This is a genomic window from Actinomyces culturomici, assembly GCF_900499005.1.
In the GTDB taxonomy this organism is placed as follows: Bacteria; Actinomycetota; Actinomycetes; order Actinomycetales; family Actinomycetaceae; genus Pauljensenia; species Pauljensenia culturomici.
This window is the reverse complement of sequence record NZ_LS991318.1, coordinates 1-57,671: the sequence shown is the minus strand read 5'-3', so window position 1 is coordinate 57,671 and position 57,671 is coordinate 1. Positions and strand designations below refer to the sequence as shown.

Below are 57,671 nucleotides of genomic sequence, written 5' to 3'. Positions count from 1 at the left end.
CCGAGGAGCACCTCCCTCTCGTCCAGTCCCTCTCTCTCCTCTTCCGGAACAAGTACTGGGTGATGATGCTCGCGGTCCAGACGCTCTCCGCCGTCGTCTTCGCCCTCACGAGCGCCGCCGGCATCTACTACGTCAAGTGGATCATCGGGGACGAGAACCTCATGGCCCTCCTCGGCGGCATCGGTCTCCTTCCGGTCCTCGTCGGATTCGCCGCCGTCGGCCCACTCTCCAAGCGCTTCGGCATGGCGAAGACCGCCCGCATCGCCCTCGTCATCGGCATCGTCGCGACCCTCATCCGCTGCCTCTTCCCCATGGACCTGTGGGCGCTCCTCGTCGTCGGTCCCTTCGTCACCCTCGCGACGATCCCGCTCATGGCCGTCTCCGGACCGCTCGTCCAGAACACCGTCACCTACGGCGAGTGGAAGTTCGGACGCCGCCAGGTGGGCATGGCGAACGCCGCGACGAGCTTCGGCGGCAAGATCGGCAACGGCCTCGGCGCGGCCCTCATCGGCTGGGTCCTCGCCCTCGGCGGCTACGACGGCGCCGCCGCCTCCCAGACCCCGGCCGCAGTCAACGCGATCCTCGCGACCTCGATCTGGATCCCCGGCGTCTTCCTCGTGCTCTGCTGGCTCGGCCTCCACTGGTACGACCTCGAGTCGAAGTTCTCCGACATCACGAAGGACCTCGAGGAGCGCGCTCAGGCCGTCACCGCCTGAGAACCGCCATGACGACTCCCCCGCTCGCCAACCCCGTCCTCCCCGAGGGCGTCTACATCCCCGATGTGGAACCGCGCGTCTTCGGCGACCGCCTCTACCTCTACGGAAGCCACGACCGCTACGGCGGCCCCGACTTCTGCATGGAGAACTACGAGGTCTGGTCCGCGCCGCTCGACGATCTCTCCGTGTGGACGAACCACGGCGTCTCCTACCGCCGCGACCAGGATCCCGTGAATAACGACGTCCAGCCCGGCCAGGCGCTCCGGCGCCTCTACGCCCCCGACGTCGTCCGCGTCCCCGACGGGCGCTACGCGCTCTTCTACTGCATGGACGACTACCCCCTCATGGGGGTGGCGACCGCGGAACGACCCGAGGGGCCCTTCGACTTCCTCGGTTACATCCGCCATTCCGACGGGACTCCGCTCGGGGAGGGCGAGGGGGACGTCCTCCCCTTCGATCCCGGGGTCCTCGTTGACGATGGGCGCGTCTACGTGTACTCCGGGAACGGACCGGTCAACGCCGCGCACCGACGCTTTGACACTGTCCGGCACCACTCGCACGTCTTCGAACTCGGCGCGGATCTCACGACGATCATCGACGGCCCGCACCCGCTCCTCCCCGACGTTTCCGAGAGCGGCGGCACGGGCTTCGAAGGGCACGAGTTCTTCGAGGCGTCCTCGCCCCGCCGGATCGGCGACCTCTACTACCTCGTCTACTCGGACATCCACTGGCACGCCCTCGCCCACGCGACGGCAACGTCACCGCTCGGGCCGTTCCACTACCGCGGCGTCCTCGTCTCGAACGGCGACATCGGCGTCGACAGGCGAAAGGGACCGCTCCAGGCGGCGATGCCGATCGGCAACGATCACGGCGGCCTCGTCGAGCTCGGCGGCCGTTGGTTCCTCTTCTACCACCGTCACACCGGCGGGATCATGGCCTCGCGCCAAACGTGCGCGGAGCCGCTCGAGCTCCTGCCCGACGGCTCCTTCGCGCGGGCCCGCCTCTCGAGCACGGGCCTGCGCGGCCGTCCCTTCGACGGCCGGGGAACCTTCCGCGCCCACTGGGCGTGCCGGCTCACCCACCGTTGGAACGGATCCTTCTACTCGGTGAAGGGCACGGGTTTCCTCCCCTCGATCCGCCAGGCGGGCGCGGGCGAGCGCCTCCACCAGTACGTCGCAAACCTGCGCGACGGCTGCACCGCCGGCTATCGCTCCTTCCGCGGCCTCGCGCCCACGATCTCCGTCGTCGCGCGGGCGAGCGGACGAGGGCGCCTCGAGGTGTCGACCGAAGACGGCCGCCGACTCGCCTCAGTCCCGATCGCGCCCTCGCGCCGCTGGAGGCGCACCGCCTCCGTCGTCCTCGACTTGTCGGGAATCGATGAGGCCGACGAGGTCGCACTGCTCCTCACCTATCGCGGACGCGGCCGCCTCGACCTCGACTCCTTCACCCTGGAGTGACTCCACGACGGCGCGCTCGAGGTCGGACCCGGCGAGCACAGGTTCTCCCGCCCCGCGGTGTGAGCGGGGCGGTGTCCGACCCCGCCGACCCCGCCGACCTCGCGACTTCCGCGAGGTAGCCGAGCATGTCCCGCACCGTCTCGGCGAGTCCTCGGACCCGGTATCCGAGCTCGCGCGCCGCCTTCTCGTGGGAGAAGCGCGCCGGCGCGCCGAGCGTCTCAATGGCGTAGCGGGTGAAGACGGGTCGCGTTCCGCGCACACGGCCCCAGGCCTCGACGAAAGGCGCCGCGAGGGCCGCGAGGGCCCGCGGGAGGGCGACCGGCACCTTGCCGCCGAGAGTCGCGAGGAGTTCGGTGATCGTCGCTAAGTGCCCGGAGAGGATGTAGGTCTCGCCCGATCTTCCGAGGTCGCGGCGCGAATGCATCCATCGGCGACATCGCGGACGTCCGCGAAGTCGAAGCCGCCGCGCACCGTGGCGGGCAGCCGCCCGGACCCGTGCAGACCGATGAGTTGGACGAGGTGATTCGCCCCTCGATCGAAGGGCCCGAGGAACCCGGAGGGATGGACGACGACGATCTCGAGGCCGCGCCCGGCGAGCCCGAGGACGTGCCGAGTCGCGATCGCCTTCGACTTCGCGTAGTCGCCGGACACGAGGGCGGGGTCGAAGTCCTTCGTCTCGACGATCGGGTCGTCGGCTCCGTGCCCGGCGGACGCGGGGATCGCGTGGACGGAGCTCACGTAGACGAGTCGGCGGACCCCGTGCGCGAGGCACGCGCGCGCGACGTTCGCCGCGCCTCCGACGTTGACGCGGAGGAGTTCGGCGCGCGTCGCCGATCCGATCGACACGCTGCCCGCGGTGTGGAGGACGACGACGTCGCGCTTCTCGAGGCCCGCGAAAAAGGGGCTCGAGGGAGGCCCGGTGGTGATGTCCCCCTCGACGACTTCGGCGGCCGAAGCGACGGGGGCGGGCACGGCCTCGCCCGGCCGCACGAGGGCTCGCACCGCGCTCCCGCGCGCCGCGAGCGCGCGCACGATCGTCGATCCGAGGTGCCCGGCGGCCCCGGTGACGACATAGACCGTTGCCATGGAACGATTCTCCCATCGGACCCCGCGTCTCGTTCCGCTTCGGGGACCGTCCCCGATTGACGCCATCGACGCTCCACGCGACAGACCAGGGTCGGCCTCGTGAATGAGGAGCGGGACCCGAGAAGCCGAGCCGGGCGGCACGGTCCCCGCCCTCGCCCGTCGGGCACGAGGGCGCAAGGCGCTCCTTCGTTAGAGGGAGTCCGGAGCGGCGACTCCACTGAGGGGATCAGACCGAGGCGGGTGTCGATCGAGCGACCATCAGTCACGGCTCTTCTTCCCGCACTCCAGCGGCCCCATCGCCACCACACTCCGCCGGCACCGCAACGGCTCCATCGGCACCGCAAAGAAAAAGGTGGTGCCGTTGCTACACGGAACACCCACTCCCCCGGCACCGCAACGGCTCCATCGGCACCGCAAGAATAGCGGTGGTGCCGGCGTCGTCGATGATGCGTTGACAGAGGCGCTCATGAGTCTCACGAGGTGCTCGTCGAGCACCTCAAGTCCAGAACTTCCTCCCGGACCAGGAAATCGACGGAGAGTCGAAAGCATCACCTTCGCCCACCGAGGGGACGGGCGCGCATGACCGCGCCGCTCAGGACGCATAACGTCAGAGCCCCAGACGCACGGCACGCCGCATGTGGCTCATGCCGCGGCGCCCCAGAGGCATGTCGCCACTATCCACGACGCATGACGTCGCAGCGAAGAGGAGCGTCTAGAGGTCGGGCTCCCGGTCGGGGCGCTCGCGTCGGTACGGGTCCCCGTTGAGGACGGTGTCGACAACCTCCCAGTAGAGGCCGAGAAGGAGCGGCCACACGACGTACGCCGAGTTGCGCGTCCACAATGCGAAGGCCGCGAGTGTCGCGAAGTAGACGAGCAGGGTTTTCGACATCCGCGCCCGCACGCGCGCTTTGAGGGCCTCCCACGAGTACGGCACGACACTCCTCCCCTTCGACGACATCGGCGTCTCTTCGCGCATCCTCGCACGCGGCGGGCGTGATCCGAACCTCACGCGCAGGGTCGCGCGGTGCGCGGGCAACCCTGTATGGTAATGCGAGCCACTCTCATTATCACTAGAAGGTTCGTCATGCGCGCCGCCCGCCGCGGGATTCATCCGCTCCTCGCCCTGTTCACCGCGCTCCTCGCCCTCGCCCTCGCGTTCGGGCTCTCCGCGGCGCCGACGATCGCCGCGCCCGGCCCCCAGAGCGGGGAGTCGACGGCGAAGGCGCTCCTCACACGCGGGCACGCCGATGTCTTCGCCCTCGTCCCCAACGGGCCGACGATCTCCCTCGTCGCCAAGGAGGACGTGACAACTCCGGGTGCACCGACCTACCACAACCCCGCGAAGCTCGTCCTCGGCGTCGCCGACGCCGCGAAGACGAGCGCGACCGAGAAGATCGAGGGAGTCGGAACCGCCGGCTACGCGCTCCCCCAGTCCGAGGACCCCGCGCTCCTGTGGCCCGGCTGGGACTCGAACGCCCTCGCGCCACTGCGCCCGACCGCGATCCGCCTCGTCGTCGACGAGGTCTCCGGACCCGGCCGCGTGCTCCTCTGGCGCTCGGCCGCATTCGGCGCCACGTCCCCGATCTTCGAGCAGGGCTCCCTCGAGGCCGCCCCCGGGCGCTCGATCCTCCAGAGCGCGCCCGCCCACGAGCACGCGAACTGGCTCTTCACAGCCGCGGGCACCTACTCCCTCGCCCTCCACGGCGAGGTCGAGACTCCCAAGGGCCGCCTCGTCTCCGACCCGGCCGTCTACACCTTCGCCGTCGGCGCCGCCGCGATCGAGCAGGCGACACCCGGAGCATCGACCCCCGCCGAGCCGTCGACGCCCGGCACCGGATCGACCCCGACCCCCGATTCCCCGGCGGNTCCTCTCTCTAGTCGTCGGCAGCGTCAGAGGGCTATACGAGTAATTCTCTTTTTTTTTGTTTGATACAGCCCTCCACCCCCGAGTCGTACCCCTCTTTATTCGCCGGCAGCGTCAGATGTGTATAAGGGACGCCCACCGCCCCTCAGCCGTCCGCGCAGCCCGCCGCCGAGCAGTGCCTCCCCACCCCCGTCACCTCGAATGGGAGCGGCACGGCGGTCGGCGGATCCCACACGATCCGCGCGAACACGCACGTCCACCCGAACTGGGTCTTCACCGCCCCCGGCGCCTACAAGGTGTCGATCACCCAGACCACGACTCTGAAGTCCGGCGCCCGCGTCTCGGCCTCGGACGTCCTCTCCTTCAACGTCGGCGGAGCCGGCAACGCCGACGCTGGCCACTTCGACATCGGGACGAGCGCCGGCCCCTCGTCGATCTCCATGCTCGTCAAGGACGATCGGTCCCAGCCCGCGCGCTGGGTCGCCCCCTCCTCCCTCTCCTTCGGGCTCGGCGCCGCGGCCGAGACGACCGCCCCCGCCGGCATCGAATTCATTGCGAAGCAGGGCCAGAAGATCTGGATGATCTCCTCGAGCCAGGTCCCCTCCGTCCCGTGGGTCGGCGCGAACACGATGCACCCCGACCTCCTCGCCCACACGAGCGGCGACGTCACCTGGACGCTCAACGGCGTCTCCGGACCCGGCTCGCTCGCCGTCTTCGAGTCCGGCAACTTCGGCTCGCTCGTCGGCGCCCGCTGGTTCGGCGGCATCGGCTCGGGCTCGACGACCGTCTACGTCGGCCGCACCGCGGACGGACGCGCCTGCGAGCTCGACCAGGCGACGATCGACCGCCTGCGCGCCGAGGGCAAGACCGTCGACGGCTCGGCCCTTCCCGGCGGCCTCGCATCGACCGGCGCTCAGGCGGCGGCCCCGATCGCCCTCGCCTCGCTCCTCGCCCTCGCCGGGTTCGCCGCGCGACGCCGGGCGACCCGGTGAGGCGCGCCCGAGCGCGTCGCGCCGGGAGCGCCCTCGCACTCTCCCTCCTCATCGGCGCCCCCTCGCTCCTCCTCGGCGCGTGCGCCCCCGCCCTCGCGAACGGCGGAGCGCCCGCCGAGGAGGCCCCCGGCGCGCGGTCGCAGTCCGCCGCGCCGCGGAGCACCGACGCGACGGACGACGGGACGCAACCGCGGATCGTCGCGACGACGCCGATCATCGCCGACCTCGTGCGCGCGGTCGCCCCGCGAGCGCGCATCGCCACGCTCGTCCCCGCGGGCGTCGATCCGCACTCCTTCGAGCCCTCGATGGCGGCCCTGCGCGACATCGCGCACGCCGACATCGCCTTCTCCAACGGGCTGCTCCTCGAGCAGAGCGCGCTCACCGCCTCCATCGACGCGAACCTTCCGAAGGGCGCCCAGCACGTCGCCCTCGGCGAGGACTCCGTCCCCTTCGGCGCGCGCCCGATCCCCCTCGTCGAGGACCTCTCCCTCGCGACGATCTGGCTCGGACTGCGCGTCGACGGGCGCGCCTCGACCGACTCGACCGTCTCCTTCGAGGCGGTCGCGGCGACGGGCCCCGGCGACCTCGCCGCCTTCACGACCGGGACCTTCGGCGAACCGCGCCCGTGGATCGCCTCGAAGGACGGGATCGACTCGAACGACCGTGTCGAGCTCCCGACCAACGCCCACACCCACATGTCGTGGGGCTTCACGGATCCCGGCGTCTACTCGCTCTCCCTGCGCGCGACGCTCCACTCGCCGACGGGCGACGCTCCGCTCGGCGAGAAGACCCTCGTCTTCGCCGTCGGCGTCGACCCGCACTCCACCGGGCGGACCGTCCTCGACTCCGGGCACGCCGATCTCACCGCGAAGCTCGAGGGCTCGATGACGCTGCGGGCGGACGCCCCCGCGGGCGACCTCGACCCCGACCGGGTCGTTATCGCCGTCCCCGACACGACGACGACCACGATCCCCGACAACCGGTGGCGATTCCTCGCCGAACCCGGCGCCTCCGCCAGGATCCTCGCCCAGGCCGTCATCGGGACCCACGTTCACGGCGAGATCGACCCGCACATGTGGCACGACGCGAAGAACGCCATCGCCTACACCGACCTCGTCGCCGAGCGCCTCGCCGCCCTCGATCCCTCGCGCGCGGCCGAGTACCGGGCGAACGCCGCCGCGCGCGACGCCGAACTCGAGGCGCTCGACCGGTGGATCCGCGAAGTCGTCGCCACCATCCCCGCGAAGAGCCGCGCCCTCGTCACCGCGCACGACTCCTTCGGCTACTACGCGAAGGCCTACGGGCTGCGCATCGGCGGCTTCGTCGCGCCGAACCCGTCCCTCGAGCCGTCCGCCCTCCAGCTCGCCAACCTCACGCGCGTCCTCGAGCAGACGCCGGCCGCCGGCGTCTTCCTCGAACCGACCTCCCGCTCCCACCTCGGCGAGCTCGTCGCTCTCGCGCGAGCGACCGGCAAGTCCGTCTGCTCGCTCCACTCCGACACGCTCACCGACGAGGTCCCCACCTACCTCGACCTCATGGTGTTCAACACGCGCTCGATCAAGTCCTGCCTCGACCCCGCCTCGCTGCCCGCCTGGCCCTTCGAGTCGGAGGCGCCCATCCCGAATCCCACCCGAGGAGACCAGTGAAACTCACGCACGCGCTCGCGCTCGCCGCCGCGGCCCTCATCGCCCTCGCCCCCGCCTCGCTCGCAGCGGACACGACGACTCAGGACCCCTCGCTCACCCAGGTCGTCGACTCGAACGAGACCGTCGCCCCCGCAGGCACGCCGGTCGAGATCTCCGCCGGGCACGTCGACCTCGGACCGAAGTTCCTCGACGGCGCGTGGACCTTCCTCGCCCGCGACGACTCCGGCCAGGCGCCGACGTGGCGCCACCTCGACGACGTCGTCCTGCGCGTGTCCGACGCCGCGAAGCTCGAGCTCCCCGCCGACGACCAGTACTCCTTCATCTCGGCGAACGGCCCCGTGTGGGCCGTCCCCCAGTCCGAGATCGCGAACGTCGTGTGGCTCGGCTGGAACACCCAGGACCCCGAGGTCGTCGGCCGACTCGCCCAGGGCGCGACCCTCGTCTTCGAGGGGCACGAGGGCGAGGGCGACTTCCACGCCTTCGTCCAGGCGGGCAACTTCTCCGGCCCCCAGGAGCTGTGGAACTCGACGAAGCCGAACGCGCAGCCGATCCACGTCGACGCGAACACGCACACCCACGCGAACTGGGTCTTCACGCAGCCGGGGATCCACCTCATCCGCCTCAGCCTCCAGGCCCAGCTCACCGACGGCTCCACAGTCGAGGACACCCGCATCCTCCGCTTCGCAGTCGGGGACGCCGCCGACGCGCAGAAGGCACTCGAGGCCCAGTGGACCATCTCGAACGCCCCCGAGTCGCCCGCTCCCGTCGACGCGCCGTCGGCCGTCGACCGATCGACCGCGCTCCCGCTCTGGATCGCCGCGGGGCTCGGCGCCGCGGCCCTCGTCCTCATCGCCCTCGTCCTCGTCGCCCATCGCCGCGGCCGGGAGCGCGAGCGGGCCGCCGAGAGGATCGTCGAGGGCGGGGCGCGAGGCCCCGTCGAGCCGAAGCCGGAAGCGTCCGATGAGGCCGACGACCGGGAGTCGGACCGATGAGCCGCGCGCTGGAGGTGTCCGGCCTGCGCGTCGACCTCGGCGGGCGGGCGATCCTCGAGAACGTCTCCCTTCGGGTCGACGAGGGCGAGCTCGTCGGCCTCATCGGACCGAACGGGGCCGGCAAGACGACGCTCATGCGCGCGATCATGGGACTCGTCCCCCACCGCGGGAGCATCGAGGCGAGCGGCTCGGTCATCGGCTACGTCCCGCAGCGCCAGGACCTCGACTGGAACTATCCGATGAGCGCCGCCCAACTCGTCGCGACCGCCTTCACCGGCCGACGCCGCGCACCGCGGGCCGCGGCGCGCCTCGAAGCCGTCTACCGGGCGCTCGACGCGGTCGGCATGTACGCGTACCGCAACCGGACGATCAACGAGACCTCGGGCGGCCAGAAGCAGAGGATCCTCGTCGCCCGGGCGCTCGTCGCCTCGCCGCGGCTGCTCCTCCTCGACGAGCCCTTCACCGGGCTCGACCACCCGAACCAGGACGCGCTGTCTCGCCTCTTCGTCGACCTCGCCCACTCCGGCGTCGGGATCCTCATGTCGACGCACGACCTCGGACAGGCCGTCGACATCTGCCACCGGCTCGTCATGCTCAACGGGACCGTAAGGGCCGAGGGCGAGCCCGCCGACCTCTGCTCGCCGGAGCCGTGGATGGAGACCTTCCGCGTCTCCGAGGACTCCGCGCTCCTCCGCTCCCTCGGGATGGTGCGCCGATGAGCCTCCTCGATTTCCTCTCCGACCTCGCGAACCCCTCGCTCGCCTTCCTCCCGAGGGCGCTCCTCATCGCCGTCCTCTCCTCGCTCGTCTGCGGCCTCGTCGGCGCGCACGTCGTCCTGCGCGGACTCTCCTTCGTCGGCGACGCGCTCTCGCACGCCGTCTTCCCCGGAATCGCGATCGCCTTCGCGCTCCAGGGGTCGATCCTCCTGGGAGGAGCGGCGGCCGGGATCCTCGTCGCGATCCTCATCTCCGTCTTCTCCCAGAACCGCCGGGTCGGCGAGGACTCCGTCATCGGCGTCTTCTTCGCCGCCGCCTTCGCCCTCGGCCTCGTCGTCGTCGCGCGAACGCCCGGCTACACGGGATCCCTCGAATCGCTCCTCTTCGGGTCTCTCACCGGCGTGACGAACACCGACGTCCTCATCTCCCTCGCGGCGTGCGCCGCGATCGGCATCGCCCTCACGGTCTTCCACGACCGGATCGTCCTCGTGAGCGTCGACCGCGACTTCGCGATCTCGACGGGCCTGCGCGCCGGGCGCATCGACCTGCTCCTCCACCTCGCCATCGCGACCGCCGTCGTCGTCTCCATCCAGACGATCGGGAACGTCCTCGTCCTCGCGCTCCTCGTCGCCCCCGCGGCGACCGCGCGACTCCTCACCGACCGCGTCGTCCCCATGATGCTCATCGGCCCGGCCATCGGCGCCGTCTCCGCCTTCCTCGGCATCTGGGCCTCCTGGTCGCTCGACATCCCCTCGGGCGCGGCGATCGTCCTCGTCGCGACCCTCCTCTTCGTCCTCGCCCAGCTCCTCTCGCCCGGGCGCGGACTCCTCCTTCGCGCCCGACCGGCGGCGCAGACCACAGAAAGGACACTCGCATGAGGACCCTGCCGTTCACCGGCCTCCTCGCCGCGGCCGCCCTGCTCGCCGCGCCGATACTCGTCGTGCCCGCGGCGCACGCCGCCCCGTCGGAGACGCCCCCTCCCGCGGACTCCGCCTCCGCCGACTCGGGGGCCTCGCCCTCGTCCCCCGGAGCCCCCGACGACCCCGAGCACCTGCCCGGCGAGGCCGGCTACGGGGACGTCGTGCCCGCGGACCTCACGGTCCCCGCGGGCTCGCCCGGCGCCGACCCTGAGGCGACCCCCGGGCCCGACGGCCGCGTCCCCCACGTGTGCGCCGGACGCAAGCTCCTCCACCACGCCCACGTCGACGCCGCCTACGTGACCCGCGTCGACGAGACCTTCACCGTCACCGTCGTCGACGGCCGCAAGGTCGTCAAAGACCCGAACTCCGTCTGCGTCCGCCTCGCCCCCGATGCGCGCGCCTCCGACTCCCAGGAGGTCTCGCGCATGGTCGTCCCCTCGGGCGGCCTCTTCGACTTCATCGGCAAGCCCGGCGACATCGTCTGGCGCGCCCCCCAGGAGCAGATCGACAACTGGCGTCCCGTCTGGGCCGGCATCGGCGCCTTCGACACGGCGCACGAGGTCGCCCAGCCCGAGGGGATCCTCCTCGACGAGGTGAAGCTCTCGATCGCCAACTCCTCCGGACCCGGAGCCGTCGAGGTATGGCGCACCGTCGGCGCGAACTCCCTGAGCCGGGGCCTCTCCTCCGACTCCTCGCTCGCCCCGCTCTCCCTCCAGGCAGGCTCCCACGGCCACTGGAACTGGACCTTCTCGAAGGCCGGCGTCTACAGGCTCGACATGGTCGCCTCCTACACGTCCACGTGGTCCCAGAGGACCGTCAACTCCTGGCCCTCGACCATCACGTGGCTCGTCGGCTCCGACGACGAGGTCGGCCTGCCCGCAGGCACCACCACCTCCCTCACGCCTATCGGGACGACCGCCGAGCAGGTGAAGGAGAAGATGATCGCCTCCGGCGAGCTCTCCACCGAGGAGAAGCCCGCCGAGCCCGAGGCCCCCTTCACGCAGGCCGAGGCCCGCAAGCAGATCGAGGCGCTCTTCGGCTCCGCCGCGAAGGCGCCGGCCTCGCCCTCGTCACCCTCCCACTACGTCTACAAGGGGACCTTCAACGACGACGTGCGCGACGGCAAGCCGATCAAGCGGGTGACCCTTGAGGTGAGCGCGGACGGCACGGCGATCCCCGGGTCGCCGATCCTCGAGATCCCCGACTCGCTCAAGCAGACGACCGCCGAGGGCGACCGCTGGGTCCTGCCCGCCTCCGGCGAGCACGGATCGCTCGGATTCGACTTCACCGGAATGCCCTCCGAGCTGCGCTCCGAGCCGGCCGTCTACTCCGTCGACACCTTCGACGGCCCCAAGGGCGGCCGCTACATCGCCGGGACCGTCGCCGACGGGGCGATGACCGTCGCCCTCGACACGACGCGCGACCCCAACCGCGGCTTCACCGCCGAGGCCGCCGCCGTGCCCCTCGCCCACGTCTTCACGAAGCCCGGCGTCTACACCGTCGGTTTCAACATCGAAACGCGCGACAAGGACGGGAACTTCTCCTACAAGTTCCGCTCCGCCCACTTCGTCGTCGGCGACGCCGCGATCGCGGCCCTGCGCGCGATCACCGCGGAGAACAACGGCGAGGCGCCCGCGCCCGGGCCCTCCCCGGACCCCGCGGACCCGGGCGACCCCTCGACGCCGGCCGAGCCCTCCGATCCGTCGACCCCCGACCCCGCCACCCCGTCCGATCCCTCCCATCCCGGCGACTCGGCGATCCACATCATCACCGAGGGCCACATGGACCAGGCGATGTCCCTGAAAGACGGGAAGGCGGAGGTCTTCGTCGACGACACCGCCGACCCGCGCCACCCGGTCCATCGCGCCTCCGGCACCTTCGCCTACGCCGTCCCCGACTCGACGCACGCGAAGATCCCCGCCGGCGCGAAGGGCTACGACGAACTCGCCGCCGCAGCGCCCGAGGGCGTGTGGACCCTGCCCGAGACCCAGCTCGAACGCATCCCCTGGGTCGGGTTCTCGACCCAGCGGGTCGACTACTCGCAGCTCTCGGACAAGGGCGTCGAGGTCGCGATGAAGAACTTCACCGGCCCCGGTCGTCTCGTCACCGGCAATTCCTCCCTCTTCGAGGGATTCACGCCCCGACTCGACTCGGCGAAGCCCGACATGGTCCTCCGCTACCTCTTCGGATCGCACGACCATCAGGCCTTCTACTTCACGAAGCCCGGGCGCTACGCGACCGACTTCGTCTACACCGCGCACCTCGCCGACGGCTCCACCATCGAGAAGACGCTCCACGCGATCTTCCTCGTCGGCGACGACGCCATCGAGAAGGGCGCCGAGCCGGAGCCGTCACCGGACCCGTCGCCGGAGCCCGCGCCGAACCCGAACCCCGGCGAAGCGCTCCCCATCGACGAACTCGTCGCGAAGCTCAACGCCGAGTCCCACAAGAACTGGACGAAGCCGAACCCCGGTACTCGGAAGCCCGGCGAGTCCGCGCCCGCTCCGGGCGCCTCCCCCTCGACCGGGTCGCCCTCCACGGGCTCCCCCAGCGCCGGTTCGACCCCCTCCCCCTCTGCGGGTGCGGGCGCCCCGTCCTCGTCGATCGGGAATCCCACGGCGGCCGCCGCGCGCCTCGCCGAGGGCGCCGGGCAGACCGGGACCCCGGTGACCGGAGGGTCGACCGTGTCCGGCTCGCTGCTGTCGTCGAACTCGGCGGCTGGCGCGGGGTCGACGACCTCCGCTTCCGGCACCACGACCGGTTCCGGCGCGTCGGGCGCCTCCAGCGCCGACGGCTCCCAGTCGAGCGGCGTCGCGGGTCTGAACTTCGCGGACTCCTCGCAGTCCGGGGCGTCCACGACTCGGGCGCTCGCCAAGCCCGCCGCGCCCGTGAGCGCCCTGCTCAACCCTGAGCGCGGCTCCGCATCGTACGGGAGCGGCGCGGACTGGTGGCAGTGGGTCCTCGTGGGGATCGGCGGCAGCGGACTCGTCGGAGCGGGCGCCTGGGCGCTCCTCATGCGCAGGCGCGCGTCGGGAGCCGAGTAGAGGTCGCTGACGCGCCTCCCGAATCACACGGAGAGCCCGTCACTTCGAGAAACGCGAACGCCGAGCGGCGGCCCGGACCGGGAAGGTCCGGGCCGCCGCTTCGTCATGCACTACTTCGTCCGCGCGCCCGTCTGCCTTCTCATCCGATCCTGCCCTCGCTCATACGTCCGCCTTCTTCTTCCGCGGGAGCCGCTGGCGAAGCGGCTCCTCCCGGGCACAGCCGGCCCTCCACCAGGCTCCGTCCCTCCCGCCATGGGCTCGTCTCCCGAACCCGCGAATTCGCACACAGTTTCCGCGCCGTCGACGATCGAACCGGAGGAGCCGTCGGAGAACTTGCAGGTCAGCGACGTCCTCGGCCCATGTCATCCGGGAAACTGTGTGCGTTCTTGCGGGCGGATCTTTCGGGGATACCGGCAAGAGAGTGTGGCATCGACCCGGACTTTTCGTTGATCTGACCACGTAAAGTCGCGTTCCCCATAGGGGTGGGGCCTATATGAGCGGGTGAGTGTTGACAAGCGCCCCAAGTGCCCGATCTGCCGAGCGACGACGGAAAAACGAAGCGGCCCGGCACCTGTTCGCGCAGGTGCCGGGCCGCTTCCCGTCTGAGCCACCTGTGGGAATCGAACCCACGACCTATTCATTACGAGTGAATCGCTCTGCCGACTGAGCTAAGGTGGCGCGTCCGCCGTTTCCCGCGAGGGGCGTTCGGACAACGGTGCGAGTCTAATGGGCCCGATGGTCCGGGGGCAAACCGGTCGGAGCGCGCCCCACCATGGAAAGCCTCACACCCGAATCGCCTCGGGACGGTCCGGCGAGCCGAGCCGCCACGTGCGCAGGACCGCGAGGCCCCGCGCCGTCATGGGCGAACTCAGGCAGCGGGCAAGCTTTCGATCCGCGAGCGATCTCGGCCCATGAGGGCCCTCGGCCCGAGAGGCCCCTCGCCCCGCAGAACGGCCGCCCGCCCCCGCCTTCACGTCTCGCAGGCTTGACTTCCCGCAGGCTTCACTTCCCGCAGGTGAGGCCCGCCTCGGGCACGGTTCCGGAGACGAGGTAGCCCTCGACCGCGCCGACGAGGCACGAGTTCGCGTCCTTCGAGTAGGCGGTGTGGTCCCAGCCCTCGTTTGAGACGAGAACGCCGGAGGACAGCTCCTTCGCGAGATTCTCCGCCATGACGTACGGAGTCGCCGGATCGTGAGTCGTGCCGACGAGGAGGATCGGCGCGGCGCCGGGAGCCGTGATCGCTTCGCGCGCGGCGTGAGAGGTCGGCCAGGCGTCGAGGCCGGCGGAGGCGTAACCGCTGATCGATCCGAAGACGGGGAGTTCGGACTTGAGGAGCCCCGCCTCCTTCGCCCAGTCCTCGATCGTGCCGACCGGGCCGTAGTCGAGGTTGTTGACGGCGATGAGCGCCTCGGTCCCGTTGGAGGAGTAGGTGCCGTCGGCGTTGCGGTCGGACACGTAGTCGGCGAGGAAGAGGAGTTGCGACCCGTCCTGGTCCTCCATCGCCGGGGTGAGCGCCTGGACGAGCATCGAGTAGGTCTTCTCCGAGTAGAGCATCCCGATGATCGCGCTGACGGCGAGGTTCTTCGTCAGGGGGCGCTTCGAGTCCGAGGTCGGGATCGGGTTCTTCTCGAGCCCGTCGAGGAATTCCGTGAGCTGGGCGATCGCCTGCGCCTTCGTCCCCTTGAGCGGGCAGGTCTTCGTCGTGAGGCAGGTGTCGATCCAGTGCTCGATGGACGCCTCGAATCCGCGCATCTGGAGGGCGGAGACCTCGTCGACGTTCATCGCCGGGTCGATCGCTCCGTCGAGGACCATCCGCCCGACCTTGTCGGGGAAGAGCCCGGCGTAGGTGGCGCCGAGGAAGGTCCCGTAGGAGTACCCGAGGTAGTCGAGTGTCTTCTGCCCGAGAACGGCGCGGATCATGTCGAAGTCCTTCGCCGCGGATACCGTGTCGATGTGTCGGAAGAGGTCGCCGCTCATCTTCTCGCAGCCCTTCGAGATCGCCTCCACCTCGGCGGTCGCGTCGGCGACGATCTGCTCCGGGGTCGCGGCGGCGCGGTCCTGCTCGGAGGCGCCTGTGACGGAGCCGGTTGAGCTGTAGGCGTCGAGTTGGGCGTCGGTCAGGCACTTCACGGGGGTGGAGGTGCCGACTCCCCGGGGATCGACGGCGACGACGTCGTACTTCTTCACGAGGGCGGAGCCGAGGTTGTCCTCGATCAGGTAGCTGAGGGACTTGATGGCCGCTCCCCCGGGGCCGCCGAGGTTGTAGAAGAGGACCGGGGCGCCGTCCTCGCCGGACCGGTGGACGGCAAGGGAGAGGGTGATCTTCTCTCCCGAGGGGTCGTCCCAGTCGAGGGGCGCGTAGAGCTTCGCGCACTGATAGGCGCTCATGTCGGAGGGCCGGTAGTCGCGGTTGAGCGCGACCTGATCCTTCGAGCACTCGCCCCAGCGGATCGTCTGGCCGTAGTAGGCGTCGACGGTCCCGCTCTCGGCCGCGTCGAGGGTCGACGGGGTCACGTTCTCGTCACCGGCTCCGGCGGCGTCGAGCGCGGTGAGGAATCCGGCGCGGACGAGCGACCCGACGACGACGAGCGCGAGGACGACGGCGATGGCGGAGACGACGACGGCGGATCTGGGGGCTCTCATGGCCCCATGATATGGGACCCGAAGTGAAAACGGCGTAAAGGACCCAGCGGAACGCCCGCGAATACGGGACCTCGGTCCTATTCTGAGTGCACCTCGATCGACGTCCGCCGATCGTCGTGCTCACGAAGGAGTAATCGCATGACAGGCACAATGCTCGCGGAGCGCTTCTACGCCGACGGCCGGAGGGTCGCCGTCGAAGAGATCCCGATCCCCGAACCCGGTCCCGGGCAGGTGAGGATCAAGGTCGCGTACTGCGGAATCTGCCACTCGGACCTCTCGCTCATCCACGGCGCCTTCCCCGACCGGCTCCCGGTCATCACGCAGGGGCACGAAGCCGCCGGGACGATCGACAAGCTCGGCCCGGGCGTGACCGAATGGGAGGTCGGCGACCGGGTGATCCCCTCGGCCGGCCGTCCGTGCCTCAAGTGCCGGAGGTGCCGGCGCGGCGACTTCACCGCGTGCCTCGACCTCCAGCTCATGGCCTTCGCCTACGACGGCGGGTGGGCGCAGTACATGATCGCGAACGCGATGGGCATGACCCGCGTGCCGAGCGAGGTCGACCTCAAGGAGGCCGCGATCCTCGCCGACGCCGTATCGACGCCGTTCGGCGCGGTCGTCCGCACCGGCAAGGTCCACCCGGGCAACGCCGTGGCCGTGTGGGGCCTCGGCGGCGTCGGCACGCACATCGCCCAGCTCGCGAAGCTCGCGGGCGGCGTCCCGATCATCGGCATCGATGTCAACGACGAGTGCCTCGCGCGCGCCGAGCGCCTCGGCGCCGACCACGTCTTCCGCGCGGACGACCCCGACCTGCTGAAGCACATCTTCGAGGCGACGGGCGGACGCATGATCGACGTCGCCTTCGACGCGGTCGGCATCCCCTCGACGCTGCGCCAGGCGGTCGCGAGCCTCGACACGGGCGGGAAGGTCGTGTCGGTCGGCATGAGCCCGCAGGAGATGAATCTCGGGACCTTCCTCGAATTCAACCTCCGCTCGAAGCAGGTTCTCGGGCACATCGGCTACAAGACCCAGGACATCGCGATGCTCGCCGAGATGCTCCGCTACGGGCGCCTCGACCTCTCCGAGTCGGTCTCGGAGGTCGTCCCGCTGCGGGACATCGCCGTCGGCATCGAGCACCTGGAGAAGAAGATCGGCAATCCGATCCGCATCCTCGTCGATCCCTGGGCGGACTGACGAGGACGAGGGCCCCGATTCGATGAGTCGGAGGTTGTGAGGCGCGCGGCCGGGCGGGGGCTCCCCGCCCGGCCGCGCGGCGTCGGGACGACGCTCCGACTCGGTCTCAGACCTGCGGGCGCAGGGAGACGGTCATCGCCTCGAGGACGAGGAGGGCCTGACCGTTGGCGACGAGGCGCCTGCGGGCGTCCTCGATCGCACCGACGCGCGTCATCGTCTGGCGCGGCGTCGAGTTCGCGGCGATCTCCTCGACGAGGTCGACGAGGTCCGCGTTGATCGGCTCCTGACCGGTGCCGAGCTGGAGCATGAGGACGTCGCGGTAGATCGCGAGGAGGTCGATGAGCGCCCGGTCGAGTTCGTCGGTGAGCGCGCGCTTCGCACGGCGCTTCTGCTCCTCCTCGAGCTGATGGATCAACGTCCGGGCCTGGCGGTTCGCCGACTCCGACTCGTCGAGTCCGAGCCGCGCGAGGAGCTCCCTCTTCTCCCTCTCGTTGCGCTCCAGGGTCCGGGCGTCGGCCTGCTCCTTCGCGGTCTTGAGGAGCGCCTCGGCGGCGAACACGGCCTCGCCGACGGAGCGGACGCGGACGGGCGCGGTGATGATCTCGCGGCGGCGCCTGCGCTGCTCAGGGTCGCGGGCGAGCGCGCGGGCGAGCCCGATGTGCGATTGGGCGGCACGGGCCGCCTCGAAAGCCGTCGCCTCATCGGCGACGCCCTCGGAGACGAGGAGGTCGGCGACCGCCTGCGCGGGCGGGATCCGCAGTCCGAGGTGACGGCAGCGCGAGCGGATCGTCTGGATCATGTCCTCCGGGCTCGGCGCGCACAGGAGCCACACGGTCCGCTCCGGGGGCTCCTCGATCGCCTTGAGGAGAACGTTCGCGGTGCGCTCCTGGATCCGATCGGCGTCTTCGACGATGAGGACGCGCCAGCGGCCCTGCGAGGGCGCGGTCTGCGCCTCGAGGACGAGGCTCCGCGCGACGTCGATCGAGATGATGCTCGTCTCGGTCGCGACGAATCGGACGTCGCCGTTCGATCGGCTCATCGTCGTCCGACAGCCGGGGCACTCCCCGCATCCGGGAACGGGCCCGGTGCACTGAAGGGCGGCCGCGAAGGCGCGAGCGGCGACCGAACGTCCCGAGCCGGGCGGCCCGGTGAGGAGCCACGCATGGGTCATCGCGCGCTGCTCCTCGACGACGCTCGGATCGTCCGCATCGCCGGAGAGGATCGCCCGGGCGCCCTTGGCGGCGTCGGCGAGGACCGCGACGGCGGCGTCCTGCCCGACGAGCTCGTCCCAGACCGGGCGGGCGTCGCTCACAGGAGGGCGTCCTCGTCCCCGGAGGGCCACAGCGTCGCCTGCTTGCCGAGCAGGCTCGCGAGGACGGGCGTCTTCTTCGGACCGGAGTCCTCGGCGGGAGCGCCGGCGTTCTGCGCAACGCCGTCACCCGAGGGCGAAACGGCGGACGACGCCTCAGAGTCCGAATCGGCGCCTTCATCAGCGGAGATTCCAGCCGCGGCCGCGTCCTCGTCGATCCCCTCGGAAACCGCGGCCCCCTCGAAGCGCTCCTCGAGGACCCCGCGGATCTCGGAGAAGACCTCATCCGGGGTGCCGACGGCGTCGATGACGATCATCCGCTCCGGCTCCGCGTCGGCGAGGCGCAGGTACTCGTGGCGGACGCGCTCGTGGAAGTCCATCGACTCGCGCTCGAGCCGATCGGGGGCGTCCGTGCGGCGGCGCGCGCCGACCTCGGGCGGGAGGTCGAGGAGGAAGGTGAGGGACGGGTCGAGGGACTCGGTCGCCCACGCGGAAAGGGAACGGATCTCGTCGACGCCGAGCGAGCGGGCGGCGCCCTGGTAGGCGAGGGACGAGTCGATGTAGCGGTCGCCGAGGACGACCTCCCCGCGCTCGAGCGCCGGGCGGATGACGGTCGCGACGTGGTAGGCGCGGTCGGCGGCGTAGAGGAGGGCCTCCGTGCGCGGGTCGACGTCCTCCGGGCCGTTCTGGACCATGCGGCGGATGTCGGAGCCGAGCGGAGTCCCGCCGGGCTCGCGGGTGACGAGGACGGTCCGGCCGCGTGCGACGAACCACTCGCGCACACACTCGATCTGGGTCGACTTGCCCGACCCGTCGCCGCCCTCGAAGGTGATGAAGAGGCCCTCGGGGCTCACCGCCTGATCCACGCTCCCGCCTTCCATGCGCCCATCCTCCCACGGCTCGTGGGCGTCTCGGTCCGCTCGGGCCCCGGGCCGCGGTCCCCCGCGGCCCGGCCCCTCACTTCGTCGTCTTCTTCGCCGCGGTCTTCCGCGTCGTCGTCTTCTTCGCGGCGGGCTTCTTCGCCGCCCTCCCGCGCTTGGGGGCCGGTCCCTTCGCGCGCTTGTCGGCGAGGAGCTCGAAGGCGCGCTCCTCGGTGAGGTCTTCAACCGTTTCGGCGCGCGGCACCGTCACGTTCGTCTCGCCGTCGGTGATGTAGGGGCCGAAGCGCCCGTCCTTCACCGTCACCTTCTTGCCGGAGACGGGGTCAGCGCCGAACTCACGCAGCGGCGGCTTCGCGGCCCCCCGGCCGCGCGTCTTCGGCTGCGCGTAGATCGCGAGCGCCTCGTCGAGGGTGATCGTCAGCAGCTGATCCTCGCTCGCGAGGGTCCGCGAGTCGGTCCCCTTCTTGAGGTAGGGCCCGTAGCGGCCGTTCTGCGCGGTGATCGCCTCGCCCGTCGCCGGGTCGACGCCGACCTCCCGCGGGAGCGAGAGGAGCTGGAGCGCCTGCTCGAGCGTCACGCTCGACAGGTCCATCGACTTGAAGAGGGAGGCGGTGCGCGGCTTCGCCGCCGCCTTCTTCCCCTTGCCGGCGCCGGCACCGTCCTCGTCGGGGAGGATCTCTGTGATGTAGGGGCCGAAGCGGCCGTTCTTCGCGACGAGCACGTGCCCGGTCACCGGGTCGACGCCGAGCTCGCGCCCGTCGTCGGCGGCGAGGGCGAAGAGTTCGGCGATCTTCGCCGCGTCGACCTCGTCGGGGGCGACGTCCTCGGGGAGGTTCGCGCGCGACCCGTCCGCCTTCTCGAGGTAGGGGCCGTAGCGGCCGACGCGCACGACGACGCCGTCGCCGACGTCCTGCGAGTTGACGGCACGCGCGTCGATGTCGTCGCCGAGCGACTCCACCTGGAACTTCAGGCCGTCCGCGTCGCCCGCGCCGTCGGCGCCGAGGTAGAAGAGGGAGAGGAAGTCCTGGCCCGACTCCTCGCCCGCGGCGATCCGGTCGAGGTCGGACTCCATCGTGGCGGTGAAGTCGTAGTCGACGAGGTTCCCGAGGTTCTCCTCGAGGAGCCGCGTCACGGAGAACGCGAGCCACGTCGGAACGAGGTACTGGCCGCGATGGGTGACGTACCCACGGTCCCCGATCGTCTGGATCGTCGCCGCGTAGGTCGAGGGGCGGCCGATGCCGCGCTCCTCCATCGTCTTGACGAGCGTCGCCTCCGTGTAGCGGCCGGGCGGCTGGGTCTCGTGGCCCTCGGGGCTCGCCGACGCGACGTCGGCGGCGTCGCCCTCGGAGACGTTGGGGAGGACCTTCTCCGCGTCCGAGTCCTTCTCCGCGTCGTAGCGGCCCTTGTCGCGGCCCTCCTCGTAGGCGCGGCGGAAGCCGGGCTCGGTGATGACGGTGCCGGACGCGGCCGACACGACGTCGCGGCGGCTCCCGTCGACCTCGACGCCCGTGAGGACGCGGATCGTCGCGGTGAAGCCGGTCGCGTCGATCATCTGCGAGGCGACGGTCCGCTTCCAGATGAGGTCGTAGAGGGCGAGCTGCTGACGGTTGAGGTTCGACGCGACCTGCGCGGGCGTGCGGAAGTGATCGCCGGCGGGGCGGATCGCCTCGTGGGCCTCCTGCGCGCCCTTGGCGACGTTCCCGTAGAAGCGCGGCTTGTCGGGGATCGATCCCGACCCGTAGAGCTCGACCGCCTGGGCGCGGGCCGCGGAGATCGCCTGCCCGGACAGCGCCGTCGAGTCGGTGCGCATGTACGTGATGTAGCCGGACTCGTAGAGCGACTGGGCGGTCCGCATCGTCGAGGCGGCGTTCCAGTGGAGCTTGCGCGACGCCTCCTGCTGGAGCGTCGAGGTCGTGAAGGGGGCCGCGGGGCGGCGCCGGTAGGGCTTCGTCGCGACCTCGTCGATGATCGACGAGGACGAGGCGGCGAGCGCGTCGGCGAGGGAGCGGGCGAGTGCCTCGTCGAGGTGGATCACCCCGGCCTTTTCCGCCTTCGCGGTGAGGACGCCCTTCTCGGAGAAGTCCGAGCCCGTGGCGACGGAGTGCCCGTCGACCTGGACGACCTTCGCGTCGAAGGCTTCCGAGCCCGCCTCGATGCGCGTCTGGATCGACCAGTAGGAGGCGGCGACGTGCGCCATGCGGTCGCGCTCGCGATCGACGACGAGGCGCGTCGCGACCGACTGGACGCGGCCGGCCGACAGGGACGGGCGGATCTTGCGCCACAGGAGCGGCGAGACCTCGTACCCGTAGAGGCGGTCGAGGATGCGGCGGGTCTCCTGCGCGTCGACGAGGGAGGTGTCGAGCTCGCGCGTCGTCTCGAGCGCGCGGGTGATCGCCTCCTTCGTGATCTCGTGGAAGACCATCCGCTTGACGGGAACCTTCGGCTTGAGGACCTCGAGGAGGTGCCAGGCGATCGCCTCGCCCTCCCGGTCCTCATCGGTGGCGAGGAAGAGTTCGTCGGCCTCCTTGAGGGCCCGCTTGAGCTCCGTCACCTTCTTCTTCTTGTCCGGGTTCACCGTGTAGTAGGGGGTGAATCCGTGGTCGACGTCGACGGCGAAGCGCCCGTAGGGGCCCTTCTTCATGTCGGCGGGCAGTTCCTTGGGCTGGGGGAGGTCGCGGATGTGCCCGATGGAGGCGGTGACGTGGTAGTCGGGACCGAGGTAGCCCTCGATGGTCGCGGCCTTCGCGGGAGACTCCACGATGACCAGCTTCGACGCTCCCATGTTCCACCCTTTCGGCGCTCGCGAGTCGGTCGGCGGTGTCCTCCCGCCGTTGCCCGACTGTACATCCCCCCGCCCGCGTTTCCCGTTCCGTCCACCGTCAAGGGCGTTTCGCGATCGACGAGGGCGCGAGGGAATTCCCTGTGAGACGGCGGCCGTCGAGCCGCACAGCCCGCTCACCACTACTGCAACAGAATTGGCAGTACCTTTTACAGTAGGTGTTGCAGTAGGCCGACCCGATGGCGATGCTAGCGAGGCTAATGCCCACTGAAACCGTTGCAATCATGCGGTAAACGACACAGGCTCGCCAGATTCCGACCCTACTGAAATCTACTGTAAAAGTGTTACAGCAGACGGCCGATCCGCAGCGCCGAACGGCGTAGACGGTCACGCGTCACTGGTCGCGGTGCTCAGCATCCCCGCGCTCAGGAGGTCGCGCAGCGGCCCGTCGATCTCGGCCAGCACCTCGTCCGCCTCCCGCTCGGTGAGCATCGCGACGGCCGCCGCGATCTGCCCGACCGAGAGCTCCCCGTCGGATGCGCCGACGACCGCCGAGGTCGCGGTCCCCACCCGGATCGACCGGCCGAGCCCGGACCCCTGATGGAGGATCATCACCGTCGGATCCGGGGAGCCCGGAACGTAGTGGCGCTCCTCGGTGACGTCCTCGGCGCGCTCGAGGCGTAGGCCCGACAGATCCGCGGGGAGGCGCAGCGCATCGAGGGCCCGGCGCGCGTCCGCGCCCCGCGGCCGCGCGCCGGCGAGCCCCAGGTCGAATCGGACGACCCCCTCGCCCTCGTCGCCCCTCAGGCGCCGCATCGCGATGAAGCCCATGCCGACCCCGCCGACGCCCGCGGCGTCGAAGTCGGCGAGCCAGGCCCGGTAGGACCGTTCGCGGGACGCGCGCGCCCCGCCCTCGTCGGTCGGATCGGCGTCCTCGAGCCACATCTCGACGTAGCGCGCCGGATCGAGGACGTCGCGCTGGACGACCCACGCGTCGACGGGCAGGCCCTCGAACCACTCCTCGAGGCGCGCCGACCATTCGGCGTCGGGGTTGAGATCGGCGGGGATCTCCCAATTGCCGATCATCTGGAGGACGCCGCCGGGCACGAGGCGATCCGGGCCGGAGCGGGCGACCGCGCGGACGAGCTCGTCGCGCCTGAGACCGCCGTCGCGGTACTCGAGGAGCCCGTCGGCGCGCAGGGCGTCGGGCGTGATGACGAAGGGCGGGTTCGTGACGATGAGGTCGAAGAGGTCGCCCGCGACCGGCTCGAAGAGGGACCCCTCGCGCACGTCGATCTCGAGCCCGTTGAGCGCGGCGTTGAAGCGGGTGAAGGCGCAGGCCCGCGCGGACAGATCGGTCGCGACGACCCGGTCGGCGTGGGCGGCGAGGTGCATCGCCTGGATCCCGCATCCGCACCCCATGTCGAGGGCCGCGCCGACGCGGTCGCGGATCGTCAGCTCGAGGAGGCTCGTCGACGCTCCCCCGACCCCGAGCACGTGATCGGCGCGCAGCGCCCGGCCGGTCTGCATCGAGGTCCGGTCGGAGGCGATCCACCAGTCGAGTTCACGGGTCGCGCCATGCTCGGCGGGCACGACCGCCGCGTAGGGGCGCAGATCGACGAGGGCGACCACGTCCCCGCCATCAGCGTCCGTTCGTTCGGCGACCAGGCCGAGCGCCCGAGCGCCCTCGAGCCCGAGGGTCGGGAGGGCGTCGGCGACGAGCGCGGCGTCCTCCTCGGCGCCGAGGACGAAGAGGCGCGTGAGGGCCGACGCGGCATCGGTTCGCCCCTCGAGTTCGAGGAGCGCCGGCACCCGCTGGTCGCGGGCGAGTGCCGCGAGCGCCCGATCGGACAGCAGCTCGGAGAGTGCGTCGACGGTCCACTTCGCCGCCTCGAGGTCGGCGGCGAGGCGCCCGATGAGCCCCTCGTCGAGGACCGGGACGTCTGAGCGGGCGTCGGACTGGGCGGTGTGGTCGGACTGGACGTCGTCGGTGCCCGGCTGGTCGGACTGGGCGGGCTGGTCGAACTGGACGGGGGCGGAGTCGGCCGGAGTCATGGCGTCAGAGTAGCCGCCGCCCGGCCGTCCTCACCGAGAGCATTACCTTTCCTCGTCGAAAGCATTACCTTCATGCGTCGAGAGCATCACCTTCGCGCGTCGAGGGGATCTCCGTCCCCTCCATCAGCGCCCTGCTGCACCGGCAGACGGGATCATCGGACCGGGCGTCATCGGTTCCCTCCCACCGGCGCCCGGCTGCGCCCTCGTCGATCGGAGGCCGACCCACGCGGCGCCGCGGAGGCGAGGAACCGCTCACGCCGAACCCCCTTCGCGCGCGGGGCGAGCGCGCCCGCTGGCATGATGGACGAGGCGCATTCGCGCCCGCCCCTCGACGATTAGGACTCCCATGGCCGGCGGACTCATCGCCCTCCTCGACGACATCGCCACGCTCGCGAAGGCGACCGCCACCTCGCTCGACGACATCGCCGCGGGCGCCGCGAAGGCCTCGTCGAAGGCGGTCGGCGTCGTCATCGACGACACCGCGGTGACCCCGCAGTACGTCGCGGGCCTCGACCCCTCGCGCGAGCTGCCGATCATCAAGAAGATCGCGCGCGGCTCCCTCATCAACAAGCTCGCGATCATCCTCCCGGTCGCCCTGCTCCTCACGTGGCTCGCCCCCTGGCTCCTCCCGGTCCTCCTCATCCTCGGCGGGTCCTTCCTCTCCTTCGAGGGCGCGGAGAAGGTTCTCGCGAAGTTCCACCTCCTCCCCGAGCACGCCGAGCACGAGGACGCCCCGCGCGCGACGAGCGCCGAAGAGCTCGAGAAGGGCATCGTCTCCTCCGCGATCCGCACCGACCTCATCCTCTCCGCCGAGATCATGCTGATCTCGCTCGCGAACGTCACGGCCGACTCGAATCTCGTGCGCGTCGGCATCATGGTCGGCGTCGCGTTCTTCATGACCTTCTTCGTCTACGGGCTCGTCGCGGTGCTCGTGAAGATGGACGACCTCGGGCTCCACTTCTCGAGGCGGCGCGGCCCGATCGCCGCGTTCGGCCGCGGGCTCGTCGCCGTCATGCCGAAGGTGTTCACCGTCATCGGCGTCGTCGGCACGATCGCGATGCTGTGGGTCGGCGGGCACATCGTCATCACCTCCCTCGCGAACCTCGGCGTCGACGCCCTCCACCACGTCGTGGAGCAGGGCGTCTCCCTGGTCGAGCGCTTCGGCGGCGCGGCCTCGTGGACGATGGAGACGCTCCTCTCCGGCGTCTTCGGCCTCCTTTGGGGGTCCGTCCTCGCCTACGCGTGGCTGGGGATCTCCCGCCTGCTCCCCCATCGCTCCGAGATCGACGAGGTCGAGGCCGAGGCGTCCGACGGGGCGGAGTGACCGGGCCGGTTGCTCAGTCGAAGGTGAGGAGCAGCTCGAACATGCGCGGGTCGCGGTGGTCGAAGCCCGCGTTCGTCTGTTGACGGTCGAGAGCGGCGATCGCGGTCATCTCCTCCTCGCTCAGGGCGAAGTCGAAGACGTCGATGTTCGCGGCGAGCCGCTCGGGGTGCGTCGACTTCGCGACCGAGGCGATGCCGCGCTGGTAGAGCCACCGGAGCATGATCTGCTGGACGGATGTGCCGTGCGCCGCGGCCGCCTCGAGGAGCGGCACGGACTCGAGGATCTCGCGATTGCCCTGGCCGAGCGGGCCCCAGGCCTGCAGGAGCGTGCCGTTCTTCTCCGAGTATTCGAGAATCTCCTTCTGCTGATTGAAGGGGTGGACCTCGCGCTGGTTGACCGCCGGGACGACGTCGGCGTGATGGACGAGGTCGAGGTACCGGTCGGTGTAGAAGTTCGAGACGCCGATCGCGCGAATGCGCCCGGCCTCGTAGAGCTCCTCCATCGCGCGCCATGACCCGTAATAGTCGCCGAAGGGCTGGTGGACGAGGTAGAGGTCGAGGTAGTCGAGGTCGAGCTTGCGCATCGACTCCTCGAAGGCCTTCTTCGTCTCCTCGTAGCCGTGGTCCTTGAACCAGAGCTTCGTCGTGATGAAGAGGTCGGAGCGGTCGACGCCGGAGGCCTTGATCGCCTTCCCGACGGCCTCCTCGTTGTAATAGCGCGAGGCGGTGTCGATAAGCCGGTAGCCGAGGTCGATCGCCTCGGGGACGGCGCGCGCGACCTCGTCCTCGTTCATGCGGAAGACGCCGAGTCCGATGGCGGGCATCTCGGCACCGGTGTTGAGGGTGAAGCTTTCCATGAGTCAGGCCTCCGGGATCTGGATGCGGGGTTCGTCGACGGAGAAGAGGCTCGGCTCGGGGCCGGAGCGCACGCCCGTGTCGAGGGCGTCGATGGCGGCGAGCTCGTCGGCGGTGAGGGAGAAGTCGAAGACGTCGAAGTTCTCGGCGATGCGGTGGGGCTTCACCGACTTCGGGATGGCCGAGCGATGCTCGTCGACGTGCCAGCGGAGCATCACCTGGGCGACGGTCTTTCCGTGCGCCGCCGCGATCTCCTTGAGGACCGGGTTCTCGAGGGTGCTCGTCCGGTTCTCGCCCCAGCCGGGGTAGAAGGTGATGCCGCCGATCGGCGACCACGCCTGAACGAGGATGCCGTCGCGCTCGCGCGCCCCGTGGAAGTAGGGGTGGTACTCGACCTGGTTGAGGGCCGGGACGATCTCAGTCCTCTCGAGGAGGAGGTCGAGGTCGTCGTCCTGGAAGTTCGAGACGCCGATCGCGCGGACCTTCCCGTCGGCGAGGAGGGTCTCAAGGGCCTTGTAGGCGTCGATCGTCTTCGCGAAGGACTCGGGGGTCGCCGACGCGGGCTGGTGGAGGATGAGGACGTCGATGTAGTCGAGGCCGAGCTTGGCGATGGCCTTCTCGTAGCCGTGAAGGGTCTCCTGGTAGCCGTAGTCGGACATCCAGATCTTCGTCTCGACGACGAGGTCCTCACGGGCGAGGCCGGAGGCGCGGACGGCGGCGCCGACCTCGCGCTCGTTGCCGTAGGCGGCCGCGGTGTCGATGTGGCGGTAGCCGACTTCGAGGGCGGTGCGGACGGCCGCCTCGGTCTCGGCCGGGGCCGACTGGAAGACGCCGAAGCCGATCTCGGGGATCTCGACGCCGTTGTTCAGTGCGATCATCAGTCACTCCTTAGAAGCGGATATTCACTGTCCGCTTCAAAGCCTACGACGGAAGTGGATATTGTCAATCCGTTTTTGTAGGGTGAGAGGTATGAGACGCGACGCGGAGGCGAATAGGAAAAAGCTCCTTCGAGCCGGCAGACGGGTCTTCGCCAAGCACGGACTCGACGCGACGCTCAACGACGTCGCGAAGGCCGCCGGAGTCGGAGTCGGCACCGCCTACCGGAACTTCGCGAACAAGGAGGAGCTCGTCGAGGCGATCTTCGCCGCCCAGGTCGACGAACTCGAGGCCATCGCGAACATGGCGCTCGCCGAATCCGACCCCTGGGACTGCGCGCGCGAGTACCTCGAACGCTCCCTCGCCCTTCAGTACGCGGACAAGTCCCTCGCGCAGATGTACGCGGGCCGCTTCGTGTCGAAATCCGCCCTCGACATGAGCAAGGACCGGATCACCCCCCTCGTCAACCGGATCGGCGACCGCGTCGGCGTCGCCGGAACCGACCTCATCTTCCTCCAGGTGGGAATCCTCGCGATCGCCGACCTCGTCGGCGACCTCTACCCCCGCTACCTCGAGATCGCGCTCAAGGGCCTGCGCGCCGGCGGCGATCTGCCGGGCACGGCTCTCACGACCGAGGAGACCCACGCGATCATGCGCTGGCTGCACTGAGATCGTCGAAGCGAAAGGCGGCAGGGGCCGTATCCGCGTCATGAAGCGCTCCCGGTGCCGAATTCCCTCCCGCGGCACGCACCGGCCCCCGGCACGCCGAGCTCGGCTGGATCGACGACTTCACCTCCGGCGTTCGTCGGGAGTCTCGGCTGGCCGACCGCCAGTCCGACGGGAGCGCCTCAATCCCCCTCGACTCCTCCATCACATCCCCGCGCGAATAGGACTAAGGCCCTGTAACCTCATTGTGTGACGGGCCCGCGAGGGCCAACGGACAACCGCATCACTGAGGAGCGACCATGACCGTGTACACGCTTCCCGACCTTCCCTACGACTACGCCGCTCTCGAGCCCCACATCTCCGGCAAGATCATGGAGCTCCACCACGACAAGCACCACGCGAACTACGTCGGCGGCGCCAACACCGCCCTCGAGAAGCTCGAGGCCGCCCGCGAGTCCGGCGACTTCGCCGCGATCAACCTCTTCGAGAAGAACCTCGCCTTCAACCTCGGCGGTCACACCAACCACTCGATCTTCTGGCAGAACATGACCCCGGACGGCCAGGGCCGCCCCGAGGGCGAACTCGCGAGCGCGATCGACGAGTTCTTCGGCTCCTTCGAGAAGTTCCAGGCCCAGTTCGGCGCCGCCGCCCTCGGCCTCCAGGGCTCCGGCTGGGGCGTCCTCGCGTGGGACGCGCTCGGCAACCGCCTCGTCACCTTCCAGCTCACCGACCAGCAGGGCAACATCCCGGTCGCGACCGTTCCGCTCCTCATGCTCGACATGTGGGAGCACGCCTTCTACCTCGACTACCAGAACGTCAAGGCCGACTACGTCAAGGCCTGGTGGAACGTCGTCAACTGGGCCGATGTCGCCGCCCGCTTCGAGCGCGCCCGCACCCAGTACACGGGTCTCGTCGTCGCCTGACACACTGAGGCATTCGGGTCTCGACTCTGCCGGGTGAAACGGGCTTCGGCTCTCGACCCGGTCGAGTGCAACGGGTTTCGGCTCTCGCTTCGGCCGGGTGAGTCCGGCGCCTGAGGGGACCGCACCGAATGGTGCGGTCCCCTTTCGCATGCCCACGTCCCCGTACGCACGGCTTCGTCCCCCTCGAGGCGCGGCGAATCGCGCGCTCGGACTCTGATGACGACGTACTGCGCCCGGATTCCCTCGGAGGCAGAGCGCGAGTGGAGGGGTTCGCGACACGTGGAGGACTTGGCGACTGGTGGAGGGGGCGTACCCCCTCCTTCTGTCGTCAAGCCCTCCATTTGCAGTGACGGGGCCCGACAAAACCCTCGGCCCCGACCATGACCGGAGGCGCCGGCGACAGGTGGAAGACTTCACGACCCGCAGAGGACGTGGCGACACGTGGAGGACTTGGCGCCCAATGGCGGACTTGGCGACTGGTGGAGGGGGCGCACCCCCTCCTTCTGTCGTCAACCCCTCCATTCGCAGCAATCAACAGCGTCATACGGCAATCAGCAGCTTCCCTGCCCCGAAGAGAGTCCGGCCGGGACCCCGCTGAGGGGTCCCGGCCGGACTATCGATCGGATGACCGCGATCAGATGAGCGACAGCATCGTCGGAGAGACGAGCTTGAGGACGTTCTTGCGCCCCTCCTCCGCCGTCGGAGCGTCGACCGCGTAGGCCGCCATCTGCTGGCACGTCGCGAGGTCGTGGAGGCGCAGGGCCGCGCGCACCGCGTTGACCTTCGACGGGGCCATCGAGAGCGACGCGACGCCGAGGCCCGTGAGGACCAGGGCGAGCAGCGGGTCGCCGCCCGCCTCGCCGCACACGCCGATCGGCTTGCCGGTCGCGCGCCCGCCCTCGCAGGCGAACTTGATCATCTGGAGCACCGCGGGCTGCCACGCGTTGAGGAGCGGGGCGAGCTCGCCGTCCATGCGGTCGGCGGCCATCGTGTACTGCGTGAGGTCGTTCGTGCCGATGGAGGCGAAGTCGACGACCCCGAGCATCTGGTCGGCGCGGATCGCGGCCGCGGGGACCTCGATCATGATGCCGACCTTCGGGAGCCCGGCGGCGCGCGCCTTGTCGGCGAACCACTCGGCCTCCTCGAGCGTCGACACCATCGGCGCCATCACCCACAGATCGGCTTTCGTCTTCGCGTGCGCGGCGGCGAGGGCGGCGAGCTGAGTGTCGATGAGGTCCTCGCGAACCATGCACAGGCGCAGGCCGCGACGGCCGAGGGCCGGATTGGCCTCCTCGCCGAGATCGGCGAAGCTCAGGGGCTTATCGGCGCCCGCGTCGAGCGTGCGAACGACGACGCGGCGCTCGCCGAAGGCGTCGAGGACCTTCGTGTACGTGTCGATCTGCTCTTCGAGCGAGGGGGCGTCGTTGCGGTCGAGGAAGAGGAACTCCGTGCGGAACAGGCCCGCTCCCTCGAGGTCGACCGTCGAGGCGCGCTGCGCGTCGTCGACGGTGCCGATGTTCGCGAGGAGCTTCACCCGGTAGCCGTCGTAGGTCGCACCCTCGCCGGACGAGCCGGCGAGCGCCGAAGCGCGCCTGCGCGAGCGCTCTGCGAGGAGTTCGACCTCCTCATCCGTCGGCGAGACGACGACCTCGCCGACGCCTCCGTCGAGGGCGAGGAGATCGCCCTCGACGACCTCGAGGATGCCGGTCACCTTGACGATCGCCGGGATGCCGAGCTGGGCGGCGAGGATCGCCGTGTGGGAGGTCGGGCCGCCGACCTCGGTGAGGATGCCCTTGACCGTCGACGGGTCGAGCGTCGCGGTCTCGGCGGGCGCGAGGTCGTGGGCGACGAGGATGACGGGCTCGTCGAACTCGGGGACGCCCGGGGCGGGAAGGCCGCGCAGCTCGCAGATCGCCCGGTCGCGGACGTCGTAAAGGTCGGTCGCGCGCTCGGCCATGTAGCCGCCGAGGCCCTTGAGCATCTCCGCGTACTCCTCGACCGCCGCATGGACGGCCGCGGTGACGCCGAGGCCCTTCTTCAGCTTCTTGTCGATCGCCTTCGCGAGACCACGATCCCCGGCGAGCTGCGCGGTCGCCTTGAGGATCGGCGCGGACTCCTCGGGCGCCTTCTCGGCGCGCTCCTTGAGGGAGGCGGAGACGACGGCGAGGGCGCCGCGGACGCGCGTGCCGTCGGCCGCGGGATCGACGCTCGCGGGCTCGTCGGGGTCGACGCCGGGTGCGGGACGGACGATCGCGGCCTTCGCTGCGGCCGTGCCCGCGGAGACGCCGATGCCGTGGAGGACTCGGTGTTCGGAGGACATCGTCACTCCTTGTCGAGATCGCGGGAGAGGAGGGCGACGAGCGAGTCGAGGACCTCGCCGGCGGAGTCGTCGTCGGTCGAGAGCGTGACCTCGTCGCCGTGCTTGACGCCGAGGGTCATGATCTCGAGGAGAGAGGCCGCGTCCGCCTCCTCGCCGTCGAAGAAGAGCGTGATGTCGATGCCGGAGTCGTCGACCGCCTCTGCGAGGAGCGCTGCGGGACGGGCGTGGAGACCGACGGAGGATGCGACGGCGACGGTACGGGAGATCATGGCGGTTCCTTCCGTTCTCTTCTGTCCAACGTTGGACAGAACGACCATTACCCCTCATCGTATGGGCTCGAGGCGATTCGCGGGACCCGGGGGCGAAAACTCGACGCCCATCGCGCGCATGCGCTCCGCCCTCGTGCGAATCGTCCATTCGCGTGCACGTTCGCCCACTACACTGTCCGGGTACGACGGATATGGCGCACGATGGACCGATCGTCAAGGATGCGCCGCCGACCGACGGAGGACTGCAGGTGAATCGCCGTTCGGAGCCCACCCTCGCCGATGTCGCCCAGGAGGCCGGCGTCTCGCTCACGACCGTCTCGAGGGTCCTCAACGACCGCGGCTACCTCTCGCAGGCGACGAAGGACAAGGTCGCCGAGGCGATCCGCGTCCTCGGCTACCGCCCCAATCAGGTCGCCCGAGCGCTCCACGGGAAGTCGACGCAGACGATCGGCCTCATCGTGCCGACCGTCTCGCTCCCCTTCTTCGGCGAGCTCACCGTCGAGATCGAGAACGCCCTCGCCGACCACGGCTACCGGATCCTCATCTGCAACTCGCTCGGCCGCTCCGACCGCGAACGGGAGTACCTCGACCTCCTCGTCGGCAACCGCGTCGACGGGATCATCGCGGGCGCGCACAACGAGGATCTCGACGAGTACGACTCGATCCGCATGCCGATCGTGACGATCGACCGGGCGCTCTCCCCGCGCATCACGAACATCCGCTGCAACAACGAGGAGGGCGGGCGCATGGCGACCCGGCGCCTCCTCGAGCGCGACGCCCGCCGCCCGGCGCTCCTCACATCGCGCTCGCACCCGCAGAACCTCCGCGAGCGCGGATACCGCCGAGTTCTCGCCGAGGCCGGAATCGAACCGATCGTCCTCGAGGTCCCCTTCCACACGCCGATCGCCGAGCGCCCCGCCCTCGTCGCCGAGCGCCTCGACGGCGCCGCCGACATGATCGACGCCGTGTTCGCGACCGACGACCTCGCCGCCGCCGAGGTTCTCGAGTGGGCGCGCCAGCGCGATATCGAGGTTCCGCGCGACCTGCGCGTCATCGGCTTCGACGGGACGACCGCCCTGCGCCGCGCCCTCCCCGGACTCACGACCATCCGCCAGCCGCTCGACAAGATGGCGCGCGCCGCCGTCGACGTGCTGCTCGAGCGCATCGCCGCCCCCCGCTCGCTGATCGACGAGGACGGGGCCGGCACCGACGACGCGGGGGCGAGGACCATCGAATTCCCCGTGACCCTCCTCGAGGGCTGGACCGCCTGAACCCGCCCGGCCGGCGCGGGGCGCCCGCGCCTCCGAGCCGCCGACGAACTCACGCCCTCCTCCACCGAGAGCATTACCTTCGCGCGCCGAGAGCATCACGTTGCGTCGTCGAGGGGATGCGCGCGACATCGCGAAAACGCGGGGGGAGTGGAGCGCCAGGCGCGCTCCCCTCCCCCCGCGGGTCCGTCCGATCAGAGGATCAGGCGGTGACCTCCTTCGGGGTGGCCTCGAGGATGCGGTCGCCGATGGCGACCTCGCCGGAGGCGACCGGTGCGACGGAGTCGTACTTCTTCTTGTTCGTCACGACGATCGGGGTGATCGTGTCGTAGCCGGCCTCGCGGATGACGTCCCAATCGACCTCGGCGAGGACGTCGCCACGGCGGACGACGTCGCCCTTGGCGACGCGCGGGGTGAAGCCCTTACCGTCGAGCTGGACGGTGTCCATGCCGATGTGGATGAGGATCTGCAGGCCGGACGCGGCCTTGAGGCCGTAGGCGTGGCCGGTGCCGAAGGCGACGGTGACCGTGCCGTCGACGGGGGCGACGACCTTGCCGCCGGCGGGCGAGATCGCGATGCCGGGGCCGAGCATCCCGCGGGCGAAGGACTCGTCCTTCACCTGCTCGAGCGGGACGATCGAACCTGCGAGCGGGGCGGTGACGGTGAAGTCCGTCGCGGCCTCGGCGGGGAGTTCGACGACCGGCGCGGCGGCTGCGGAGGCCTCGGTCGAGGCGGCGGAGTCGACGTCGGCGCCCTCAAGGGCGGCGCCCTCGGCGGCGACGGCGGCGGCCGGGACCATCGGGCCCATGTCGCCCTTGCCGCGGGTGGAGGCGTAGAAGAAGACGCCGGCGAAGGAGAGGACGAAGACGATGACCTCGAGCAGGAGGTACATCGGGATGTCCTGCGGGATGATCGAGACGAAGCCGACGAAGCCGGCGGCGCCGAGCGCCTGGCCGCGGACGTCGAAGAGGGCGACGCCGCACGAGCCGATGGCCGCCGCGATCATGCCGATGAAGAAGGGCCAGCGGAGGCGCAGGTTGACGCCGAAGATCGCGGGCTCGGTGATGCCGAAGACTGCGGACGCGCCGCCGGCGCCGGCGAGGCCCTTGAGCTTGGCGTCGCGGGTCTTCGTGAAGATCGCGAGCGCCGCGGCGCCCTGGGCGATGTTCGCCATGGAGGCGATCGGGAAGATGAAGTCGCCGATGCCGCCGTTGACGGGGAGGAGCGGGATCTCGACGGCCGGGAAGGACTGGTGGAGGCCGGTGACGACGATCGGGGAGTAGACGAGGCCGAAGAGGAGGCCGCCGATCGGGCCGAGGACCGTGTACGCCCAGTTGATGCCGTCGGTGAGGCCCTGCGCGAGGATTCGGGTGACGGGGCCGATCGCGACGAACGCGAGGAAGCCGGTGACGAGGAGGGTGACGAGCGGGGTGACGAGGAAGTCGACCGTGCCGGAGAGGCGCTTGTGGAGCCACTTCTCGATGACGCACATGACCCAGGTGACGGCGAGGGTCGGGATGACCTGCGCCTGGTAGCCGATCTTCGCGACCTGCATGCCGAAGAGGTGCCAGTACTGGACGTCCGCCTGGCCGGCGAGCGCGGCGCCGGTGTTCCACGCGTTGAGGAGGTCGGAGGAGATCATCGCGGCGCCGAGCGCGGCGCCGAGGTAGACGTTTCCGCCGAATCTCTTGGCGGCGGAGAAGCCGACGAGGACCGGGAGGGCGGCGAAGGCCGCCGCGGAGACCATGTTGATGAGGCTCGCGTAGTCGGCGACGGCGGGGAACATCTCGGTCACCGACTTGGGGCCGAAGAGGCCCTGCGCGGTGAGGACGTTGTTGATCGCCATCATGAGGCCGCCGGCGACGAGGGCCGGGAGGATCGGGACGAAGATGTCGGCGATCATCTTGATGAAGCGGGAGAAGACGTTGCCGCCCTGGGCGGCCTCCTCCTTCGCCTCGTCCTTCGAGACCTCGCGGACCGCGTGGTCGTCGACCATGTGGCGGTAGACGACGTCGACATCGCCGGGGCCGACGATGATCTGGTACATGCCGCCGGCCGAGAAGGTGCCCTTGAGGTCCTCGTTCGCGTCGAGCGCGGCCTGGTCGATCTTCTTCGGGTCGGCGATGACGAGTCGGAGTCGGGTCGCGCAGTGGGCGGCGGCGTTGATGTTCTGCGCGCCTCCCACGGCCTTGACGACTTCCGACGCCACCTTGGCGTGATCCATTGCCATCCGCGTTCCTTCCTCTGTGGACCCGGGACTGGACGACGGCGTCACCAGTTCGTCTCGGGCGGTATAGCAATCGATTGACATAGTAGGGGTGCACACGAAGAACGCGCAAGGGTTTCGACAGACGATTTTCAGGCTTTTCGAAGGTTCACGAGGCCGGGGCCGCGCGCCGACTTCGCGGGGCAGAAGAAGCTTTTAGCCCGCGACCTGGGGGTTCAGGAAAAGGCGGCGCCCTCGGCGGGATTCCGCCGAGGGCGCCGCGGCTCTCCCGATTCTCCGTCCGCTCAGCGGACCTCGGGACGATCGTCCTGCTCGAAGCTGGCGGTCTCCAGGCCGAGCAGACGCACCGGCCCCTCCCCCGTCACGCGCAGCCCCGCACCCTCGCCCTCGAGGAAGGAGCGCAGGGTGAAGACGAGCCTGCCGTCGCCGAGGTAGATCTCCGTGAGCGAGCGGTCGTGGACGACCTCGACGAGCTCGGCGACCCCCGGATCGAGGGTGACGACCCGCCGATCGCCGTGGGGATAGCGCGTGCCCGAGCGGTCGACGACGAGGCGGCCCGGCTCGACGCGGATCTTCAGCCCGTCCGAGCCCGGCTCGAGTACGAGCGCGCCGGAGTCCCCGTAGTCCGCGAAGAGCCTCGCCCGCCACGCGCGCGATCCCTCGAGCTCGGGCAGGTCGACCGCCCCGACCTCGTCGATCGGAGGAAGGGCGGCGGGGGCCAGCGGCAAGCCGGGGAGGAAGGGACGGGCGACGAGGCGTCCATCGACGAGGGCGAGGGCGCGCGGGCTCGTGAGCGCGTGGACCCAGCCGCCGGAGTCGATCGAGGGCTGATCGTCCTCGGAGGCGTTGCCCGCCCACCCGATGAGGAGGGACGGCGCACCGGTCGTCAGGTCGCCCCAGCCCTGGTCGCGGCGGGCGTACACCTGGGGGGCGTAGAACTCGAAACCGCGGTCGACCTCGAAGAATTCGCCGGTCGCGCCGCGCAGCTCGGTGCCGACGAGGGAACCGACGACGTAGACGCAGGGGAAGATGTTCTCGAAGCCCTCGCGGTCCGGGTCGATGCCCTGCGGGCAGAAGACGAGCACGTCGCGGACCTCGCCGGTCGCCTCGTCGCGCAGGCGCACGAGGTTCGGGCACTCCCACATGTAGCCGAATGAGTCGAAGGCGCCGGCCGCATCGGGGAAGGTCAATTCGCCCTCGAGGACCCAGTCGCGCCGGTCGACCGAGCGGTAGAGGAGGATCGCGCCGGTGAGGTTCTCGCGCTGAACGCCGACCATCATCCGATACGAGCCGGCCGGGTCGTCCGGATCCTTCCACACCTGCGGGTCGCGGAAGTGGGCGGTGTAGCCCGCCGGATGCGTCGCGATGATCGGGGTGCGGGTCTTCGTGAACGCGCGGAGGTCGGGCGTCTCGACGAGGCACTGGGTGGCCTCGCGCTCCCCGGTCTCCGGATCCTTGTAGTTCCCCGTGTACCAGAGCTCGACGCCGCCGTCGACGCCGATCGCGGTGCCCGAGTAGGCGCCGTTCGCGTCCTGGTGGCAGTCCGGGAGGATCGCGGGCTCGAGGTAGTCCCAGTGGACGAGATCGCGCGAGACGGCGTGGCCCCAGTAGACGAACTTCTTCGGATGCTCGGGCGTGTACTGGAAGAAGGCGTGGTAGTCCTCACCGTCGACGATGAGGCCGTTCGGATCATTGAGGCGCCCGACCGGCGGGGCGATGTGGAAGGTCGGCCGGTCCGCGTCGTCGTGGGCCCGTGAATTCCGCTCCGCCTCGAGGGCGAGCGCCAGGAAGTCCTCGGTCATGCCTCGAGCCTAGCAAGCCTGTCACTCGATTGACAGGTCCTTGGTGCCCCAAAAGCGGAGACGAAGGTGGAACGGAAGATCCCCTCGATGGAGGAAGGCGGCGCGGCTCTTCACAGTTTGAGGTGCAGTCGGTTGCCGATGCCCCGCATGACCCGCATCGCCGTCTCGGCGCGCTTGGCGGGCGGGGAAGGACGTCGAGTGTGCGATCCAGGTCGCCCCGCGCTCGGGATCGATGGCATGCGTGACTTGGATCGCCGTCTCGGCATGCTCTGGTGGGCGGGAGGCGCGTCGAGTGTGCGATCCAGGTAGCCCCGCGCTCGGGATCGATGGCATGCGTGACTTGGATCGCCGTCTCGGCATGCTCTGGTGGGCGGGAGGCGCGTCGAGTGTGCGATCCAGGTAGCCCGGCGCCCAGCGCGCACCCGCGTCCCCCACGCGGGCAAAAAGTTCGCCCCGCGACTCCGACTTTTCGTTGGAATCACGGGGCAAACCGTGGCGGTAGCGCTGGGATTTGAAACGTTAGGCCCACCCTTCCACCACATCGATAGAAGATCGCTTTGACATGGTGTTTTACCAGGTCAAGCAACTCCTTACCGCGTGTTGTGCTTGACATTGCGCAACGCATGTATACCATTGTGTACCAAGGAAGGGCACCCACGAATGGTGCAGGAATGGTGCAAGGAGGAGAAAGAACACCATGACAAAGCAGGTCGCAACCACCGAGAACGGCGAGCGCAAGGAGTACAAGCGCCAGAGGAAGTTCGGGTCAGTCCGTCAGTACCGGGGGCACGGGCTCTATTACGCGAGCTATCAGCACCCGTACAAGCTCAGGGACGAACACGGCAACATCATCCGTTGCACGCCCCGCACCGGCGGATTCCACACCATCGAAGCGGCCGACGATTGGCTTAGGAAGGAATCGGCGCGCATTGAGATGGGGGTTTGGAAGAGCAAGGAAGAGGAAGACGCCGAAGCCGAAGAGGTAGAAAGGCAGCGCACCCGCGACACCTACACCTTCGGCGAGTACGGCAAGACGTGGTTTGCGAACCGGAGCCTTGCAGCATCCACCCGCAACAGCTATCAGTTCACCTACAACAAATGGATTGAACCGAAGTGGGGGAAGGTTCCCATCACGAACATCACCACCAAGGACATTCGGACATGGCTCGCGACCGACGGCGAAGTTCCCGAAGTCGCCCGCACCCGCAGGAACATGTTCAACCTGTTCGCAACAATCATGCGGACCGCGTATCAGGATGAGGTCATCGAGACGTTGCCGATCCGCCCGAAGATGCTCGGGTCAATGAAGGGCGCAAGGTCCGGCAAGTCACAGCGCCACGCGCCTAGGGCCCTGGAACCGTGGGAGGTCGCGGCGCTCGCGGGTGAGATGCCCGGCGACATGTGGCCCTTGGTGGTTCGCTTCGCAGCGGGCACGGGCCTTCGTCTCGGCGAACTGCGGGGACTGAAGCGCGGCGCTATCAACTTGAAGACTAGGAAGGTGATGATCAACGGCGCAGTGACCGGGGAAGGGAAGTACGCCACGGAGACAACGCCGAAGACGGAAGCCGGTAACCGCACCCTCACTATCCCGTCCGACCTCTTCGACGAACTCACCGCCTACCTTGCGAAGACAACGCGCGGTAAGGATGCCTACGTCTTCCCCGCTCCGAGCAACCCGAACAAGCCGTTCCCGCCTAGCACCTTCCGGGGCAACATCGGGAACGCCGTGAAGAGGGCGCAGATTGAAGGCCTCTCCCCTCACGACTTCCGGCACACCTTCGCCTCACTCGCGGCAACCGTATCCGGCGTTTCAGCGCAGGACGTTTCTACGGCAATGGGCCATGAGAACAGCAGCATTACGCGCCGCTACATCCACGCGAACGACGAACGGCGGCGCCTCATCACCGACCATGTGGCCGAAGCCCTTGCGAAGACGGAACGCCCGAAGGAGGAGGAAGGCGAAGTGATCACCCTTCGTCCGACGGGAACCGAACAGTAGCCGACAACGGCGACACGCTTAGGCGCGCTCGCACCCAACCCCCGAACAGGCAACAGGCCCTTGGGGTGAAGGTGCGGGCGCGTCTTCGCATCCACCCGAACAGGAAGCCGACAAACTGAACACAAACTAATCAGTTCTTTAATCCCTATGTGCTTACTGCTTGTTGCTTACCCCTCGTTGCTTAGTGCTTGTTGCTTGTTGCTTAGTGCTTAGTGCTTAGTGCTTAGTGCTCGTTGCTTACTGCTCGTTGCTTAGTGCTTAGTGCTTACTGCTCGTTGCTTGTTGCTTTAGGGACAGGTTAAAGCTTTCGAGCCTGTTCAATGGTTTGTGTAAGCCCTCCTTTGGAAGGACTGTTGCATTGAGTGTTGATTCTGGTTTGTCGGGCCGTGTGGTCGCGAGTGAGTTGGTGTCGTCGGGGGCTTTGGACGAGGTGTTCGCCAAGGTTGATTCGGGCGAGATCGAGCTGACGGGTTCTGATGGCCTGCTTCCCGCATTGTTGAAAGAAGCTCTTGAGCGGGGGTTGCGCGCCGAGCTGACCGACCACTTGGGCTACGAGAAGGGCGAGCCTGCGCCGGTAGCGCGCGGCAACGCCCGAAACGGCACCTCGACCAAGGTGATCGACTCGCAGGTCGGCAGCTTCGAGATCGAGGTCCCCCGCGACCGTGCCGGCACGTTCACGCCTCGCCTGGTGCGTAAGGGCCAGCGGCGCATGGACGGCCTGGACGGCATGATTATCAGCTTGTACGCCGGTGGGATGACGGTGCGCGAGATCCGCCACCACTTGGAGTCCACGCTGGGGGTGGAGCTGTCGGCCGGGACGATCAGCACGATTACCGACGCCGTGTGCGATGCCGTCCTGGAGTGGCAGCAGCGCCCCCTGGACGAGTTCTATCCGATCATCTACCTGGATGCGATCCGCGTGAAGATCCGCGACCAGGGGAGGGTGTCGAACCGGGCGGCCCACTTGGCGGTCGGGGTCGACATGGACGGCGTCAAGCACGTGCTGGGGATCTGGATCCAGTCCGAAGAGGGAGCTTCCTTCTGGGCGCACGTGTGCGCCGAGCTCGCCAACCGGGGAGTCAGGGACGTCCTGTTCGTGTGCTGCGACGGGCTGGCAGGCCTTCCTGAGGCGGTGGAGGCGACCTGGCCCGACTCGATGGTCCAGACCTGCGTCGTCCACCTGATCCGCTCCTCGATGAGGTTCGTCGCCTACCAGGATCGCAAGGAAGGTCGCCGCCGCCCTCAAACCCGTCTACACCGCGGTCAACGAGGACGCCGCCTTGGACGCCCTCGCCGAGTTCGCCGCCGGATGGGCGGACAAGTACCCTGACGCCCTGAGCACCTGGCAGCGCGCCTGGGAACGGTTCACGCCCTTCCTCGCCTTCCCGCCCATGCTCCGGCGCGTCTTGTACACGACCAACGCCATCGAATCCTTGAACTACCAGCTGCGCAAAGTCACCAAGAACCGGGGCCACTTCCCCTCCGACGCGGCGGCCGTGAAGCTGCTGTGGCTGGCGATCTGCAACATCGAAGACCGCAGAGCCGCCGAACGCGCCACAACCCCCACCAGCAAACCCTCCCGGCGCGCGACCAACCGGCCCGTCGAAGGCCGCCTCACCACCCACTGGAAACAAGCCCTCGCCCAACTCGCCGCCGCCTACCCCGACNAAGACCGCAGAGCCGCCGAACGCGCCACAACCCCCACCAGCAAACCCTCCCGGCGCGCGACCAACCGGCTCGTCGAAGGCCGCCTCACCACCAACTGGAAACAAGCCCTCGCCCAACTCGCCGCCGCCTACCCCGACCGCATCACCCCCTACCTCTAACCCCCACTTACACAAAACAATTGACAAGCTCAAGCTTTCTTCTTCGTCCCTCATTCCTCCTTCGTCTCCTCCTCGCATCCAAGGCGAGCCGACAAACTGAACACCCTAGGGCGCTCGCGGCCACACACGCCCCAACCACACCCGCACCCCCACCCGCTAACACCGCCGTTAAGGGTGTTCAGATCGAACTAGGACGCGATTTCACGCCGCCTAAGTATCCTTGCCTACCCCCGCCCGTTTCATCGCGTCCTAGAACTAGTAAACAAGTTCGACACCAATCCCCCAAATGGAAGAGGCGACGCCACCCCCAACACGGGAGCAACGCCGCCACAACCACGCGCCGCCTACACGACACACACCAACCGAATACCCTCACCCCTCACCCGAACAACATGACACAACCGAAAGCAGACTATTCACCGCCTTCCGAGAAAGCCCCCCACCCGGATTGACACCAAGGTATTCCGCGAGCGCGACAGGAACAGAAAGCCGCCACACGTTCACGCCCGTCCCATGCTTCTCAACGAACGTAATCCACCCGAAGGATTCGAGAACAAAGAGGGCGTTAATCACCAAACCACGGGACATGCCAGACCGTGCCCCAAGGGTTTCAATAGCCGGGCGAATATCCGCGCCCGTAGCCGTGTTCGCATAGTCCGCGAGCAAGTAGCCAACAAGCATCGCGTTACGAACACGCGCCCCCGTATACGCAACACGCCTAGTTGACTCCGACTCCTTGCCCCACACGGGCGGAAGCCCCTCAGGACAGGACAGGCGCGGGCACATGGCGCGCTCGCGGCACTCCTCACCCGCGCGGGCAACCGTCTTATGCCACCCGTTAGCGCACTCGCTGAACACGTTCCGCCACGTCTGCACGTCGCAACACACGGTCGCCCCCGTGGACGCGAGGAACGGCGTGGGGCTAGTGGACGCTTCACCCCCTCCCACCTTCTTCACCCGTTCCATGGTCACGCCCTCACCGTCCACACCATGCGCTCAGCACGGCGAGCCCGCGCCGCTTCGTAATCGTCGGGAGTCCTCACCCTTCCCCAACGCCACACGCCCCGCCCGTCCAAGTGGAAGCGGCTCCCATTCCGCGACGGCTCAACGCGCGCCGGTTCACAGCACGCAAGCCCACGCCTATGCCGGTCGAACGCTGCGAGCCCGTGGAACGTTTGGTGACAGGCCGAGCAGTGGCACGGGGCTTCACCGCCGGGCACGCGCGCACGGCACGTCGGGCACGCCCAAGCGTTCACGCCTTCAACCCCCAGTCTTCCGCCTTCACCATCACACGGGAGCCGAGGCGGGCAATCTCATCCGGGAGCCCGGCCGCGAGCGCAACGGCGGCCTTCACCGTGGGAGCGATGAACCGGACCCGGTACGGTTCGGACGGGTTAGCGTTCGGCTGCGACGCGCAAGCATCCGCGTAGCTGTAGAACAGGTTCGCGACGCTCTCCCCCACGGGTTCAATCGCGCCGAAGCGCCTACGGGTGCGGACGCCTTCCGCGTTCAACGTGTCGGCGTCCAACGTGACCCGATCATCTGCGAGCCGGGCGGCGTTGGAAGCGATGTGCGCGGCGAGGATGTTCGCCGCTTCCGGGTCAATGGTGGACATGCTGAGCGCGTACATGATCACGCCACCTTCGTGCTGAACGACTTGACACCCTTCAGGCGCAGCGCGTCCGAGGGGGTGAGCAGGGCGAGGACGGACGCGAGTTCAATGCGGATCATGCGGCGACCCTTCACGTAGTAGGCATCCAAGTCGCCGGTAGCGATCATGTTCCGCACCGTGTTGGGGCAGCATCCGAGGATGCGTGAAGCGGTGCCCACTCCGACGAACTGGGGCAGCGGCGCAGCGTCTTCGGCGCTCGCGGCGTTCTTCTTGGTCATGGTGTGTTCCCTGTCCTTCCGTTGTCTTCGGGGCCGTTGTCTTCTTGGTGTTTGGTGGCCCCGCGTGCAACACGATAGCCACATTGCGCGACCTATTGCAACCCGTTGCAATGCATAGCGTGTTATGTTGTCCGTCACAGCAAAGGGCGGTTTGTGCCCATATCGCCTACAGTTGAGACGCAAGTTCACAGGAGGGACTCGAATGCCAAAGACGAAGATTCAAGACATGGAAGAGGCCCGGCACCTCCTCATTGACCAAGGGTTGACGTTGGATGAAATGGTCACCTACTACCGGGACCACTACGGGATCGAAACGTCTAAGTCGATGTGGTCGCGAACGTACAAGCGCCTTACCGGCACGACACGACAGCTCGACCCCTACAGCATTTCTACGAAGTACTGCCCCTGGGAAGTGAAGGCGAACTATGGGGGTGCGCAGTACCTCGCCGCCCTTGAAGTGTTGGACCGGATCGACAAGTCCCGAGACGTTGAGGGAGTCCCAAGGATTCCCCTTGACGACGAACTGCGAAGCGCGATCAACAACGTATTGGAGACAATCCGCGTCGATCTCATGATCAGCAACACGGTGATTACCTATGACGCCGGTGCCAACACCTTCACCGCCGTTCCGCGACGCGAAGGCATCGACACGGATTGGATCAGAAACCCGTTCCTTGACGACAACGGACGCCCGACGGACGCGCTCACCCTCGGCGTTACGGTCCGACCCGAGGCAATGCTCGAATACATCGAAGAGAGTGGCGGCGCTGAAGAGCACTTGCTCATGGCCTTGGAACCACCAACAGGCGATTGGAAGCTCAGCAAGGCGTGGCGGGAACGCGAATACAAAGAGGGGCGACTCCCGTCCGACTACTACGAACGACGCAAGCGCGCCGAAGGAAGAGGACTACCCAAGCCAGAACAGGAAGCCTAGGCAATCAGCGAACAGTAAGCACTCCTAGCCCCTCCAACACGCGGCCCCGGTATCTGTCACCCGCTACAGCGCCGGGGCTTCGCCATGCCCTGGGGCGCTCGCGGGCGTAGCAGGTTGCGGACTTCCCCCAGGTGTGCCGGATATTTTCGAGGTACCCACACCCCTAACGCCGAAACAATCCGGCGCCATAATGGGCACCCCCACCCCCCAGGCATAGGACCTTCATCCCGGGTTGTCGGGCTTGGTGAAGTGCCAAACGTTTCCCGTGCTATCAACGGCCGGGCGGGGCGAATACGCGGCCGGGGGGTCACTAGCCCACCGTCCCCCACTCACACCCCCGGGAAGCGTGTGTGCTAGGAGCTAGGAGCAACGTTCACACGGTGAGGGCGCTCGGGTACTAGGGCCGCTTCTTCGGCGCGTCCCACTCCGATAGGAACACCTTCCACCGTCGCCACCAACACCATGCGCAGAAACAATCCCAGGACGCGACAGAACTACGGGCCTAGGCAAGGACACGCGGGCACACCTGTTCGCCCGCGTTTGCACTGTAGCTACATCAGATTCGGGCACGTCTACGCCTACGGTCGCCGCCGGGTGTGGCCGCGAGCGCCGGACGCTAGTCTGAGCCCTATCCGGGCGGCGTCCCCACAGCGCCGAACGGGAGAGCCGAAAAGTGGGAATAGTGCAGGAATAGTGCAGCACCAAAAAGTTCGCCCCGCGACTCCTACTTTTCGTTGGAATCACGGGGCAAACCGTGGCGGTAGCGCTGGGATTTGAACCCAGGGTGGCTGTGACACCACACAGCATTTCGAGTGCTGCACCTTCGGCCGCTCGGACACGCTACCAGTGCGCACGAGTATAGCCCGATGCGCGGCGCCCCCGCCAAATCAGAGGCGAGCACTGCGATGCGTTCCACACGGGAGTCCTGGTCGCCCCCCGGGAGGGTGCGGCGCCCCGCCCTCGTCGATCGGGCACGGAGATCGTCAGTCGGCGAGCCGGGCGGCGAGCTGCCGGTACTGCTCGAGCTTGACGGCGACATCGGGGATGTAGCTGATGAGCATCGCCTCGTCGACGCGGTGGGCGGCGGCGAAGGCGCGGATGCGGTCTGCGACCTCGTCGTAGGCGCCGGTGATGATCGCGGTGTCGCGCTCGAGCCAACGGCGGGCCTCATCGCGATCCTCGGCGCTCATCTCGGCGGCCGGCGCGAACGAGGCCGGGCGGCCGGTGCGCAGGCGCAGACGGAACGACGCGGCGGGCAGCGCCTGCTCGATCGCCTCCTCCCGGGTCTCGGCGGCCGAGACGCAGAGCGCCGACAGGGTGAGGCCGGACTCGGCGGGAACGGGGGCGCCCGATCCGACGGGGAGCGGCTCGGAGGGAAGGTGGGCGCGGTAGTGGTCCATGATCTCGGGCTGCTGACGGCCGGTGAAGAACTGCGCGTACGCGTAATTGAGGCCCCGGACGCCGGCCCACGCGGCCGACTGCCCGGACGAGCCGAGGAGCCAGATCTGCGGAGACCCGGCGGGCTCCGGCTGGGCGCGCAACCCCGAGTAGGGATGATCCGCGGGAACCGTGTGACGCATGATCGCGACCGTCTCATCGATGAGGGCGTCGATCGCGCTCGGATCGATGACGCGCCCCTGATTGAGCGCGTGCGAGGCGACCATGTCGCCACCGGGGGCGCGGCCCAGGCCCATGTCGACGCGGCCGGGGTGGAGCGTCTCGAGGGTGTGGAAGACCTCAGCGACCTGCAGCGAGCCGCGATGCATGATCATCACGCCGCCCGAGCCGATGCGGATCCGCTCGGTGTGCGCGAGGACGTGCGCCATGAGCAGCTGCGGGACGGAGGAGAGGAACGCCGGCGTCGAGTGGTGCTCGGCGAACCACAGCCGCTCGAACCCGAGGTCCTCGAGGCCGCGCGCGAGCACCACCTGATCCTCGAGAGTCTCCTTCGCGGTGCGCCCCGCGAAGTGCGGGACCTGTTCGAGGGCGCTCAGTCGCATGGCCCATCCTTTCGTCGTCTTCGGCGATTCGTCGCCGACTGGCGCCCATTGTGCGCGCGCCCGTCGACTTCGTCGCGGGGAGGGAGCGGAACGAGCAGGGAGATGGGTGCTGCTCGGAGGTCGAGCCGGGTCGCGGGCTCGAACCGGGATGCGGGCACATTCTGGGCGCCGGGCCCCGCCCGAGCACAATGGCCGGGTGACGATCGAGAGCCGCTCCCCAGACGCCGGGCGTCCGTCCGGCTCCAGCGGCGGGTCGGGCTCCGGGTCGAATAGCCCCACCGTCGATGCGGCGGGTTCACCTTCGACCATGGCCATCGCCGCGATCGTCGTCACCTCGATCCTCTGGGGCACGACCGGCACCGCCGCCTCCTTCGCGCCCGACGTCCCCTCCTTCGCGATCGCCGCCGCCTCCCTGGGAATCGGGGGGATCCTCCAGGCCTTCATCGCGCTCCCGCAGCTGCGCGCCTCCCGCGCGCGCATCGCCCTCAAGCCGGGGATCCTCGCGATCGGCATCGCCTCGGTCTTCGTCTACCCGCTCGCCTTCTACACCTCGATGCGCGAGGCGGGCGTCGCCATCGGCACGGTCCTCTCACTCGCGACCGCCCCGCTCTTCGCGGGCGTCATCGAGTCGGTCACGGAGCGCCGCGCTCCGACCCGCCGCTGGGTCGTCGCCGCGCTGCTCGGCGCGCTCGGGTCCGCGCTCCTCGCCTTCGAACGAGGGACGGGCGGCGCGCGAGCCGCAGCGGCATCGGGAGGCGAGGGCGCCGCGGGAGGCTCCCTCGGGCTCGGCATCCTCCTCGCCCTCCTCGCCGGACTCACCTACGCCGCCTACACGTGGAGCGCTCGACGCCTCATGGAGGCCCGAGTCCCACGGGCCGCAGCGATGGGCGCCGTCTTCGGCGGAGGCGGTCTCCTCCTCATGCCGGTGCTCCTCGCGTTCGGCGGGCCGCTCCTCGCCTCCCCTCGGAACTTCGCGGTCGGCGCCTACATGGCGCTCGTCCCCATGCTGCTCGGCTACATCCTCTTCGGGTACGGCCTCACGCGCCTGCGCACCTCGACCGTCACGCTGCTCACGCTCATCGAACCGGCGGTGGCCGCGCTCCTCGCGGTCCTCGTCGTCGGCGAGCGCCTGAGCCCTCTCGGATGGGCGGGGCTCGCCGTCATCGCGGCGTCGCTCCTCATCCTCGTCGCCCCGTCGCGGCGCTGATCCCGGCCGCCGTCGGGCCGCGCCGCTCGTCTCCCGGCATCCATTCAGCCCGCCGGCGGCAACCCCGTTCGCGAACCCTCGAGCCGCGCCCCGCGACGAGGGCGAGTGGAAACCCATTTCCTCACGATGCCGAGCAACACCCAATGGCTCGGAAGTCCAGCGAAACCGACGACTTCCATGCAGGGCCGGTGCAGGGCATGGAAGAGCCATACTGTCAACCGTCTCTAAAGAAGATTCCAAATCTCGATCGACGGAGATCTCTGCCACATTTTGTTCGATACTGAAACCAAATGACGGACGAAAGGGAGGATCCGGATGACGACGCCGTCCTGGGAGGAACTCGATTCGCGCCCCTGCCCGCCGTGGTTCCAGAAGGCGAAGTTCGGAATCTTCGTCCACTGGGGAGTTTTCTCCGTTCCGGCGTGGCGGAGCCTCTCGAACGAGCAGTTCGGATCGTACGCCGAGTGGTACTACGCCTCCGTTTACGGCCCCTACCGGAACGCCGACGGCGACTTCCACAAGCGCCACTACGGCGACGCCACCTACCGCGACTTCGCGCCCTCCTTCACCGCCGAGCTGTTCGATCCGGACCGCTGGGCGGACCTCTTCGCCCGGGCCGGCGCGCGCTACGTCGTGCTGACGACCAAGCATCACGACGGATTCTGCCTGTGGCCGACGTCGAACCCCCACAAGAAGGGATGGAACGCGGGAGAGGTCGGGCCGCACCGCGACCTGGTCGGCGATCTCGCGAAGTCCGTGCGCGCACGCGGCCTGCGAATGGGCCTGTACTACTCGATGATCGAATGGGAGACGCATCGATCCCATCGCTGCGACGGCGGCTACTTCATTCCCGAACTCGACGCGGCCCGCTTCGGAATCGACCCCGCGGCCTACCCGACCGAAATCCTCGAGGAGCAGTGGAAAGACCTCAACACCCGCTACGCACCCTCGGTCATCTACACCGACGGCGGCGAATGGGACTGCTCCGAGGAGTACTCGCGGACGCGTGATCTTCTCGGATGGCTCTACTCCGAGGCCCCGAACCGCGACGAGGTCGTCGTCAACGATCGCATGCACGTCGGCATGCCCGGCGCCCACGGCGACTACTACTCGACCGAGTACCAGGATGTCGAGGGCTTCGGCACCGCGCATCCGTGGGAGGAATCGCGTGGCATCGGCGGATCGTACGGATTCAATCGCGCCGAGAACATTGAGGACTACGCGACCGCGCCCGAGCTCATCGCCCTTCTCGTCCGCACGGTCGCCGGCGGCGGCAACTTCCTCCTCAACGTCGGCCCGACCGCCGACGGGCGCATCGACGTCCTCCAGCAGGAGCGGCTGCTCCAGATCGGCGCGTGGATGGACGACTACGGCGACGCCGTCTACGACACCGTCCCGGCCACGGGCTGGACAGCCTCCGAGGGCGTCCACCTCACGCTCGGCGACCGGTGCGCGTACGCATTCGTCGATCCGACCTGTACCTCCCCGCGAGTCTCGCTCCCCGAGGGCATCGCGGTCGACGGAGCAGTCGAGCTCGCCACGGGCGCCCCCGCCCTCGTCGATCGCGACGACGACGGGCGGGCGATCCGCCTCTCGCCCCCGGCGAAACGCCATGACGACTGCCCCGCCGTCGTTCGCCTCTCCCTCTCCTGAAGTCCCGCCCCTCAATCGAAAAGAGTCCCGATGAGCACTCCGTCCACCGCGGCGGGCGCGAGCACCACAACCGGTCCCGGCCCGCGCCGCCCTCTCAAGTTCTGGCACGCACTCCTCCCGATCCTCCTCCTCGTCGTCCTCATCCTCTGGGGCATGGTGATCGGCCCCCTCGCCTTCAAGCTCAAATCGTGGCCCCTCGAGTTCACCTTCGGGCTCGGAGCGCTGTGCGCGTGGTGCCTGCTCTTCTACCTCGGCTTCTCCTTCGAGCAGATCACCGAGAAGATGGGCAAGCGGACCCTCACGGCGCTGACGGCGATCTGGATGCTGATGTCGATCGGGCTCCTCATCGGAGCCTGGACCGCTTCGGGGACGATCCCGATGCTCGTCTACTGGGGCATGAAGATCGTCAATCCCGCGTGGATCTACCTCGTCGCCTTCCTCATCACCTCGGTCTTCTCCCTCGCGACCGGCACATCCTGGGGATCCGCGGGAACGATCGGCGTCGTCCTCATCGCGGTCGGCACCGCGACCGGAGCCCATATGGGCCTGCTCGCCGCGGCGATCATCGGCGGCGCCTACTTCGGCGACAAGATGTCCCCGCTCTCCGATACGACGATGATGGCGGCGATGGGCGCCCAGATCCCCGTTTACGACCACGTCCGATCGATGCTCAACACGACAGGGCCCTCCTACATCATCGCGGCGACCCTTTACACCATCGCCGGCTTCATCGTCCCCGCTTCGACGACGACCGACATTTCAGCATTCACGGAACCGACCGCCAACGCTTTGTCGAGCGAATTCCACTTCGACCTCTTCGTCCTCATCCCGATCCTCGTCATCATCATCGGCGCGATCTGGCGCAAGCCTCCTCTTCCGACCCTCTTCTTCTCGATCGCCTCGGCGGCGCTCGTCGCCCTCATCGACCAGGGGATCTCCTTCACGAACCTCGTGTCGACGCTGATGAACGGCTTCACCCCGGAGATGCTCGCCGATGGCGGCGCGGCTCTCAACGAGCAGGCGACCGCCGTCGTCAGCCGCGGCGGTCTCTACTCGATGGCCTCCGCCGTGTGCATCACGCTCATGGTCTTCATGTTCATCGGCGCCATGGACGTCATCAACGCGATGGAGACCGTGATGAACAAGGTCTTCACCCACATCAAGACGCGCCGGGGAACGATCCTCGCCTCGCTCGTCTCTTCCGCTTTCATCAACGGATTCTCGTCGAACCAGTACGCGACGGCGTTCATCGTCGGCACGGCATTCGGTCCGAAGTACGACGAGAAGGAGATCCCGCGGAAGGTCCTCTCCCGGTCGATCGAGGACTACGGCACCTTCATCGAACCGATGCTCCCGTGGACGACGACCGGCGTCTACATGGTCGCGACCCTCGGGGTCGCCTACGCCGATTACATCCCGTTCATGTTCCTGCAGATCACGAACTTCATCGTCGCGCCTCTGCTCGCCATCACCGGCATCGGCTGCTTCTACAAGGAGGCGGAGCGCAAGAAGGCCGCCGCGGCAGCGGCCTGACGCTCCCTCCGTCGGCCCGGCTCCACATCGTGGAGCCGGGCCCCTTCTCGTCCTCGTCGCCCCGTCGCGGCGCTGATCCCCGGCCGCCGTCGGGCCGCGCTCCCCTTCCGATTCACGAGGCCGACCCCGATTCCCCTGAGGGCGAACCGGGAAACGCCCTCCTAGGGAGGACGTCGAGGGGCCGCGGTCGTAGTGTGGACCCATCACCTACTTCACTATTCAAGGAGTTCTCATGAGGATCACCGTCATCGGAGGCACCGGCCAGACCGGCTCCGCCGTCGTCGCCGAAGCCGCCCGCCGCGGCCACGTCGTCACCTCCGTCACCCGCTCCGGCACGCCCGCCGAGGGCGCCGCGACCAACCTCTCCGCCGATGTCACGAACGCCGAGGAGATCGCACGCCTCATCGACGACTCCGACGCGACGATCCTCGCGATCGGCGGCCTCGGCGAGACGGCGACGCAGATCTACCGCGACCTCGTCGCCGCGAAGCCGACCGGCTACTTCATCATCGTCGGCGGCGCGGGCTCGCTCCGCGACGAGAACGGCGACCGCCTCGTCGACTCCCCGCCCTTCCCCGACGCGTGGAAGCCGGAGGCCCTCGCCTACGCGGACGTCCTCGAGGATCTGCGCGCGACCGACGAGTCGATCCGCTGGGGCTTCATCTTCCCCGCCCCGTTCTACCCGGTGCCCGAATCGACCGGCGCCTACGTCGAGTCTCTCGACACCCCGGCGGGCCAGACCCTGTCGGCCGCCGACATCGCCCTCGCCCTCGTCGACGAGGCCGAGAAGGGCGCGCACGTCCGCGAGCGCTTCACCGTCGCCTCCGCCCCGCAGGAGTGACGAGGCCGACCAAGCCTTGAATCGACGTGGGCGGCGCACCGGGAACCCGGTGCGCCGCCCACACCGTTCGAAAGGTCATGGCCGCAAGGACTGCGTGCCGCACACAGTACCGAGTCGTCGAGTGCTCCGAGTGCTTGCTTCACCGCCCTTTTCGGCGCCGGAGGAACGAGAAGGCGCCGTGAAGCAAGCAGTGGGAGCAGCCCCTCCCAGGACCCCGCCGAGAGCATCACCTTGGTCCACCGAGGGGATGCGGCGCACGACCTCACGGGAGGGGCGGGGGCGGGGGCGCGGGGGACGAGGATCAGCGGAAGGCCGCTCCTCGGCGGGCCGGCAGGCCCGGCATCCCGAGGCCGACGATCCGGTGCCCGGTCTCCTCGCCGCCGCCGCACCCGCACGCGGCGAGCTCGCCGGTCCCGCAGCCGCAGGCGTCGCCCCCGAGCGAGTCCTCGGCGTCGAAGTCGATGCCGCGGAGCTCGAGAGTCTCGCCCTCGTCGCCGGTCTCATTGCGGCGCTCGATCGCGGTCGAGAGCATGAGCTTGATGCGGTTGAGCTGGTTGACCTCGGAGGCGCCCGGATCGTAGTCGACGGCGACGATGTTCGCCTCGGGGTAGCGGGTGCGCAGCGCCCGGAACATGCCCTTGCCGACGATGTGATTCGGCAGGCACGCGAAGGGCTGGGCGCAGATGATGTTCGGGCACCCGTGCTCGATCATGTCGACCATCTCGGCGGTGAGGTACCAGCCCTCGCCCGCCTGGTTGCCGGGCCGCGCGATGTCCTGCGAACGCGACATCATCTCCTCGATGTCGCGGTGGACCTCGAACTTCCCGTTCGTCGTCTCGAAGGCCCTGCGGACGGGGGCCTCGTACTTCTTCATCGCCCAGAGGGCCGCGGGCTTGAGGTAGCGAACCTTCCCGTCGATGCCGAGGTTCTCCTTGTTCCACGCGGCGGTCGCCATCGAGTTGTGGAAGAACTGCATGAGGCCGGGGAGCTCCGCCTCGCAGCCCTCCGCCTCGATGACGTCGACGGCATGGTTGTTGGCGTCCGGGTGGAACTTCACGAGGATCTCGCCGACGAGGCCGACCCTCGGCTTGCGGGCGACATCCTTGAGGGGCAGGGCGTCGAACTCCTTCACGCAGGCGGCGATGAGTCCGGAGTAGGAGAGGCGCTTCCCGTAGGTCGCGGACCGCCCGGACTCGAGCCACTCGCGGCAGATCGCGTCCCAGCGCCCGTAGAGCTCCATCGCCGAACCGGGGACGGCCTCGTAGGGGCGGACGCGCAGGAGCATCGACTGGATGGCGTCGCCGAGGACGATCGCCTGGATCGTCTTGTGGAGCATCGGGAGGGTCATCTCGAAGCCGGGGTTGTCCTCGAGGCCCTGGACCGACACGGCGATGACGGGCACCTGCGCGAATCCGGCGTCGCGCAGGCCCTTGCGCAGGAGCGACGCGTAGTTCGTCGCGCGGCACATGCCGCCCGTCTGGGTGATCGCGACCGCCGTCTTGTCGGGGTTCGCGCGTCCGGAGACGAACTCGTCGATGAGCTGCCCGATGACGACGATCGCCGGGTAGCAGGAGTCGTTGTTGACGAACTTCAGGCCCGTCTCCATCGTGTCGCGGCTCGTGTGCTCGAGAAGGCGCACGTTGAAGCCCGCCTTCTTCAGCACCGGCATGACGAGCCGGAACTGGATCGGCGCCATCTGCGGGGCGAGGATCTCGTAGCCCTGTTCGCGCATCTCCTTCGTGAAGACGGCGCGCGGGTGGATGTGCCCGGCGGCGACTCCGGCCCGCTCCTCGGCGGCCGCGGCCTCCGAGGGGTCGACGAGCGTCGTGTCGACGGTCTGCGAGGACGTGGCGCGCTCGGCGACCGCGGCGTCGAGGGAGCGCAGGCGGATCTTCGCGGCGCCGAGGTTCGAGACCTCGTCGATCTTGAGGACCGTGTGGACGTCGCCGCGGCCCTCGAGGATCTCCTGGACCTGGTCGGCGGTGATCGCGTCGACGCCGCAGCCGAAGGAGTTGAGCTGGACGAGTTCGAGGTCGGGCTCGTCGCCGACGCGGGCGGCCGCCTCGTAGAGGCGCGAGTGGTAGGACCACTGGTCGCGGACGCGCAGCGGGCGCTCGAGGCGCTCGTCGACGACGGAGTCCTCCGTGAGGACGCCCATGCCGAGGCCGACGATCACCTCGGGGATGCCGTGGTTGATCTCCGGGTCGAGGTGGTAGGGGCGGCCGGCGAGGACGATGCCGCGGACCCCGTGCTCGCGCATCCACGCGATCGACTCGGCGCCCTTCTCCTTGATCTCCCGCTTCACCGCCGCGTCCTCGTCCCACGCGGCGTCGAGCGCGGCCGTCATCTCCTCGAGGGGGATGTCATAGCCGAACTCCCCGAAGGTCTTGACGAGGTGCGCGGGCAGGTACTCGCGGTTCCCGAAGTTGATGAAGGGGCTGATGAACTTCACCTCGGGGTCGTTCAGGCGCTCCATGTTGTTGCGGACGACCTCGGGGTAGGTGGCGACGACCGGGCAGTTGAAGTGGTTGTCCGAGCCCTTCGCCTCCTGCTCGTAGTTGACGCAGGGGTAGAAGATCGTCGTGATCCCCTTGTCGAGAAGGGATTCGATGTGCCCGTGGACGAGCTTCGCCGGGTAGCAGACGTTCTCCGAGGGGATCGACTCCATGCCGGTCTCGAAGAGGTCGTGGTTCGAGCGGCCCGACACCATGACGCGGAATCCGAGCTGCGTGAGCATCGTGAACCAGAACGGGTAGTTCTCGTACATGCCGAGGACGCGGGGGACGCCGATGTCGCCGCGGAAGGCCTTCGCCTCGGTGAGGCGGCGGTAGCCGAAGATCCGCTTGTATTTCCAGTCGTACATGTTCGGAAGGTCGGACTTCTTCGGGACCTTCTCGAGGGAGGCGCCGCGCTCGCAGCGGTTGCCGGAGACGTGGCGCTCGCCGTTGGAGAAGGTGGAGATCGTCATCTGGCAGTGGTTCTGGCAGAGGCGGCAGGTCTTGCGGGTCGTCTCGACGCTGAAGGCGTCGAGATCCTCGACGTGCGCGAGGGTCGACTCCCCCACGCCCGTGTCGTGCATGCGCGCGGTGAGGGCAGCGCCGTACGCGCCCATGAGCCCGGCGATGTCGGGGCGGACGACCTCGCGGCCGGTGAGGAGCTCGAAGGCGCGAAGGACCGAGTCGTTGAGGAAGGTGCCGCCCTGGACGACGACGCGCTCGCCGAGGTCCGAGGGGTCCTTGAGCTTGATGACCTTGTAGAGGGCATTGCGGACGACCGAGTAGGACAGGCCCGCGGAGATGTCCTCGACCGCGGCGCCCTCCTTCTGCGCCTGCTTGACCGAGGAGTTCATGAAGACCGTGCAGCGCGTGCCGAGGTCGACGGGCGAGGTCGACGCCATCGCCGCCTTCGCGAAGGAGCGGACGTCGGTGCCCATCGTCTCGGCGAAGGTCTGGAGGAAGGAGCCGCAGCCCGACGAGCACGCCTCGTTGACGCTGATCGAGTCGACGGCACGGTCGCGGATCCGCAGGTACTTCATGTCCTGGCCGCCGATGTCGATGACGGAGGTGACGCCGGGCGAGATGTGCTCGGCGGCGCGGAAGTGCGCCATCGTCTCGATCTCGCCCTCGTCCATCGTGAGGGCGGCGGTGACGAGGCCTTCGCCGTAGCCGGTCGCGCAGGAGCGGCCGATGACGGCGCCCTCGGGCAGTTCGGCGCGCACGCGGCGCACGATCTCGACGGCGGCGGCGACGGGGTCGCCCTCGTTCGACGCGTAGTGGGTGAAGACGATGCGGTCGTCCTCGTCGATGAGGACCGCCTTGATCGTCGTCGACCCGGCGTCGACGCCGAGCCAGCAGCGGCCTCGGGCCTGGGAGATGTCGGCCTTCTCGATGACTTCGGCGCCGTGGCGGGCGACGAAGGCGGCGCGCTCGTCCTCGTTCGCGAAGAGGGGGCGCATGCGGGGCGATTCGGCGGTGATCTCGGCGGTGGCGAGGGAGTCGACGAGGTCGGCGACGGAGCGCGCCTCGTCATGGGTCTCGGGGTCGGCGCCCTCGGCGACGTGGGCGACGAGGGCGCGGCGGTGATCCCGCTCGGCGAGGAGGGCCGCGCCGATGGCGACGTAGAGCTGCGCGTTCTCGGGCGTGACGAAGGCGTCGGCCTTGGGGAGGAGGGCCCGGTAGGCGCTGCGGAGTTCGGGGAGGAAGTGGAGCGGCCCGCCGAGGAACATCACGGTCCCGCGGATCGGGCGTCCGCAGGCGAGGCCCGCGATCGTCTGGGTCGCGACGGCCGTGAAGATCGAGGCCGCGAGGTCCTCGTGCGCCGCGCCCTGGTTGATGAGCGGCTGGATGTCGGACTTCGCGAAGACGCCGCAGCGCGAGGCGATCGGGTAGAGCTGCGTGTGCTTCGCGGCGAGGTCGTTGAGGCCGGAGGCGTCGGTGTGGAGGAGGGTCGCCATCTGGTCGATGAAGGCGCCGGTGCCGCCCGCGCAGGTGCCGTTCATGCGCTGCTCGGGGGTCGGATGGAGGTAGGTGAGCTTCGCGTCCTCGCCGCCGAGCTCGATGACGACGTCGACCTCGGGGTGGAGGCGGCGGGTCGACTCGGTGCCGGCGATGACCTCCTGGACGAAGGGGATGCCCATCGCGCGGGCGGTCGCGAGGCCGCCCGATCCGGTGATCGCGGCTCGAACCTCGAGGCCGGGGTACTCGGCGTCGATGTCGGCGAGGAGGCGCCCGAGCTCGGCGCGGACGTCGGCGTTGTGGCGCCGGTAGTCGGCGAAGAGGATCGCGCCTCCGTCGAGGACCACCGCCTTCACCGTCGTCGAGCCGACGTCGATCCCGAGATAGCAGGGATGGTCGGGCGTGCGCGCGGCCGCGGTGCGGATCTGCTCCATGGCGTCTCCTCGTGTCATTTCCTCGATTCGGAAATTAGGCCCGAAACACCCGAATTTCAAAGGTGAGGAAATTAGAATGGGCACAGTGCCGCGGACCGGTCGAGCCGCGCGGAATTCCGCGGGATTCCCGGTCCCGATCGACGAGGACGCACGGGCGCCCTCCCGGCGCCCGTGGAAATCACGGCGCCCATTTAGAGGGATGAGGACATGACGAAATTCACCGACGAGACTCCCGAGGGCGGCGACGACGTCGCCGCCCGGGCCGACCGGCGCACCGCCCCGACCTCGTCGATGAGGAAGGCGGCCGCGGACGAACCCCAGCGGAAGGGCGGGCGCGGGCACCGCGGCCCCTCAGCGGCGCGCGGCGAGATCCGCGAGCGCATCAAGACCGAGGCGCGCGAGGAATTCATCGAGAAGGGGTACGACGGCGCGACCGTGCGGGCGATCGCGCGGCGGGCGGGGTGCGATTCGGGGCTCGTCTCCTACTACTTCGAGTCGAAGCAGAAGCTCTTCCGCGCATGCATGGACCTCCCCCTCGATCCGGCCGCCGAAGCGATCCGGCTCCTCGCCGCGGGGCCCGAGGGGGCGGCGCGCCGACTCGTCGAATACGGGGTCTCCGTCTACGAGGAGTCCCTCACCGCCGACACGCTGTTCGCGCTCATGCGCGCGCTCATGACGGACGCGGCGACCTCGCGGCGGTTCCGCACGTACATTCGGACCGATGTGCTCGACCGGGTCGGCGAGTACATCGGCGCCGGCGAGGAGTTCGGCGAGCAGATCGCCCTCACGCTCGGGACGATGTACGGGATCATCTCGATGCGCTACATCGTCAAGCTCGAGCCCATCGCCTCGATGCCGCGGGAGCGGTTCATCGACCTTCTCGAGCCGATCCTCCAGGAGCGGATCGACCGCTTCACCGACCGGATGGCCTGGTCCGAGCGCGCCGATTGACGGCACGCGCGCCGGCGCACATCCCCTCGACGAGGAAAGGTGATGCTTTCGACGAAGAAAGGTAATGCGGCTCTTCACAATCGGGGGTGTAGGTGGGGTGTGAAGCCTCCTGTTTCGAGGAGGCTGCGGGTGGTGTAGTGGGTGAGGTTGCGGAAGCCGAGGGCGGTTCCTCTGAGGTGTTCGAGGCGTCCGTTGATGGCTTCGGTGGGGCCGTTGGATGTGTGGGGGATGGTGAAGTAGGCGAGGATGTCGGCTTTGCGTTGCTTTAGGGTTTTGCGTAAGGGGAGAGCTTCTTTGGGGAGCGGGTGGGCGGTGTTGAGGTCGGTGATGAGGCGGCTCATGCGCTGGTGGCCTTGGGTGGGGGTTCGGGCCCGGTAGGAGGACAGGATCTCCTGGTAGGTGACCCACATGTCGTAGACGTCGTGGTAGCGGGGGTCTGTGAAGAGTTGGTCGAGCCGGTCGGTTTGTCGGCGGGTGAGGATGTCGATGCCGGTGAGGAGGGTTTTGCGGGCCCGGTAGAGGGGGTCGGTTTTGCGGCCTCGGTGGTGGTGGACGGCGTGTTGGACGCGTCTGCGGCACGTGTCGAGGGCGTCGGCGGCTTGTTTGACGACGTGGAAGGGGTCCATGACGGGTGTCGCGTCGGGTAGCTCGCTTGCGGCGGCGCTGCGGAACCCGGAGAACCCGTCCATTGCGACGACGTCGACGCGGGTTTTCCACTGGTGGGGCCGTGAGGCCAGCCAGGTTTCGAACACGTCTTTGGTGCGGCCTGGGACCATGTCGAGGAGGCGGGCTGGGCCGGTGCGGTCGCGGACGGGGGTCAGGTCGATGATGACGGTGACGTACTTGTCGCCTATGGGGGTGTGGCGCCACACGTGTTCGTCCACTCCGATCGCCGTGACGCCCTCGAAGCGGGCGGGGTCGTCGATCAGGAGCCGCCTGCCCTCGGCCAGGACGGCGTCGTTGGCGGTGTTCCACGAGACTTTGAGGGCGGCGGCGACGCGGGGAGCCTGTTCAATGGTTTGTGTAAGCCCTCCTTTGGAAGGACTGTTGCATTGAGTGTTGATTCTGGTTTGTCGGGCCGTGTGGTCGCGAGTGAGTTGGTGTCGTCGGGGGCTTTGGACGAGGTGTT

41 protein-coding genes, 2 tRNA genes and 1 pseudogene (1 of these 44 running past the window's edge) are annotated in these 57,671 nt (G+C 68.9%); 22 read left to right on the top strand and 22 right to left on the bottom strand.

The genetic code is table 11. The features are described from left to right. Window positions 1-716 carry the 3' portion of an MFS transporter gene (locus tag DY157_RS10075; RefSeq protein WP_115728523.1) on the top strand. It extends 676 nt beyond the left edge of the window, so 716 of the gene's 1,392 nt are visible here — the last part of the coding sequence; its start codon lies beyond the left edge, outside the window; it ends in the stop codon at window positions 714-716. Between the two features lie 8 nt (window positions 717-724). Beyond that, on the top strand, window positions 725-2,173 hold the full coding sequence (locus tag DY157_RS10070) for a family 43 glycosylhydrolase (protein ID WP_115728522.1): 1,449 nt from the start codon (window positions 725-727) through the stop codon (window positions 2,171-2,173). Here DY157_RS10070 and DY157_RS10065 read toward each other — a convergent pair. The 3 genes from DY157_RS10065 to DY157_RS10055 all read right to left on the bottom strand — a co-directional run bounded on the left by DY157_RS10065 (window position 2,160) and on the right by DY157_RS10055 (window position 4,193). Next, on the bottom strand, window positions 2,160-2,597 hold the full coding sequence (locus tag DY157_RS10065) for a Rossmann-fold NAD(P)-binding domain-containing protein (RefSeq protein WP_115728521.1): 438 nt from the start codon (window positions 2,595-2,597) through the stop codon (window positions 2,160-2,162). The two genes, DY157_RS10070 and DY157_RS10065, sit on opposite strands and share 14 nt — an antisense overlap. Continuing rightward, the gene (locus DY157_RS10060; RefSeq protein ID WP_160159528.1) at window positions 2,537-3,259 is read right to left on the bottom strand and encodes an NAD-dependent epimerase/dehydratase family protein; all 723 of its coding nucleotides are present in this window, start codon (window positions 3,257-3,259) and stop codon (window positions 2,537-2,539) included. Before DY157_RS10060 ends, DY157_RS10065 begins: the two co-directional genes overlap by 61 nt. A 712-nt stretch (window positions 3,260-3,971) precedes the next feature. Next, complete coding sequence (locus tag DY157_RS10055; RefSeq protein WP_115728519.1) at window positions 3,972-4,193, bottom strand: hypothetical protein; 222 nt, start codon at window positions 4,191-4,193, stop codon at window positions 3,972-3,974. A 108-nt stretch (window positions 4,194-4,301) separates the two neighbouring features. On the opposite strand from DY157_RS10055, the gene DY157_RS10050 reads away from it, so the two are divergent. The 7 genes from DY157_RS10050 to DY157_RS10020 all read left to right on the top strand — a co-directional run bounded on the left by DY157_RS10050 (window position 4,302) and on the right by DY157_RS10020 (window position 13,433). Continuing rightward, window positions 4,302-5,189, top strand: a complete 888-nt coding sequence (locus tag DY157_RS10050) for a choice-of-anchor M domain-containing protein (protein WP_456236506.1) — start codon at window positions 4,302-4,304, stop codon at window positions 5,187-5,189. A gap of 170 nt (window positions 5,190-5,359) precedes the next feature. Continuing rightward, complete coding sequence (locus tag DY157_RS10045; protein ID WP_235827206.1) at window positions 5,360-6,115, top strand: choice-of-anchor M domain-containing protein; 756 nt, start codon at window positions 5,360-5,362, stop codon at window positions 6,113-6,115. Continuing rightward, on the top strand, window positions 6,112-7,761 hold the full coding sequence (locus tag DY157_RS10040; RefSeq protein ID WP_115728518.1) for an anchored repeat ABC transporter, substrate-binding protein: 1,650 nt from the start codon (window positions 6,112-6,114) through the stop codon (window positions 7,759-7,761). Before DY157_RS10045 ends, DY157_RS10040 begins: the two co-directional genes overlap by 4 nt. Beyond that, a complete protein-coding gene (locus DY157_RS10035) occupies window positions 7,758-8,753 on the top strand; it encodes a choice-of-anchor M domain-containing protein (protein ID WP_115728517.1) in 996 nt (331 codons plus the stop codon). The genes DY157_RS10040 and DY157_RS10035 overlap by 4 nt, the downstream gene beginning before the upstream one ends. After that, the gene (locus DY157_RS10030; protein ID WP_115728516.1) at window positions 8,750-9,472 is read left to right on the top strand and encodes a metal ABC transporter ATP-binding protein; all 723 of its coding nucleotides are present in this window, start codon (window positions 8,750-8,752) and stop codon (window positions 9,470-9,472) included. The genes DY157_RS10035 and DY157_RS10030 overlap by 4 nt, the downstream gene beginning before the upstream one ends. Next, window positions 9,469-10,347 (top strand): anchored repeat-type ABC transporter permease subunit, encoded by an 879-nt coding sequence (locus DY157_RS10025; RefSeq protein ID WP_115728515.1) that lies wholly within the window; start codon window positions 9,469-9,471, stop codon window positions 10,345-10,347. Before DY157_RS10030 ends, DY157_RS10025 begins: the two co-directional genes overlap by 4 nt. Next, entirely contained in the window at window positions 10,344-13,433 is a 3,090-nt protein-coding gene (locus DY157_RS10020; RefSeq protein WP_115728514.1) for a choice-of-anchor M domain-containing protein, read from the top strand. The genes DY157_RS10025 and DY157_RS10020 overlap by 4 nt, the downstream gene beginning before the upstream one ends. 605 nt (window positions 13,434-14,038) lie before the next feature. On the opposite strand, the gene DY157_RS10015 is transcribed toward DY157_RS10020, so the two are convergent. Both DY157_RS10015 and DY157_RS10010 read right to left on the bottom strand, forming a co-directional pair. Further along, window positions 14,039-14,111: transfer RNA gene (locus tag DY157_RS10015), tRNA-Thr, on the bottom strand. A gap of 324 nt (window positions 14,112-14,435) precedes the next feature. Next, window positions 14,436-16,076 (bottom strand): alpha/beta hydrolase, encoded by a 1,641-nt coding sequence (locus tag DY157_RS10010; RefSeq protein ID WP_115728513.1) that lies wholly within the window; start codon window positions 16,074-16,076, stop codon window positions 14,436-14,438. 138 nt (window positions 16,077-16,214) lie between these two features. Between DY157_RS10010 and DY157_RS10005 the strand changes: the two genes are divergently transcribed. Further along, the gene (locus DY157_RS10005) at window positions 16,215-17,267 is read left to right on the top strand and encodes a zinc-binding dehydrogenase (RefSeq protein WP_115728512.1); all 1,053 of its coding nucleotides are present in this window, start codon (window positions 16,215-16,217) and stop codon (window positions 17,265-17,267) included. A gap of 106 nt (window positions 17,268-17,373) precedes the next feature. Here the strand turns inward: DY157_RS10005 and DY157_RS10000 are convergent, their stop codons facing one another. From DY157_RS10000 to DY157_RS09985, 4 genes are all read right to left on the bottom strand, one after another. Then, window positions 17,374-18,579, bottom strand: a complete 1,206-nt coding sequence (locus tag DY157_RS10000; RefSeq protein ID WP_115728511.1) for a DNA polymerase III subunit delta' — start codon at window positions 18,577-18,579, stop codon at window positions 17,374-17,376. After that, window positions 18,576-19,457: a dTMP kinase gene (gene tmk / locus DY157_RS09995; protein WP_407923476.1), complete on the bottom strand. Its 882-nt coding sequence runs from the start codon at window positions 19,455-19,457 to the stop codon at window positions 18,576-18,578. Before tmk ends, DY157_RS10000 begins: the two co-directional genes overlap by 4 nt. Before the next feature lie 76 nt (window positions 19,458-19,533). Next, window positions 19,534-22,239, bottom strand: a complete 2,706-nt coding sequence (gene topA, locus DY157_RS09990) for a type I DNA topoisomerase (RefSeq protein WP_115728510.1) — start codon at window positions 22,237-22,239, stop codon at window positions 19,534-19,536. A gap of 384 nt (window positions 22,240-22,623) precedes the next feature. Continuing rightward, the gene (locus DY157_RS09985) at window positions 22,624-24,291 is read right to left on the bottom strand and encodes a DUF7059 domain-containing protein (RefSeq protein ID WP_115728509.1); all 1,668 of its coding nucleotides are present in this window, start codon (window positions 24,289-24,291) and stop codon (window positions 22,624-22,626) included. 346 nt (window positions 24,292-24,637) lie between these two features. Between DY157_RS09985 and DY157_RS09980 the strand changes: the two genes are divergently transcribed. Beyond that, window positions 24,638-25,615: a DUF808 domain-containing protein gene (locus tag DY157_RS09980; protein WP_115728508.1), complete on the top strand. Its 978-nt coding sequence runs from the start codon at window positions 24,638-24,640 to the stop codon at window positions 25,613-25,615. A gap of 13 nt (window positions 25,616-25,628) precedes the next feature. Here DY157_RS09980 and DY157_RS09975 read toward each other — a convergent pair whose 3' ends face one another. Both DY157_RS09975 and DY157_RS09970 read right to left on the bottom strand, forming a co-directional pair. Beyond that, window positions 25,629-26,471, bottom strand: a complete 843-nt coding sequence (locus DY157_RS09975; RefSeq protein WP_115728507.1) for an aldo/keto reductase — start codon at window positions 26,469-26,471, stop codon at window positions 25,629-25,631. A gap of 3 nt (window positions 26,472-26,474) precedes the next feature. Then, complete coding sequence (locus DY157_RS09970; RefSeq protein WP_115728506.1) at window positions 26,475-27,347, bottom strand: aldo/keto reductase; 873 nt, start codon at window positions 27,345-27,347, stop codon at window positions 26,475-26,477. A 91-nt stretch (window positions 27,348-27,438) separates the two neighbouring features. Between DY157_RS09970 and DY157_RS09965 the strand changes: the two genes are divergently transcribed. Both DY157_RS09965 and DY157_RS09960 read left to right on the top strand, forming a co-directional pair. Then, window positions 27,439-28,014: a TetR/AcrR family transcriptional regulator gene (locus DY157_RS09965; RefSeq protein WP_115728505.1), complete on the top strand. Its 576-nt coding sequence runs from the start codon at window positions 27,439-27,441 to the stop codon at window positions 28,012-28,014. Window positions 28,015-28,310: 296 nt separating this feature from the next. Then, complete coding sequence (locus DY157_RS09960; RefSeq protein WP_115728504.1) at window positions 28,311-28,934, top strand: superoxide dismutase; 624 nt, start codon at window positions 28,311-28,313, stop codon at window positions 28,932-28,934. Window positions 28,935-29,568: 634 nt separating this feature from the next. On the opposite strand, the gene ptsP is transcribed toward DY157_RS09960, so the two are convergent. Both ptsP and DY157_RS09950 read right to left on the bottom strand, forming a co-directional pair. Beyond that, window positions 29,569-31,254 (bottom strand): phosphoenolpyruvate--protein phosphotransferase, encoded by a 1,686-nt coding sequence (gene ptsP, locus DY157_RS09955; protein WP_115728503.1) that lies wholly within the window; start codon window positions 31,252-31,254, stop codon window positions 29,569-29,571. 2 nt (window positions 31,255-31,256) lie between these two features. After that, window positions 31,257-31,523, bottom strand: coding sequence for an HPr family phosphocarrier protein (locus tag DY157_RS09950; RefSeq protein ID WP_115728502.1), 267 nt, complete (start codon window positions 31,521-31,523; stop codon window positions 31,257-31,259). A 248-nt stretch (window positions 31,524-31,771) separates the two neighbouring features. On the opposite strand from DY157_RS09950, the gene DY157_RS09945 reads away from it, so the two are divergent. Then, window positions 31,772-32,794, top strand: a complete 1,023-nt coding sequence (locus DY157_RS09945) for a LacI family DNA-binding transcriptional regulator (RefSeq protein ID WP_115728679.1) — start codon at window positions 31,772-31,774, stop codon at window positions 32,792-32,794. 199 nt (window positions 32,795-32,993) lie between these two features. Here the strand turns inward: DY157_RS09945 and DY157_RS09940 are convergent, their stop codons facing one another. Together DY157_RS09940 and DY157_RS09935 are read right to left on the bottom strand one after the other, a co-directional pair. Beyond that, on the bottom strand, window positions 32,994-35,021 hold the full coding sequence (locus DY157_RS09940) for a sucrose-specific PTS transporter subunit IIBC (protein ID WP_115728501.1): 2,028 nt from the start codon (window positions 35,019-35,021) through the stop codon (window positions 32,994-32,996). Window positions 35,022-35,302: 281 nt separating this feature from the next. Next, on the bottom strand, window positions 35,303-36,820 hold the full coding sequence (locus DY157_RS09935; RefSeq protein WP_115728500.1) for a glycoside hydrolase family 32 protein: 1,518 nt from the start codon (window positions 36,818-36,820) through the stop codon (window positions 35,303-35,305). A gap of 697 nt (window positions 36,821-37,517) precedes the next feature. On the opposite strand from DY157_RS09935, the gene DY157_RS09930 reads away from it, so the two are divergent. Next, window positions 37,518-38,819 carry a tyrosine-type recombinase/integrase gene (locus tag DY157_RS09930; protein WP_115728499.1) on the top strand — a complete coding sequence of 434 codons (1,302 nt, stop codon included), beginning with the start codon at window positions 37,518-37,520 and terminating at the stop codon, window positions 38,817-38,819. Window positions 38,820-39,177: 358 nt separating this feature from the next. After that, window positions 39,178-40,645 (top strand): annotated as a pseudogene (locus DY157_RS09925) (IS256 family transposase). A 968-nt stretch (window positions 40,646-41,613) separates the two neighbouring features. Here the strand turns inward: DY157_RS09925 and DY157_RS12040 are convergent. From DY157_RS12040 to DY157_RS09915, 3 genes are read right to left on the bottom strand one after another with little or no spacing between them, the layout of a single operon-like run. Beyond that, window positions 41,614-41,901 carry an FDXHR family putative zinc-binding protein gene (locus DY157_RS12040; RefSeq protein ID WP_456236505.1) on the bottom strand — a complete coding sequence of 96 codons (288 nt, stop codon included), beginning with the start codon at window positions 41,899-41,901 and terminating at the stop codon, window positions 41,614-41,616. Then, window positions 41,898-42,281 (bottom strand): hypothetical protein, encoded by a 384-nt coding sequence (locus DY157_RS09920; RefSeq protein ID WP_115728498.1) that lies wholly within the window; start codon window positions 42,279-42,281, stop codon window positions 41,898-41,900. The genes DY157_RS12040 and DY157_RS09920 overlap by 4 nt, the downstream gene beginning before the upstream one ends. Continuing rightward, window positions 42,278-42,535 (bottom strand): helix-turn-helix domain-containing protein, encoded by a 258-nt coding sequence (locus DY157_RS09915; protein ID WP_160159527.1) that lies wholly within the window; start codon window positions 42,533-42,535, stop codon window positions 42,278-42,280. The genes DY157_RS09920 and DY157_RS09915 overlap by 4 nt, the downstream gene beginning before the upstream one ends. 202 nt (window positions 42,536-42,737) lie before the next feature. Between DY157_RS09915 and DY157_RS09910 the strand changes: the two genes are divergently transcribed. Further along, window positions 42,738-43,469 (top strand): hypothetical protein, encoded by a 732-nt coding sequence (locus DY157_RS09910; protein ID WP_160159526.1) that lies wholly within the window; start codon window positions 42,738-42,740, stop codon window positions 43,467-43,469. 755 nt (window positions 43,470-44,224) lie between these two features. Here the strand turns inward: DY157_RS09910 and DY157_RS09905 are convergent. Both DY157_RS09905 and DY157_RS09900 read right to left on the bottom strand, forming a co-directional pair. Next, window positions 44,225-44,314: transfer RNA gene (locus DY157_RS09905), tRNA-Ser, on the bottom strand. Window positions 44,315-44,452: 138 nt separating this feature from the next. Then, on the bottom strand, window positions 44,453-45,469 hold the full coding sequence (locus DY157_RS09900; RefSeq protein WP_115728495.1) for an MsnO8 family LLM class oxidoreductase: 1,017 nt from the start codon (window positions 45,467-45,469) through the stop codon (window positions 44,453-44,455). 307 nt (window positions 45,470-45,776) lie between these two features. Here DY157_RS09900 and DY157_RS09895 point away from each other — a divergent pair, with 307 nt between their 5' ends. The 4 genes from DY157_RS09895 to DY157_RS09880 all read left to right on the top strand — a co-directional run bounded on the left by DY157_RS09895 (window position 45,777) and on the right by DY157_RS09880 (window position 50,703). Then, a complete protein-coding gene (locus tag DY157_RS09895; protein ID WP_115728494.1) occupies window positions 45,777-46,676 on the top strand; it encodes a DMT family transporter in 900 nt (299 codons plus the stop codon). A 315-nt stretch (window positions 46,677-46,991) separates the two neighbouring features. Next, window positions 46,992-48,329 carry an alpha-L-fucosidase gene (locus tag DY157_RS09890; RefSeq protein ID WP_115728493.1) on the top strand — a complete coding sequence of 446 codons (1,338 nt, stop codon included), beginning with the start codon at window positions 46,992-46,994 and terminating at the stop codon, window positions 48,327-48,329. Window positions 48,330-48,359: 30 nt separating this feature from the next. Next, entirely contained in the window at window positions 48,360-49,862 is a 1,503-nt protein-coding gene (locus DY157_RS09885) for a Na+/H+ antiporter NhaC family protein (protein ID WP_115728492.1), read from the top strand. A gap of 232 nt (window positions 49,863-50,094) precedes the next feature. Continuing rightward, window positions 50,095-50,703, top strand: a complete 609-nt coding sequence (locus DY157_RS09880) for an NAD(P)-dependent oxidoreductase (protein ID WP_115728491.1) — start codon at window positions 50,095-50,097, stop codon at window positions 50,701-50,703. A 301-nt stretch (window positions 50,704-51,004) separates the two neighbouring features. Here DY157_RS09880 and DY157_RS09875 read toward each other — a convergent pair whose 3' ends face one another. Next, window positions 51,005-55,591, bottom strand: a complete 4,587-nt coding sequence (locus DY157_RS09875; protein WP_115728490.1) for an acyl-CoA dehydratase activase-related protein — start codon at window positions 55,589-55,591, stop codon at window positions 51,005-51,007. 207 nt (window positions 55,592-55,798) lie between these two features. Between DY157_RS09875 and DY157_RS09870 the strand changes: the two genes are divergently transcribed. Then, on the top strand, window positions 55,799-56,542 hold the full coding sequence (locus DY157_RS09870) for a TetR/AcrR family transcriptional regulator (RefSeq protein WP_235827185.1): 744 nt from the start codon (window positions 55,799-55,801) through the stop codon (window positions 56,540-56,542). 74 nt (window positions 56,543-56,616) lie between these two features. Here DY157_RS09870 and DY157_RS09865 read toward each other — a convergent pair. After that, window positions 56,617-57,671 (bottom strand): ISL3 family transposase (locus tag DY157_RS09865; protein ID WP_115728489.1); only part of this gene is annotated, 1,055 nt, incomplete at its 5' end.

Coding starts and splice junctions, on each gene's coding strand:
- DY157_RS09970 (WP_115728506.1), bottom strand. CDS start 27,347: ATGATCGCACTGAACAACGGCGTCGAGATCCCCGAGATCGGCTTCGGC.
- DY157_RS09950 (WP_115728502.1), bottom strand. CDS start 31,523: ATGATCTCCCGTACCGTCGCCGTCGCATCCTCCGTCGGTCTCCACGCC.
- DY157_RS09880 (WP_115728491.1), top strand. CDS start 50,095: ATGAGGATCACCGTCATCGGAGGCACCGGCCAGACCGGCTCCGCCGTC.
- DY157_RS10005 (WP_115728512.1), top strand. CDS start 16,215: ATGACAGGCACAATGCTCGCGGAGCGCTTCTACGCCGACGGCCGGAGG.
- DY157_RS09965 (WP_115728505.1), top strand. CDS start 27,439: ATGAGACGCGACGCGGAGGCGAATAGGAAAAAGCTCCTTCGAGCCGGC.
- DY157_RS09985 (WP_115728509.1), bottom strand. CDS start 24,291: ATGACTCCGGCCGACTCCGCCCCCGTCCAGTTCGACCAGCCCGCCCAG.
- tmk (WP_407923476.1), bottom strand. CDS start 19,457: ATGGAAGGCGGGAGCGTGGATCAGGCGGTGAGCCCCGAGGGCCTCTTC.
- DY157_RS09980 (WP_115728508.1), top strand. CDS start 24,638: ATGGCCGGCGGACTCATCGCCCTCCTCGACGACATCGCCACGCTCGCG.
- DY157_RS09875 (WP_115728490.1), bottom strand. CDS start 55,591: ATGGAGCAGATCCGCACCGCGGCCGCGCGCACGCCCGACCATCCCTGC.
- DY157_RS09960 (WP_115728504.1), top strand. CDS start 28,311: ATGACCGTGTACACGCTTCCCGACCTTCCCTACGACTACGCCGCTCTC.
- DY157_RS09940 (WP_115728501.1), bottom strand. CDS start 35,021: ATGGCAATGGATCACGCCAAGGTGGCGTCGGAAGTCGTCAAGGCCGTG.
- DY157_RS09890 (WP_115728493.1), top strand. CDS start 46,992: ATGACGACGCCGTCCTGGGAGGAACTCGATTCGCGCCCCTGCCCGCCG.
- DY157_RS09935 (WP_115728500.1), bottom strand. CDS start 36,820: ATGACCGAGGACTTCCTGGCGCTCGCCCTCGAGGCGGAGCGGAATTCA.
- DY157_RS09910 (WP_160159526.1), top strand. CDS start 42,738: ATGCCAAAGACGAAGATTCAAGACATGGAAGAGGCCCGGCACCTCCTC.
- DY157_RS09930 (WP_115728499.1), top strand. CDS start 37,518: ATGACAAAGCAGGTCGCAACCACCGAGAACGGCGAGCGCAAGGAGTAC.
- DY157_RS09870 (WP_235827185.1), top strand. CDS start 55,799: ATGACGAAATTCACCGACGAGACTCCCGAGGGCGGCGACGACGTCGCC.
- DY157_RS10060 (WP_160159528.1), bottom strand. CDS start 3,259: ATGGCAACGGTCTATGTCGTCACCGGGGCCGCCGGGCACCTCGGATCG.
- DY157_RS10030 (WP_115728516.1), top strand. CDS start 8,750: ATGAGCCGCGCGCTGGAGGTGTCCGGCCTGCGCGTCGACCTCGGCGGG.
- DY157_RS10025 (WP_115728515.1), top strand. CDS start 9,469: ATGAGCCTCCTCGATTTCCTCTCCGACCTCGCGAACCCCTCGCTCGCC.
- DY157_RS09915 (WP_160159527.1), bottom strand. CDS start 42,535: ATGACCAAGAAGAACGCCGCGAGCGCCGAAGACGCTGCGCCGCTGCCC.
- DY157_RS09885 (WP_115728492.1), top strand. CDS start 48,360: ATGAGCACTCCGTCCACCGCGGCGGGCGCGAGCACCACAACCGGTCCC.
- DY157_RS10020 (WP_115728514.1), top strand. CDS start 10,344: ATGAGGACCCTGCCGTTCACCGGCCTCCTCGCCGCGGCCGCCCTGCTC.
- DY157_RS10065 (WP_115728521.1), bottom strand. CDS start 2,597: ATGCATTCGCGCCGCGACCTCGGAAGATCGGGCGAGACCTACATCCTC.
- DY157_RS10070 (WP_115728522.1), top strand. CDS start 725: ATGACGACTCCCCCGCTCGCCAACCCCGTCCTCCCCGAGGGCGTCTAC.
- ptsP (WP_115728503.1), bottom strand. CDS start 31,254: ATGTCCTCCGAACACCGAGTCCTCCACGGCATCGGCGTCTCCGCGGGC.
- DY157_RS09900 (WP_115728495.1), bottom strand. CDS start 45,469: ATGCGACTGAGCGCCCTCGAACAGGTCCCGCACTTCGCGGGGCGCACC.
- DY157_RS10010 (WP_115728513.1), bottom strand. CDS start 16,076: ATGAGAGCCCCCAGATCCGCCGTCGTCGTCTCCGCCATCGCCGTCGTC.
- DY157_RS09975 (WP_115728507.1), bottom strand. CDS start 26,471: ATGGAAAGCTTCACCCTCAACACCGGTGCCGAGATGCCCGCCATCGGA.
- topA (WP_115728510.1), bottom strand. CDS start 22,239: ATGGGAGCGTCGAAGCTGGTCATCGTGGAGTCTCCCGCGAAGGCCGCG.
- DY157_RS09895 (WP_115728494.1), top strand. CDS start 45,777: ATGGCCATCGCCGCGATCGTCGTCACCTCGATCCTCTGGGGCACGACC.